This is a genomic window from Acidiferrimicrobium sp. IK, from assembly GCF_025499425.1.
Taxonomy (GTDB): Bacteria; Actinomycetota; Acidimicrobiia; order Acidimicrobiales; family Palsa-688; genus Acidiferrimicrobium.
The window spans coordinates 57,327-111,159 of sequence record NZ_JAIMCB010000012.1; the positions used below are offsets into that span (position 1 = coordinate 57,327).

Here is a 53,833-nt window from a genome sequence, read left to right on the forward strand (position 1 = left end):
TGACCGTGGTCGTCGGTGCGCGGCAGCGCCACCCGCGGGACCCTGGTCCCCGACAGGGTGGTGCGGTACATCTCGTGGGTGCCCCCGCCGGCGACGACCGTGTCGGCTTTGTAGGCCTCGACCGTCGCCGGCCACTCCTCGAGCAGCTCGGCGGTGTCCCGGTCGAGGGCCCGGGCCGCGTCGGCAGCCAGTTTCTCCACCTCTGTCCTGGCCGGGCCCTCCGCGGGGAGCTGGGCGGCCACCTCGGCCAGCTGCTGGGCCCGCCGGGCCGCGCCGGCCTGGTCGTCGGTGCGGGCGTGGTAGGAGCGCACGGTGTGGGCGATGTCGGCCAGGTAGCGGGTCCGCTCCGGGGGGACCACCGCCGCGCCGGGCGTCGAGGTGCGGGTGGCGACCGGGTCCAAGCGGCCGCCGGGCGGGAAGCCGAGCCGGGCGGCCAGGTACTGGTAGAGGGCGGTGACCCCGTCGTCGTTGAAGCGCGACGCGACGGTCCCGAACACCGGGAGCTCCTCGCGGGGGACGCCTATCCACTCGTCGTTGCGGGCCAAGAGGCGGCGCACGTCGCGCAGCGCGTCGGGGGCGCCCCTCCGCTCGAACTTGTTGATGGCGACCGCGGCGGCGAAGTCGAACATGTCGATCTTCTCCAGCTGCGACGCGGCGCCGAACTCCGGGGTCATGACGTAGAGCGGCACGTCGACGAAGGGGACCACCGCGGCGTCGCCCTGGCCGATCCCGGGCGTCTCGACGATCACCAGGTCGTAGCCGGCGGCCTTGCACGCCGCGATCACCTCGCCCAGATGGTCGGGCAGCTCGCTGGCCGCGCCGCGCGTCGCGAGGGACCGGAAGTACACCCGGTCGGGGTCGAGGGCGTTCATCCGGATCCGGTCGCCGAGCAGCGCCCCGCCGCCCTTGCGCCGGGTCGGGTCGACGGCGATGACCGCGATGCGCAGCTTGTCCTCCCGGTCGACCCGGAAGCGTTGGACCAGCTCGTCGGTGAGCGACGACTTGCCGGCGCCGCCGGTGCCGGTGATGCCGAGGACCGGCGCGGCGCTGGCCCCGGCACGGGCCCGCAGCGCGTCCAGGTCGGCGGCGGGGAGGGCACCGTTTTCCACCGCGGTGATGGTGCGGGCCAGGACCTGGGCGCCGCCGCCATCGAGCTCGCCGACCAGGCCGGCGGGCACGTCGAGGGGCCGGTCGCACGCCGCGACCATCGTGTTGACCATCGCGGCCAGGCCAAGGGTCTGGCCGTCCTCGGGGGAGAAAATCCGGGCCACCCCGTAGTCGTGCAGCTCGTCGCGTTCCGCGGCGACGATCACCCCTCCCCCGCCGCCGTAGACCTTTACGTCGCCCCGGCCTTCGGCCCGGAGCCGGTCGACCAGGTACTTGAAGTACTCGACGTGACCGCCCTGGTAGCTGCTGATCGCGACGCCTTGGACGTCTTCTTCGACCGCGGCGGCCACCACCTCGTCCACCGACCGGTTGTGCCCGAGGTGGATGACCTCGCACCCCTGGCGCTGCAGGAGCCGGCGCATGATGTTGATCGCCGCGTCGTGACCGTCGAAGAGGCTGGCGGCGGTGACGAAGCGCACCGGGTGGGCGGGAACGTGAAGCTCTCGGGGTGCGTCGAGGTCAGCGGACACCCCCCTAGGATACCCTTTAGTCGGACGTCCTAGCAATCTTGAGCCAGGTTGTCACGTACCGCCGGCCACGGCGTGCTGCGGTCTCGTCGACTCCCAGCCAGGTGACAGGCCGGTCGGGGTCGCACATCCCTGCCGCAGCGGTCTCTGCCACATAGACGCTGTTCGCGGCGCACCACCCCATGCCCACCTCGGCGGCCACCGCGGCCACCGACCGGCTCTCGGCGCCGACCTGGCGGGCCACGAACTTCCGGCAGCGGGCGGTCTGGCGGCGGCGTCGGCCCACCTGGTCATGCTGCTCCACGAACGTCTTGCGCTCGCAGTCGCCGTCGTCGCAGCGCCGCTGACGCTTCGACCACATCACCCTCACCCGCCGACCTCCATGCGGAATGTCACGCAGACGCACCCGGCGCCGTCCCCGACTCGAGGTCCTCAACCCTCCGCAATCCGGGCACGCCAACACCGGCGTCGCCGTCTCGACAGTCACCACCAGCTCCCCGCCCTCAGCGTCCTCCGCCGCGTGCACAGGCGTGAACCCGCGCAACCCGAACAGCACCGACGTAACCTCATCATCCACCCGTGGCCTCCTGACCTGTTGCCTTCGACAGCACTCAGGTTGGTGAGGCCACGGGGCCCCTGGGGGACCACCACCTCAAGTGATACGAGCCCTCAATCCTTCGGCAACTCGAGGCCGGCGCGGGCGGCGATCCCGATTACGAACTCGTCCAGGAACTCGTCGTCGGGCGCAAGTGGATAGGCCTCGTAGAAGGCTTCGACGACCTCTCTGGCGCTGGCAAAGCCGGTGTGAGGCCACATGACGATCATGTCAGCTACGTCGTTCGGGGCGGCTCGGTACAGCTTAATGATGAACACGTCCCGGATACGTGCCCCCAAGACCAGTAGCCGAGGCCGATCGAGCAGAGCCGTGCACATCCTCCGGTCGAAGGAGGCCGGGGTGAACATGGCTGCGTTCGCGTTCAGCCAATCGGGAGCCAGGTCGTGCTCCATCGCCACGCTGGCGATCACCACCCGCAGCTCGTCGCCGAAGCGCTGAATGCGGTCCACGTCCTCCGTACTGTCACGAAGGTCGTGCCATGCCAGGAGGGAGCCACCGACAATGACCACGACGTGCTGAGGCCCCGCCGGAGCGAGGCGGTCACCCACCTCGCCGACCAGTGCCCGGATCGCTGCGCCATCGAGTGGCCGGACGGCCATCAGCCCTTCCCGCGCCACAGGCTGGACGACGGGATCATGATGCGGCGAGCGGCCTTCCAAGGCTCGGTGAGCGCAGGTATCCGCCTGGTCCATGCGGGCCGAGCACAGCCGGCGTCGTCAGCGAGCTTCTCCGCTATCCCGGCAAGCAGGTTGTCGAAGAAAGTCGACCCCGACGCTGGCGGGGCGGCCCGGATCGCCGTCGCCGTCAGCTCTGGGTGGCGAGTCAAGTGGTCGAGAAACGCTCGCAGCCGCGGCCACACCGGTTGGTCCTGCCCGGAGCGGTCCCGTTCCCACGCATCCGTGAGCTCTGCAAGCCGCGGCCCCGAAGCTGATGGGCGTCGGCCAAGATCGAGTTCCTCGCCCAGGGCCCCCAGCAGCTTCTCCAAGGTCCCCGTCGCGGGGTCGAGATGTCCCCTCTCGATCCGGCAGATCGTCGTGTAGGAGACGTCGGAACGTGACTGCTCCGGACCCCGATGAGCTGAGGCCCAGCTGAGGGCCGGACAGCGTTTAGAGCCGCGAAAGTGCTAGTCAAAGGCAGATTAGGGCTGTGTCGGCGGCCATCAGATTCTCGCCTTCGGCGGTTCGTGAGCCTCGTTACAGCTGATCCCGAGGACGTCCATAGCGGTGCGGAGCAGCTCTCCTGGAGGGGTGGACGGCGCGAGATCACGCCGATGCAGCGCGGGTCGTCCACCGCGTCGGCGAACGTGACCCGGGTTCCCTCTCTCTCAAGGCATCACGGCATCATGTCCCCTGACGCTATGATGCAAGGGTGCGAACGACGGTGACCCTCGACCCTGACACCGAGGCGCTGGTCCGCCGGCGGATGGACGAGCGCGGCGTCAGCTTCAAGCAGGCCCTCAACGACGCCATCCGAGAGGGGGCCATGCGCCCCGCCTCCCGTACCCCGTTCCGGACCGCGGCGTTCGACTTGGGCGTGCCGACCGTCAACCTCGATCGGGCCCTTCAGATCGCCGGCGACTTGGAGGACGATGAGCTCATCCGGAAGATGCGCGCCGGCAAATGAAGCTGGTCGACGCCAACGTCCTCCTCTACGCCGCGAACACCGCCGACCCGCACCATGAAGAGGCCCGGCGGTGGCTGGACGGCGCGCTCAGCGAGCAGGAGACCGTCGGCTTCGCGTGGCTGGTCTTGACCGCCTTCTTGAGGCTGGCGACCAAGCCAGGGCTGTTCCCTCGGCCGCTGAAGGTGCCCGCCGCCATGGGACTGGTCCGGTCGTGGACCGAGTGCCCATGCGCGCTGCTCGTCGAGCCGACGTCGCGCCATCTAGACGTCCTCGCCGGGCTGCTCGGCGGCGTGGGCACAGGGGGCAACCTGGTGAGCGACGCCCACCTGGCAGCCCTGGCTGCCGAGCACGATGCGACGGTCATCACCTACGACAACGACTTCGATCGCTTCCCCGGCGTCCGCTGGCACCCTCCGAGCTGACTGCCGGCCGCACCCCCCGGCGCGGCGGCCGGGTGGCTCAGTAGTCGACTTCCCACAGGCACAGCCCCTGGGGCGGGGCGAGCTGCCCGGCCGCGGCCCGGTCCCGGGCCCGGATGATCCCGGCGACGTCGCCGGCCCGGCGTTTGCCGGTGCCGATCTCGACCATCAGCCCCACGACGGAGCGGACCATCTGCTGGCAGAACGACGACGCGGCGATCTCGAAGCGGAGAATCCCCTCCCCCAGGTCCTTCCAGTCGGCGTGGCGGACCACCCGCACCAGCGACCCGGTCGGCACCGGCGGCCGCCGGCAGAACGACGCGAAGTCGTGCTCGCCGTAGAACGGGTCGCACGCCAGGCGCATGGCGGCCAGGTCGAGGGGCTTGTCGACGTGCCAGGCCGTGTGGGCCAGGAACGGGTCGGGCACCGGCCGGTTGACGATGGTGTAGCGATACCGCCGTCCTTTGGCGTCGTGGCGGGCGTCGAAGCCGGGGGCGGCGATCTCCGCGGAGCGCACGACCACCGCCGGGCGCAGCGCCTTGGTGACCGCCCGGGCCAGGGCGGCGGGATCGACGTCGGCGCGGGCGTCGAAGGACACGACCTGCCCCCAGGCGTGGACGCCGGCGTCGGTCCGCCCGGCGCAGGTCAGCTCGACGGTGTGGCGCAGGTGGCGTTCGATGGCCCCGGCCAGGACCCCGGCGACGGTGACCTGCCCGGGCTGCGCGGCGAAGCCGTGGAAGCCGCCGCCGAGGTAGGCGACGACCATCCGGACCCGCACCGACTCGCGGGTGGTCACCGCCGAGGGGGCGTCGGGGCCGGCCTGGATGCTGAAGAGGGTCATGGGTGTGTGGTGATCGAGGTGGGGAAAGCGGCCCGGGCGCGACAACGCCCCGCCCGCCAGGTCAGGCCTGAGGGTGCGGGGCGCCGGCGAGGGACCGCAGCGGTCCGGTAGCTCAGACGAACTCGATGCGGGCCATGGGGGCATTGTCCCCGTGGCGGGGGCCGAGCTTGAGGATGCGGGTGTAGCCGCCCTGACGGTCGGCGTAGCGAGGCCCGATCTCCGCGAACAGCTTGCTGGCCATGTCCTTGTCGCGGATGAACGCGACGACCTGGCGCTGCTGGTGGACGGCGGTCTCGGGGTTGGCGCCGGCCCGCTTGGCCTTGGTGACGCACTTCTCGATCACCGGGCGGAGGGCTTTGGCCTTGGCTTCGGTGGTGACGATGCCTTCGGCGGCGATCAGCGACGCCACCAGGTTGCCGAACATGGCCTTCTGGTGGGCGGCGTCGCCACCGAAACGGCGGCCCTTCTTGGGCCTAGCCGGGATACCAGTCATTGGGCTCAGCCCTCCTTGCTGCGCAGGGACAGGCCCCGCTCGTCGAGCTTGACGAGGACCTCGTCGAGGGATTTCTGGCCGAAGTTGGTGATCGCGAGGAGGTCGTCCTCGGTCTTTTGCACCAGCTCGCCGACGGTGTTGACCTGCGCCCGCTTCAAGCAGTTGCGAGGCCGCTCGGAGAGGTCCAGGTCCTCGATGGGCAGGTCCAGGTCGGGGGAGCCGGTGGTCGCGGCGCCGACGTCGCCGAGCTCCAGGCCCTGGGGGGCCTCGCTCATCTCGGCGACCAGGCCGACCAGCGAGCGGAGGGTGTCGCCGGCGGAGGCCAGCGCCTCGCGGGGGCTGATCGACCCGTCGGTGGTGATGTCGAGGATCAGCCGGTCGTAGTTGGTGGACATCTCCACCCGGGTCGGCTCGACCACGAACGCCACCAGGCGGATCGGCGAGAAGATCGAGTCGATCGGGATCACGCCGATGGTGGTGGACTTCTTGTTGCGGTCAGCGGAGACGTAGCCCCGGCCCCGCTCGACGGTCAGGTCGATGGCCAGGCGGCCCTTGGCGTTGAGGGTGGCGATGACCAGCTCGGGGTTGAGGACCTCGACGTCGCTGGTAACCGCGATGTCCCCGGCGGTGACGGTGGCGGGGCCCCGCACGTCGATGCGGACGGTGACCGCCTCGTCGCTGGTGGAGCGCAGCACGACGTCTTTGATGTTGAGGATGATGTCGGTGACATCTTCCTTGACGCCGGGCAGGGTGGTGAACTCGTGGAGGGCTTCGTCGAAGCGGACCTGGGTGACCGCGGCGCCGGGGATGGACGACAGCAGCGTCCGGCGCAGCGCGACACCGATGGTGTGGCCGAAGCCGGGCTCGAGGGGGCCGATGGCGAAACGCTGCCGGTTGCCCTCCTCCTCGCCGAGCGCCTCGACGGAAGGGCGTTGGATGATCAGCATGGGGTCTCCGAATACTGGAGTAGGAAGGCGATTACTTGGAGTACAGCTCGACGATGAGCGACTCGCGCACCGGGACGTCGATGTGCTCGCGAAGCGGGAGTTCCCGCACGGTGACCTCGGCGCCTTCGGCGCCGGTCTCGAGCCACGGCGGGATCTGCCGGTCGAGGGTGTCGAGGTTGTGGCGCACGACGATCATGTCGCGGGACTTGCCCTTCAAGGCGACGACGTCGCCCTTGCGCAGCCGGTAGGACGGGATGGTCATCCGCTTGCCGTTGACCAGCACGTGCCCGTGACGGACCAGCTGGCGGGCCTGGGAGCGGCTGGCGCCCCACCCGGCGCGGAACACGACGTTGTCGGCGCGCAGCTCGAGCATCCGCAGGAGGTTCTCGCCGGTGATGCCCGCCTGGCGGTTGGCCTCGACGTAGAGGTTGTGGAACTGCTTCTCCAGGATGCCGTAGATACGGCGGGCCTTCTGCTTCTCGCGCAGCTGGGTCAGGTACTCCGAGCCCTGGCGCATCCGGTCACGGCCGTGCTCGCCGGGCGGGTACGGGCGGCGCTCGATCGGGCACTTCATCGAGTCGCACTTCGGGCCCTTCAAGAACAGCTTCATCTTCTCGCGCCGGCACAGCCGGCACACGGGACCTGTGTAACGAGCCACGACTACACCCTCCGCCGCTTCTTGGGGCGGCAACCGTTGTGGGGAATGGGGGTCACGTCCTTGATGCCCGCCACCTCGATCCCCGTGTTCATGAGCGAGCGGATCGCCGTCTCGCGGCCGGAGCCGGGACCTTTGACCATCACGTCGACCTTGCGGACGCCGTGCTCCATGGCCCGCCGGGCGCACGCCTCGGCGGCCAGCTGAGCGGCGAAGGGCGTCGACTTGCGGGAACCCTTGAAGCCGACGTTGCCGGCGGAGGCCCAGGCCAAGACGTTGCCCTCGGGATCGCTGATCGACACGATCGTGTTGTTGAACGAGCTTTTGATGTGCGCCACCCCGTAGGTGACGTTCTTGCGCTCGCGGCGGCGGGGGCGACGCCCGCCCGGCTTCGGCTTGGCCACTACTTCCTAACCTTCTTCTTACCGGCGACGGTCTTCTTCGGGCCCTTGCGGGTGCGGGCGTTGGTGTGGGTGCGCTGGCCGTGGACCGGGAGGCCGCGGCGGTGCCGGATCCCCTGGTAGGAGCCGATCTCCATCTTGCGCTTGATGTCTTGGGACACGTCCCGGCGGAGGTCGCCCTCCACCTTCAAGTTGGCGTCGATCCAGGCCCGCAACCGGCTGACCTCTTCGTCGGTCAGGTCCCGGACCCGGGTGCTCGGGTCGATGCCCGTGCCCTGGCAGACGGAAGCGGACGCGGTGCGTCCGATGCCGTAGATATAGGTGAGGGAGATCTCGAGACGCTTCTCTCTCGGGATGTCAACGCCGGCGATTCGGGCCATACGGTCTTCTCCTAGCCCTGCCGCTGCTTGTGGCGGGGATTGGTGCAGATCACCATGACGCGCCCATGGCGCCGGATGACCTTGCAGTTCTCACAGATGGGTTTGACGCTGGGACGGACTTTCACGACGGCTCCAAAGCCTCGCAGGCGGTGATCTCAGGGGATGATGGCTGGAAGGCACGGCCGTCAACGACACACGCGACGAACCGCTCCCGAGCCGACTGACCATGGTAGCGTCCCGCCGCCGCTCCGACAAGGCGAGGCGATGGCCCCTGGCAAGTCGGCGCGGACCCTCGGGCTGCTCCGGGGCGTGTCGGGTAGCTGACCCCGGCGCTCGCGCCCGAGCCGCTCACGGTACCCGAGCGGGCCCCTCCCGCGGCGATGCGGTGCGGTCACCTGCTGGCCGCTAGGTTGCGGCGGCCGTGGACCTGGAGCTGCGCGACAAACGGCTCGTGGTAGTTGGGGGCACGTCGGGGATGGGGCTGGCGACCGCCTCGGTAGTCGCCGGCGAAGGCGCGGCGGTCGTGCTGATCGGCCGGAGCGAGGCGCGCGCCGCGGAGGCCCTGGCCTCCCTGCCGGAGGGGTGCGGCGCTTCTGTCGTGCTCGGTGACGTCCAGGACGGACCGAGCCTGGATCGGGCGATGCAAGCCGCGGTCGAGACTCTCGGCGGCCTCGACGGGCTGGCGGTCTTCACCGGCACGCTGGGCCACCAGAGCCTCGACGCCGCCGACGAGACCTGGACGGCGGCGTTCGACGATGTGCTGCTCGGGACGGTCCGGGCCGTGCGCGCCGCCCTCCCCCACCTGACGGCCGCCGGCGGAACGATCGTGACCACAGCCGCCTACTCGGTGCGGGCCCCGGACGCGGCCCGCCTCCCCTACGCGTCTTTGAAGGCCGGCGTGGCCGCGTTCACCAAGGGTGTGGCCAAGGACTACGGGCGCCGCGGAGTGCGAGCCAACTGCATCTGTCCCGGCGCCATCGAGACGAGCGCCCTGCATGACATGCGGGGAGAGTTGGCCAAGGCGCGGGGCATCCCATACGAGGAGGCTCTCGAGCGGGTGATGGTCTGCGAGTGGGGCCTTGACGTCGCCCTCGGCCGGCCGGGTAGACCCGAGGAGGTCGGGGAGCTGGCGGCCTTCCTGCTGTCGCCTCGCGCCGACTACCTCACGGGCGCCCTCATCAACATCGACGGGGGCACCTGGTTCTAGGCGGGCTTCCCCGCCCCGATATCGACGCTATCGTCAAGTGGATCAGACGATCCGGAGGGGGACGGCATGGCCAAAGCGTTGGTGACCGGTTCGAGCCGGGGTATCGGGAAGGCAACGGCACTGGCCCTGGCCGCGGCGGGGTTCGATGTCGCAGTGTCGGGCCGGACGGTCAACCCCGGCGAGTCCCGGGAAAACACCCTGACCGTGCACAAGTCCGATGCCCGGCCGCTGCCGGGATCACTCACCGAGACGGCTGAGGCCGTCCGCTCCTTCGGCCAGGACGCCCTGATGCTGCCGATGGACCTGACCGACCGGGCGGACGTGGAACGAGCCGGGAGGGAGCTGCTCGAGGCGTGGGGCGGCGTCGACGTCCTCGTCCACAACGGCCGCTACATCGGTCCGGGGCTCATGGACACCTTCTTCGATATCCCCGTCGACGCCTACAGCCTCTTCTTCGAAGCCCACTTCATCGCTCCTGTGGTCCTGACCCGGATGCTGCTGCCGGGGATGCTGGAGCGCGGCGCCGGGACGATCATCACCACTAGCTCCGGGGCGGGGATCACCGACGAGGCGCCGCCCGCCCCCGCCGGCCAGGGCGGGTGGAGCCTCGCCTACGCCATGGCCAAGGCGTCGGGGCACCGCCTGGTCCACACCCTGCACGTCGAGTTCGTGTCCCGGGGGATCCTCTGCTTCAACGTCGACCCCGGCTACGTCGCCACCGAACGCAACAAGATCACCGTCGCTGACTACGGCCGGGAGATCACCGGCGCGGCACCGCCGGAGGCGATCGGCGCGGTGATGGCTTGGCTGGCCACCGACCCCGAGCGCGCCGCTCTGGCCGGGGGGACCATCGACGCGCAGTCCTTCGCCCTCGAACGGTCCCTGCACCCGGCGTGGGCTTGACCCCTTCTCGAATCGAGCAACCATGAGCATTGCCCTGCACGAAGATCACCGGTCGCTGGCAGAGGTGGCCCGCTCCTTCCTCGAGGACCGCAAGGCGCTGGCGTCGGCGCGCTCCACCCTCGAAGCACCCGACGACCGGTTACCGCCCTTCTGGTCCGAGCTGTGCTCGCTCGGCTGGACCGGCTTGCATCTCGGCGAGGAGGTCGGCGGTCAGGGCTTCGGCCTGGCGGAGCTCGCGATCGTCGTCGAGGAGCTGGGGCGCGTCGTCGCCCCGGGCCCGTTCCTGCCCACCGTCGTCGCCGGTGCGGTCATCGCACGCGCCGGTGACGCAGCGCAGCAAGCCGCCCTGCTCCCAGGGTTGGCGGCCGGGACCCGGGTCGGGGCGGTCGGACTGGCGGGGTCGCTTAGCGGCTCGGCCGGCCGCTTGGCCGGTGACGCCGGGCTGGTGCTCGGCGCCGGGGTAGCCGACCTTCTCCTGCTCCGGCTCGGCGACGACCTGGTGCTCGTGGACGCCGACGCCGACGGCGTCACGCTGCGCCAGGCGGCCACGGTCGACCCGACCCGCCGGCTGGTCGCGCTGAGCGTGGCCGGCTGCGCCTACGACGAGTCGCGGGTCTTGCGGGGCGGCGCCGCGATCGCGACGCGGATCGGCCGGGCACTGGCCGCCGCCGAGGCGGCGGGGGGTGCCCGGGCCTGCACCGAGATGGCCGTCGCGTACGCCAAGGTGCGCGAGCAGTTCGGCCGGCCTATCGGCTCGTTCCAGGCCGTCAAGCACCACTGCGCCGACATGCTCGTGGACACCGAGCTGGCGACGTCGACGGCGTGGGACGCGGCGCGCTTCGAGGCCGACGACGCGGCGGCCGCCCTCTCCGCGGCGGTCGCCGCCTCTCAGGCGCTGCCCGCCTACCGGCGCTGCGCGGAGAAGAACATCCAGCTCCACGGCGGCATCGGCTACACGTGGGAGCACGACGCCCACCTGTATCTGCGCCGGGCGGCCGCCCTAGCTGCGGTCTTCGGTGCTGACACGACCGCCCCGCTCGACGTCGAGGCGCTCAGCGCCGCCGGCACCAGAGCGGACCTGGGCATCGACCTTCCGCCGGAGGCCGAGAGATTTCGCGACCAGGCCCGCGCCTTCTCGGCCCGGTACCGGGCCCTCCCCGCCGCCGAGCGGCGTGGCGCTCTCATCGAGTCGGGGTACCTGGTCCCGCACTGGCCCAGGCCGTGGGGCCGGGGCGCGAGCGTCGTCGAGCAGCTGGTGATCGAGGAGGAGCTGCCCGACGTCGAGGCACCGAACCTCGGGATCGGCACCTGGGTCCTGCTGACCCTTATCCAGCACGGCACCCCCGAGCAGGTCGACCGCTGGGTGCGCCCCAGCCTCGACGGCGACCTGCGCTGGTGCCAGCTCTTCAGCGAGCCCAACGCCGGTTCGGACGCCGCCGCCATCCAGACCCGAGCCACCCGCACCGACGGCGGGTGGCTGGTCAACGGTCAGAAGGTGTGGACCAGCGGCGCCATGGAGTCGAACCGGGGTCTGGCGACCATCCGCACCGACCCCGCAGCGCCCAAGCACGCCGGGATCACGACGATGGCGATCGACATGCACGCTTCGGGGGTGGAGGTGCGCCCGTTGCGCGAGATCACCGGCGAGACGCTGTTCAACGAGGTGTTCTTCGACGACGTGTTCGTCGGCGACGACGACGTCGTGGGCCCTGTCAACCAAGGGTGGACCGTCGCGCGGGCCACCCTCGGCAACGAGCGGGTCTCCATAGGAGGCAACAAGGGCGGTCTGGACCTGTTCGACGTCGCTGATCTGGTGGCGCTGGTGGAGGCCGTGGCCCCCTATGACAGCGGCGCCTTGCGCCAGGTCGGCGTCGTCGTCGCCGAGGACCGGGCAATGGCAGCCCTCAACCTCCGCCAGATCACCCGGAGCATCGCCGGGGGTCCGCCCGGGGCCGAGGGCAACGTCACCAAGCTGCTGTCGGCCGAGCACGCCCAGCGCGTCGCGGCGGTGGGGATGACCATCGCCGGGCTCGGCGGCGTCGCCGGTGATCAGCCCCGGCTCGCCCACAGCTACCTGTTCAGCCGCTGCCTGACCATCGCCGGGGGCACGTCGGAGGTCAACCGCAATGTGATCGCAGAACGACTCCTCGGCCTGCCGAGAGAACGCTCGGGCGCCTGACCGCTCGCGGGGGACCAGCGACGACCCCCGCCGGCCCCGGCGCGCTCAGGCCCGGCGCGGGTCGCCGGGCGGCAGGGCGTCGACCACGACCACAACGACGCCGCCCGTCGCCGCGGGGTCGATGACGATGCTGCGCTCGTCGTGTCGGACCAGCGCCACAGCCGCCGCCTGGAGCCGGCGGAGGGCCACCCCGAGGTCCGGCACTCGGACACCGAGGCTGCTGGTCTGGGCCCGCTCGTAGACGTGGTTCCAAAGCGCCAGGCTCTCCTGGCGCGGGGGGATCGGCCACAAAGCGAGGGTCATGTCGACGAGCGACACGCCAGCCGCCGGCGCACCGGGAGCGGGATCGGGGTCGACGAAGGTGACGTCGGTGGCGAATACCTCCGCGAGGCGCGCCGCCGCCGAGCCCGGGTCGTCGACCACGGCACCGCCGAAGGCCATGTGGGTCACGTCGAGGAGCGGCTCCACCGGGTAGGGCGGGATCGGGGTACCAAAGCGCGGGTCGTTCTCGGACTCGCCGCCGTACCACTCGATCACCACGCCGGCGGTGGTCTTCGGATCGGTGAACACGATGATCTCGTCGATGCGCGACGCGACGCGCACCCCTACCGACTGGAGGTGGGCGACGGTGGCGTCGATGTCGGCGACTTGCACCGCGATCGAGCTCATGTGGGAGCCGAAGCGCTTGACGAACCGGTCGACCGCGCCGCCCTCCACCGTCGGCTCGCCAAGCTCGATCGAGTTGTCGCCGATCCACGTCATCCCGCCTCGACGGCCGATGCCGGCATCCTCGTACAGGTTCTCCTCGAGCGCCCGCGAGCCGACCAGGCGCGCCAACGCGTCGCGCGTCGCGTCGTAGTCCTCGACCATGGCTGTGGTGTGGAAACACCACCGAACCTCGTGGCGGCCGCGACCGGGTTGGTCTTGGTCCATGCCCCTCACCCTCCTAACCCGCCGAGGTCGCGACGCAGCAGCTTCCCGGCGGCGTTCCTCGGCAGCGTCGACGTGAACACCCATTCGACTGGGACCTTGAACCCCGCCAGCTGCGTCCGGCAGTGCTCAGCCAGGTCGGCCGCGGCGGGGGCCTCGGCGCCGTCGCGTACTACGACGACGGCCCTGACGACCTGCCCCCACCGGCGGTCCGCCACACCGACGACGGCCGCTTCGCGCACGCCGGGATGCAGCTCGAGGACCCTCTCCACCTCGAGGGGGTAAATGTTCTCGCCACCCCGGATGATGGTGTCTCCCCGGCGGCCCTGGAGGAACAGATAGCCGTCCACCACTCGGGCCAGGTCGCCGGTACGCAGCCAACCATCAGGCCCGGGCTGGAAGATCTGCGGGCCGCTCACCGCCAGCTCGCCGACCCCGTCGTCGCTGACGGCGTCGAGGCGCCAGTCGAGGTTCGCCAGCGGCCGGCCTACCGAGCGGAGGATGCCCGGCTCGCCGGCCAGGGCCCGCACGTGGTCGGCGTGGTCGAGGATGCTGATCGGGCCACCCTCGGTCATCCCGTACGCCTGGCAGAACTCCGTGGCGCCCAGCGCGTCGAGGGCCGCCCGCAGCGTGTCGGGGTGGACGGGGGCCGTCCCGTAGTGCAAAGCCCGCAGGTCGACGGCGCCGAGGGCTCCGGCCTCCAGCAGCGCGTCGATCATGGTCGGGACCAAAAGCGCCGCCGACGGCTCCAGCTCCCGGACTTCTCGCCAGCGCTCGACGCTGAAGCGGGGGAAGGGGACCACGCCGGCGCCACAGGCCACCGCGACGAACAGCATGCCGATGCCGCCGGTGTGGTGGAAGCCACCGGTGCTGCAGTAGAGGTCACCGGGGGCCAGCCCCATACCCGTCTGGTAGGCGCGGGAACGGTGGAAGACGGCCGCGTCGCGCACGAAGACGGGCTTGGGTTGTCCCGTGGTCCCGGACGTGTGGAGGACCATGACCACGCTGTCGGGCGTCGTAGCGACGAAGTCTGGCTCGCGGGCGGCGACCCGGTCGACGACGACCAGTCGGGCACCGGCTGCCGCGGCGACATCGGTGGCGACTCTCTCGTTGGCCTCGTCGGCGACTAGGACCGCCGTCCCAAGGCCCCGGACCAGGGGTACCAGCTCTGAGGGTGTCAGGCGGGTGCCAAGCGGCGCCAGGGGACGACCCGAGAAGGCCGCCCCCAGCGTCAAGGCGATCGAGGTGGGGCTCGACGAAAGCAGCGCGGGGACCGCCACCCCGGCGTTCGACACTGACCGCAGGACCTCGGCGGCTCCGGCGGCCCGTCGGAGCAGCTCCGGGCCGCTCCAATCGCCGGCGAAGGACCGCACGGCGGTGCGGTCCTTCGACAGTTCTTCGAGCACCGACGCCATCCACGGGCCGCGGGAGGGACCTCCCGCGGCTTGGTCGGACACCCCGGCACGCCAAACCGTCGAGGCCAACGGATCCTCCAACCCGGCTACGGGTTGATCCGGGCGGTGGCGGTGCCGGAGACGACCGGCTTGCCGTCCTGGTTGGTCGTGGACACGACGAGGTCGACGAGTGTCACGTCGCCGTCTTGGCGGACGGCCTCGACGGTCGCGGTGGCGCTCAGGGTGTCGCCGGGCCACACCTGGTTGACGAACCGGACGCCGAAGCGGGTCAGGCCGGTGGGGCCGAACCAGTCGGTGAGCAGCCGTCCGGTGGCACCCATGCTCAGCATCCCGTGAGCGAAGACGCTGGGGTAGCCGGCGACCTTGGTGGTGTAGACCTCGTCGGAGTGCAGCGGGTTGTAGTCACCGGAGGCCCCGGCGTACATCACGATCTGGGTGCGGGTGAGGTCGTCGAACAAGACCATGGTGCGACTCTCGCCGACCCGGGGGATCTCTACCTTGGCCACGATCAGTCCTTGCTCTCGGCGGCGGGCTCGGTCTTGACCCCGACCATGGTGGCGGTTACGACCAGCTCGTCGCTCCCGGCGTCGCGGAACTCGGTGATGGTCTCACTGAAGTGGAGCGTGGCCCCTGAACGGCTCTGCTTGTCCCAGGTCCGCCCGGCGCGCTCCGTCGTCGTCAAGACCATGCCGACCCGGAGCGGCTGGTGATACTCAAAGACCTGCTCGGCGTGCAAGACGCCGCCCCCCTCGCGCTGCTCACCCGAGGGCTCCCGGCCGGACCCGAACCACGGCTGCCCCGGCTTCGGGCGAAGCGGGTTGTCGGGGTCGAACTGGAACCCCGCCATGGCGAAGGTCGGAGGCGCGACCACGCCTCCGACCGCAGCGGCCTCGGGGCTCTCGGGATCAGCAAACGCCGGGTTGGGGTCACCGATCGCCCGAGCGAACATCATGGTGTGGGTCGCCTCTACAGGAAACCGTTCGATCGTCAAGGATCCTCCTTCGGTGCGGGAAACGACGGGCAGCTGCCGCGGGCGGCGGCCATCACGACCGCCCCTCGAGCGCCGCTGCTGGGCGGCCTCCTCGGGGCGCGGGTCTCTGCCGGTATCGGGGTGGCTTCTCGACCTCGCGCAAGAGCCGTACGGCGATGCGCTCCACCGCGGGCTGGTCGATGTCGCGGCCGTAGAGCTGCGAGTACGCCCACACCCGCTCGAGCATCCCGACGACGAGCAGGCCGGATTCCACCGGCGCCTCCGCAGCCGCGCCGTGGAGCCTCGCCAGCGCGACACCAAGGCGGCGGCACATCTCGAGGTGACCGCGCTGGCCGGCCCGCCGTATCGCGCTGTCTTGCTGCGCGGCCTGCGTCCATGCGAAGGCGAAGCTGCCGTGCTCCTCCAGGTGGCCGAAGTACGCCGAGACCCAACCGGCGATGGCCGCGACGTCACCGTCGGGTCCCAGGTCACCGAGGCGCCCGACGATGATCATGGCCGACGCGAGGCTCTCGGCGCCGAGGGCGAGAAGGGCAGCCCGCTTCGACGGGAAGTAGGTGTAGAACGAGGCTCGGGCCACACCTGCGGTCTTGGTGATCTCGTCGACGGTGGTCCCGGCGTACCCGCTCACCAAGAAGACCTGCCGGGTGGCCTGAAGGATGGCGGCGCTGGTCCGCGCGCCGCGAGGGCCAGGAGCGTGGCCCGCGTCACGCGGCAGCGTCGCGGGAGGCGGAGCTCCCCTGGCGGCCGTCACCGCGACCTGGTCGAGCTGACCTCACCGAGGTACGCCGACTCCAGCCGGCCCGGGTCGGCGGCCAGGTCGGCGGCCGACCCGCGCAGGACCGGGTGACCGTGCACCAAGACCATCACCTGGTCCGCGACCTCGAGCGCAAGGTGGATGTGCTGCTCGACGAGGACCACCACAGCCCCAGTGCGGTCCGCGACGCTGCGGACGACGGGCAGGAGGTTCTCGACGATGAGCGGCGCCAGGCCCATGCTCATCTCGTCGATGAGGAGCACCTTCGGCTTCTGCACGATCGCACGGGCCATGGCGAGCTGCTGCTGCTCGCCGCCCGACAGCGAGCCGGCTTTGTTGTTCCACCGGGTGGCGAGCGCCGGGAACATCTCGCGGATCTCGTCGTCGAACGCCGCACCTTTGCGGGCGGCCGCCGCCACGTTCTCGCGAACCGTCAACCCGGTGAACAGCGCCCGGTCGTCGGGGACCAATACGACGCCTGCGGCGCTGGCTGCTGCCGGCTTGCCGCTCGGCAGCGGCTCACCCGACACCGAGACCTCCCCGCCGTGGCGGGACAGGAGCCCGGCCAGGGTGAGCATGAGGGTCGTCTTCCCGGCGCCGTTGGGACCGAGCATGGCCACGACGGTGCCGGCGTCGGCCACCAGGTCGATGTCTTGTACCACGGTCAGCTTGCCGTACCCCCCGGCGACGCCCTGGCACGACAACAGCGGTGCCATCACTCGCCTCCCGCAGCGGGCGGCGAGGGGATCTCGGCGGCCACCCTTGCCGTCGAGGTCGCGTTGACCGCGGGCTCGGCGAGGTGGGCGTGGGTGCTGCCGAGGTAGGCGGATGCCACCACCGGGTCGGCGCGGATGACGTCGGGTGGCCCGGCGGCGATGACCTCACCGAAGTTGAGCACCCGGATCTCGTCGCAGAGCCCGAGCACCAGCCCCATGTCGTGGTCCACCATGACGATGGTCACGCCGCCGTCCCGGACCGCCCGGAGTCGCTCGCCGAGCCAGAGGCTCTCGGTCGAGTCCAGACCGGCCGCGGGCTCGTCTAGCAGCAACACCTTCGGCTTGCCGAGCAGCGCTCGAGCGATCGAGACCATCTGGCGTTGGCCCTGCGACAGCTCTCCCACCGCTCGGTCGGCCAGGGACCGGATGCCGAGCAGGTCCAGCGTGTCGGTGATTTCTGTCGTCGCGTCCCGCTTGCCACCCCGAGAGCTGACCCCGACGTTCTCGCCGACGGTCAGGTCGTCCCAGAGTTCCATGGCCTGGAAGGTGCGACCGAGCCCGGCACGGGCCCGCTGATCGGGGCGCATGCCGTCGAGAGGAGCACCGACGAGCGACACCGACCCCGTGCATGGCGCGAAGCCGCTCAGGGCGTCGATCAGGGTCGTCTTGCCGGCGCCGTTGGGCCCGATCAGCCCGACGATGAGCCCCTCGGCCACCTCGAAAGAGACGCTGTCCACCGCGACAACAGCCCCGTAGCGGACCCCTATCTCCTCGACGGTGAGCACCGGCTGGGCTCCGGCGGGGGCCGGCCGCCGGCCGGGCCCGGCGGAGGGCGTCCCCGCGGCAGGAGCCAGGTCGGCGGCCGCGACGTCCGCGGGCTGTCTCCTGGCCCGCAGCGCCGCGAGCTTCAGGTGGAACGGACCGACGATGCCCTCAGGGTTGAAGATGACGGTGAGGATCAGCCCGATCCCGGACAGCGCGTCGTACCACCCGCCGAGGTGGAGGCCCTTTTGCAGGAACTCGTAGATGAGGCCGCCCGAAGCCATCACCCCGGCCAGGACGCCGCCCGACACCGAGGTCACTCCCGCCAGGTAGGCGGTGGCGAAAAGCCCGAGCCCGAGGATGGCGTCGAACTGCTCGTAGGTGACGTTGGTTTGCTGGTAGGCCAGCAGCGCGCCTCCGATGCCGGCGACGAACCCGGCGATCGCGAACGCCGCCAGCTTGGTGCGCACGACGTTGACGCCGGCCGCCGCCGCCGACCGTTCGTTGGCCCGAACGGCGAGCATCGCCGCGCCGAGCCGGCTGGTCCGCAGCTTCGCGACCCCGATCCCGACCAGCGCCAAGACGATGATCACCATGAAGCAGAACGCCAGGCGCGGGTAGGCACCGCCTGCGCCGACCCGGAGGTTGAGCCCGAAGAGCGACGGCCCCTTGATGTTCTTGCCTCCGGAGGGGACGAACTTGCTGTCCTGGAACCAGAACGCCTCTACGGCCACAGCCAGCGCCAGGGTCACCACGGCCAGCGGGAGACCTCGGACGCGCGCCGCGGGCAAGCCGACCAGGAGACCGACCGCCATCGACCCGAGCGCCGCCACGATCGGCGCGATCGGGAACGGGATGCCCCACGACTCGGTGACGGGGCTCAGCAGGAACCCTGCGCAGCCGGCCAGCACCAGCTGGGCCAGCGACACCTGCCCAGCGAAACCGGTGACGACCACCTGCGACAGCGCGATGATCCCGAAGGCGAAGCTCGCCACGAGCGCAGCCCGCCACTGGCCGTGGAGGACCACCAGGGCCACCCCCCCGGCGATCAGGCCGGCGGCGGTCGGGAGGGCCAACCCGCGGGGCCTGGGGGCCCGGCCCAGCGTGCCGCGGATCAGCTCGCCTCGCAGCGGAAGGTTGGGGGCTCGCCAAACCAGGACGATGAGGATGAGGACCAGGGGGATCAGCTGCGGCAACCCGGACTCCGGCAGCCAGCTGTAATGGCTGTTGAGGTACGCGGTGTCCGACTGCAGCATCCCGATGACGAGGCCTCCGACGACGGCCACCACGATTCCCTGGAACCGCCCGAGGATCGCGGCGGCGAGAGCCGGCACGATGAACAGGCTGTACGCGGACGGCACCAACGGCACGATCGGGGCGATCAAGATGCCCGCGACGGCGGCGACCATCGCCGAGATCATCCAGTTGACCGCGGCTATCCGATCGGGGGAGATGCCGCTGACGAACGCGCCTTTCTCCGTCTCCGCGGCGGCTCGGGTGTGGAGGCCGAAGCGGGTGAAGCGGTAGCCGGCCGCGATGAGCGCGGCGAGGGCGACGACGGTCAGGGCGAAGTACACCCGGTCGGCCGACACGTGAACCTTGCCGAGCGTCCAGGTGCTCGAGGGGAAGATTGCGTTGACGTTGACCGGGTTGTCGCCGACCCGCTGCTGCATGAGCCCGGTGATGAGCACCGTCACGCCGAGCGAGGCGACCGCCCGGGCTACTGCCGGTGCATTCCGGATCGGCCGGAACACGACCAGGTACATGACCAAGCCGAGCAGCGCCGTGATCACCAAGGTGAGCAGGGCGGCGGGAGCGAAGCCGAGCTTGTTCGCCAGGTGGACTGTGACTGGCAGGCCCGGTATCGGGTCGAGCAGCTTCCCTTCGCGCAGGAACCCGTAGGTATAGGCCGCGAAGAGGGCGATCGAACCGGTGGCAAAGTTGATCACGCCCGAACTGCGGAACGTGACGACCAGGGCCAGGGCCAACGACGCGTACACCGCGCCGTTGGCCAGGCCCAGAAGCAGGAAGACCAGATGGGTAGTCATCGTTCAACCAGCGTCATGGCAGTCTCCCGGTCTTCCTTGAAGCGCGGTTGGGGCTACAGCTTGGTGATGGCCGAGGTGTCGAGGTTGGTGAAGCTCCCCACCGGGTTGCCTTGGGTGTCGAGCTTCGCCGAGAGAGCGCCGGACGAACAGACGTCTGGAGCGATGGCCAGCTGCTTGCCGTTGCACTGGAACGTGCCGCCCGCCCCGAAGGGCATCGTCGCGGGGGCCATGCCGGTGATGGCGGCCTCGATGCTCGCCGGGGTCGGTGTCCCGCTCAGGGATTTGGTGGCCCGGGCGAAGCCGAGCACCACCGCGAAGCCGCCCTGGGTCACGCCGTTGGCGAAGGGCGGGGTGCCGTTGGCGTACTTGGACATGGCCGCCTCGTAGATCTTCACGTCGGGGTCCGACGGCAAGGTGCTGGCGACGGTCGTCTCGTACACGCCGGCGTAGCCACCCGGGATCCCCTTGTAGGAGCCGGCGTCCTGGCACTGGGCGATGATCGAGATCGTCCCCGAGTAGTTGAGCGTCTTCATCGCCTTGAGGGCGCTGGTGCAGAAGCTGACGTCGCCCAGCACCTCGATGAAGTTGGTGCCCTTGCTTATCTCGGCCTGCACCTGCGGGGTCATGTCCGCCGTGCCGGGAGCGATGGGCACCACGTCGATCGGCAGGCCCGCGTTCTTGAAGAAGAGCGGGTCGAGCTGCTTGGCCGGACCGGTCACGGCCGGCACGTCGATACCGAAGATGGCAGCCTGCTTGGCCCCCAGCTGCTTGGCCAACGCGGCCGGCGCGGCGAAGCTCGACGCCACCCCGTTGCTCAGGACATACGACAGCTTGCCGGTCAGCTGCGCGGCCACCGCCGTCTGGTAGGTCATCATCGGGACGTTGCCGGCGACGAGCGCCGAGTAAATGCCGCCGTCCTGGCCGCTCGTGTTGTTGAGGACGATCGGGACCTTGGCGGTGATCATCTGGTTGGCGCAGTTGGTGGCGCCCGACGGGGTGTCCTGGTCGTTGCACACGTCGAGCTTCAAGACGTCGTGCCCGGCGCCGACGCCGCCCAGGTACCCGTTGATGTAGCTCACCGCAGCCTGAGCGGCTGGGATCTCCGACAGGTTGTTGATACTGCCGTTCTGGCCGTCGGTGATGTAGCCGACTGTCAGGGTCGGGCCGGTGGCCGCGTCGGGCGTGCCGAGCGCACTCGCAGCGGACGCTCCCGACGCGGTCGTGGCGGTGGTCCCGCTGGAGCCTGGGGTGGAGCTGCTGCTACTGCCGCAGGCACTGACCAAAAGGGCCATGCTGGCGGCTGCTCCAACGACCACCTTCCGTCCGCTCATACCCCTTGTCGGATGCCCTTGGTGGACGTTGACCATTGGTGCTGCCTCCCCGGTATAGCGGCCTTGGTCCCCCCTTGGAACAGGCCTCTGCCAGAACGGTAGCACCCGCATCTGACACTTGCGTCGAGTTGATGGAAGTTTCTGACACATCCGTCAGATGAGCGCCGTGGCTACAGCGAGCGGAAGGTCACTTCGGCGCGGTGGACGAGGCCACTGCGGCCAGACGCGCGGCGCCGCCGCCCTCGGCCTTGCGCCGGCCCATGCTCTTGACCTCGATGTCCACGTCGGCGGCCTCGGCGCGCAGCGCACCCACGGTGCAGCGCTCGCGGGGGCGCACCGAGAAGGGATCGAACCCGTAGCACCGCATGGCGTTGAGATGGCTGATCTTGTCGATGTCCTCGTCGGAGACCCCCGCCAGGCTCTTCCAGAGCATCTCCGGGCCGTGCGGCCAGGTCGAATCGGAGTGGGGGTAGTCGAGTTCCCACATCATCTTGTCGACGCCGACAAGGTCACGGAGGCGGACACCCACCGGGTCGTCGATGAAGCAGGTCCACATCTGCTCCCGGTAGATCTGGCTCGGCCGGCGGCCGCCCAGGTCAGTGTGAGTCCAGGCGTGGTGATGGTCGTAGACGTAGTCGGCCCGCTCGATGACGTAGGGCACCCAGCCGTTGCCGCCCTCGGAGATGGCGATCTGCAGATCGGGGAACCGGGTCAGGGCTTGGGAGTACACGAGGTCGGTGACCGCCAGCATGCTGTTGACCGGGGTCAGCGCGATCATCACCTCGGGCGGTGCGCTCGGCGATGTGATCTGCATCGACGACGACGACCCGATGTGCAAGCAGACAACCACCCCCGTCTCGGAGCAGGCCTTGAAGAACGGATCCCAGTATTCCGAGTGGTAATCGGGCAGACCCAGCTTGAGCGGGTTCTCCGAGAACGTGACGGCCCGACAGCCCATGGCGGCGACCCGGCGGACCTCGGCGGCTGCCAGATCGACATCCCACAGCACCGGCAACGAGATGGGGATCAGCCGATCGGGGTAGGCGCCGGCCCACTCGAGGATGTGCCAGTCGTTGTAAGCCCGAACGCAGGCCAACGCCAGGTCCTTGTCCTTGGCCCGCAGGAACAGCTGGCCGCAAAAGTGCGGGAAGGTCGGGAAGTTGATCCCCGCCAGCACCCCTCCGGCGCTCATGTCTCGGACCCGCTGGTGCACGTCGAAGCAGCCCGGCCGCATCTGGGCGTACTCGGTCGGGTCGAGCCCGTACTCGTCGGGCGGGCACCCCGCGACCGCGTTGAGCCCCACGTTCGGGGCGTACCCGTCCTCGTACTTCCAAAGGTCCCCCCCGTCGGGCTGCTTCTCGATGCGAGGCGCACGATCGCGGTACTTCTCCGGAATGTGCGCGTCGAACATGTTCGGCGGCTCGATCACGTGGTCATCCACGCTGATGAGGATCAGATCTTCGACGTTCATGGCAGGCACTCCCCCGGTAGGCTCCTGAGTTGACAGTAGTGTCACGTACAGCCTATGCCAAGCCGGCGGTGACGGATCACACCTAGGAAGGTCGCCGGTCACCGTCTAACGTGAGGACGCGCCGCCTTCGGGTGGCGCCAAAGGGAGGGACCAGTGCTCGGAGCCGGTAGCCAGCGCCCCAACGACGCATCGCCGCTTCTTGCCGCGGCCAGTCTGACAGCGGCGTCATCATGCAGCGTGGCCATCACAGGGAGGACCGAAGTGACCAAGGGGCATCCACTGCCGAAGGACCGTCGATGAGCGCGCCCGCTCCCCCGACCCCCGCTCCCGGCGCCATCTCGGAGTTCTTCTGGAGCGGGGCGCGGCGCGGCCAGCTGATGATCCAGCGCTGCCAGGCGTGCGGCACCTACATCCACCTCCCGCGACCGGTGTGCCGCGCGTGCCACTCGTTCGACCTCCTCGGGGAGCCGGTGAGCGGCCGGGGGTCCCTCTACAGCTTCACCGAGACCCACCGGCCATTCCATCCGTTCTTCGTGGACCGGGTGCCCTACCTCGTGGCGGTCGTCGAGCTGGAGGAGCAAGCGGGGCTCCGGGTGCTCACCAACCTGGTCCGCGTCGCCGAGGCCGACGTCCGGATCGGGATGGCGGTCCAGGTGGAGTTCGAACGTCTGAGCGATGACCTGACCATCCCGGTCTTCGCCCCGGCGGTAGCGGCATGACGTCGCTGCGGAAGGTCGCCATCGCCGGGGTCGGCTACTCGCAGGTCGGGCGCCACACCGGGCTCTCCGAACGCCACCACGCCGCCCAGGCCGCGGTCGCGGCCCTCGGCGACGCCGGGCTCGACGCGGCCGACATCGACGGCGCCACTACCTGGGGCGGGGACGCCACCGACTTCGCGTGGATGCTCGGCATGGGCCCCCTGCGCTGGCATCTGAACGTCGGTGTCTCGCCGGCGTTCATCACCCCCGCCATCCATGCGGCCATGGCGGTCGCCACCGGCCAGTGTGATGTGTGCATCGCGTTTCGGATCATGATGCAGCAGCCGAGCGCGGCGCAGATCGCGTCCGGCGCGGCGACCCTGGCATCGCCGAGCATGGAGGACGCCGGGATGATGTACCCCTTCGGGGACTTCAGCCCGACCCAGTGGGCCGGGCTGCTGACCAACCGGTACCTTCACGACTCCGACGCCACCGAGGAACACTTCGCCCGGTTCGCGGTGGTGCAGCGCGAGCACGCCGTGCGCAACGAGGAGGCCCTGCAGCGGACGCCGCTGACCGTCGAGGACTACCTGGCGGCGCCCTACATCAGCAAGCCGGTCCGGCTCCTCGACTGCGACCTGCCCTGCGACTCGGGCTCCGCGGTCATCTTCACCACGGAGGAGCGGGCCAGGGACCTGCGCCAAAAGCCGGTGCTGGTCGAGGCGTCAGCCCTGTCGTCGATTCGCGACATGAACTTCGAGCTGCTCGACGACATGACCCACACCTCGCCGGCCCACTGCGCCCAAGTGCTGTGGTCACGGACCTCGCTGAAGCCCGGGGACGTGGACTGCGCCCAGCTCTACGACGGCTTCAGCGTCATCACCTTCCAGTGGCTCGAGGCCCTCGGCCTGTGCGACCCGGGCGCCGCCGGCCCGTTTATCGCGGAGGGGAACACCCGCCTCGGAGGCAGCCTGCCGGTCAACACCGACGGGGGGGCGTGCAACGTCGGACGCCGCCACGGAGCCAACTTCTGCATCGAAGCCACCCGGCAGCTGCGCGGCACCTGCGGCGTGCGTCAGGTCGACGGCGCCGAGGTCGCGGTGTGGGCCAATGCCGTCGGCCCGTTCAGCGGGGCCATGCTGCTCACCGCCGGGTGACGGACCGTCCTGCCTCCTGCCTCACCTCGCCACCGGAGAAGCCAATGCCCGCTGCCCTCAATGCTGATCTCCCCCGCCTTCTCGGGGAGATGCGCCAGTTCATCGACGAGGAGGTCATCCCGGCCGAGCCGTTGCTGCAGGAGATGACCGTCGAGTCGCTCGCGGAGATGGAGCGGCTCAAGGCGGAAGCCAAGCGGCGCAGCCTCTGGGCCCTCGGGCACCCGACCGACATCGGCGGTGGAGGGTTGAGCTTCATGGACGTCACCCATCTAAACGAGATCATCGGCCGCTCGTACTTCGGCCAGAGCGCGGTGGGCACCTGGTCCATGCAGGACTCGATCATGCTCCGCAAGTACGCGACCGAGGAGCAGAAGCGGCGGTGGCTGGTGCCGCTGGTCGCCGGTGAGATCCGCTCGTCGATCGGCATGACCGAGCCGGAGGTGGCCGGCTCCGATCCGACCCACATCCAAGCCACCGCTGTGCTCGACGGCGACGAGTGGGTGGTCAACGCTCACAAGTGGTTCACGACCGGCGCCAGCATCGCGGCGTTCACCACGGTCTTCGCTCGCACCGAGGACGAGGAAGCGGGCCGGTACCGCCGGTTCTCGGCGATCCTCGTGCCGACCGACGCTCCCGGCTACGAGGTGGTCCGCACCGTCCCCACGATGGGCGGGATACTCGGCGCCCACTGCGAGATCCGCCTGACCAACGTGCGAGTGCCCAAGGAGAACCTGCTCGGCCAGCGAGGCGAGGGCTTCGTGATGGCCCAGGATCGTCTCGGTCCCGGACGCATCTTCCACTGCATGCGCTGGCTGGGCCAGATGCAGCGCGCCTTCGACCTGATGTGCGAGCGGGCCAACGAGCGGATGGTGCAAGGCTCGCCTCTGTCCCGCAACGGCCAGATCCGGCTCCTCATCGCCGAGTCGGCAGCGGACATCTTCGCCCACCGGGCGGCGACGCTGGCGGCCGCCGAGGCGGTCGACACCGGCTCGGAGGCTCGGGTGGAGATCTCGCTCATCAAGTTTCGGGGTGCCCAGCTGCTGCACAACGTCATCGACCGGGCGATCCAGGTCCACGGCGCCCTGGGCGTCACAGCCGACACCCCGCTCGAGTGGATGTACCGGGACGCCCGCTACGCCCGGATCTACGACGGCCCCGACGAGGTCCACCGTGACCGGGTGGCGCGCATCTTGGCCAAGGATCCTGGGGCAGCGCCGTGGTCGGCCCGTCATGTCGCCGGCAATCCCTGAGCCGGGGCGTCATTCGGTACCGGCATCCGACGAAGCGAGACGCGACGATGAACGCAACCGGCGACGGCCGCGACTACGGCGAGGAGGCCACCGAGGCCCGACGCGCCCTGGCAGCGGCGATCAGGGCTCTGACGTCCGCGATGCTGCTGACCACGGCCGGGCGGCAGGACGTGGCGCGCGCCGCCGAGCTGGTGGCGCAGGCGCAGGCCGCTTTGGGTCCGGCGCTGCGCACCAGCCGTTACGAAGGCATCGCCGGGCTGGCTCCCGGCGCCCCCAGCAACCAGATCGTGTGGGAAACCCATGCCGCCTTCGGCCGGTCCAACCCCATGGCACCGCCGGTCGTGGTGGAAGAATCACCGGGGCGGCTCACCGGGACCGTCAGCTTCGAGGGGGCGTGGGAGGGAGCCCCCGGCTTGGCCTACGGAGGTTTCGTGGCTGCCGCCTTCGACGGTCTGCTCGGCCGTACGGTGTTGAGCGCCGGGCATCTGGCGGTGACCCGGTCCCTCGCCGTCCGCTTCCGTCGGCCCACCCCCTTGCGGACGCCGATGCGTGTCGAAGCCGTCGCCGGCGAGCGCAGCGGCAGAGACGTACCTGTCACCGGCCGGCTGTGGGACGGCGACGTGTTGCTCTGCGAGGCGGAAGCGGTCTTCGCCTGCGTCGAGCCGAGCCACTACCGGCTGTGACCGCCAACCGGCTCATGGCGGCCTCACCACTGGTTCCAGTGCACGGTGCTCTCCGTATCGGCTCTGGCTCCGGGTCTGAACGCCGTTCCAACGGTATGGGCGACCGGGAACAGCCCGGCCTGGGTCACCTCGTCGTAAGGGATGCCGAGCAGGTCGGCCATCCGCCGTTCTTCGAAGAGGTGCACGGTCGTCCAGGCGCTCCCGACGCCCACACGACGCATCGCCAGCATGAAGTTCCACACTGCGGGCAGGACCGATCCCCAGCGAGCGGCCTGGGTCGCGACGTCGGCACCTTCGAGGCGCCCGGCGATGGTTGCGACGACGAGCACCGGCACCTCGTGCAGGTGGCGGGCCAGGTGGTCGGCGGAGTCGGCCATCCTGCTGGCTGCGCCCGACGGGCCCGCCGGGGTCCGCCCGTGGCCCTCGGCCGCGATCTGCGCGGACCTGATGGCCATGCCGCAGCGGTAGATGTCCGCCATGCCCGCCCGGACCGCCGGGTCGTCGACCACGACCCATCCGAGCTGCTGGCGGTTGGAGGCGTTCGGCGCCTGCAGGGCCACCTCGATGCCGTGCAGGACGAGGTCTCGTGACACGGGCCGCTCGAGATCCAGGCGTCGCCGCACCGCTCTGGTGGTGGTCAACACGTCGAGCGCGGAAAGCCCCAAATCCTCTGTCCCGTCACCGGCTTGGATCATGGGCGCGACGCTAACCCGGCCGCCGGAGCCCCGAGCGGCCCTAGCATCCGCGGTCATGACGGTCATAGCGTTCCTTGGCAGCGACGACGGGGGCTTCGAGCGTTGAGCGAAACCGCGTCCCAGACGCCGCTGGCGTGCGAAGAGCTGTACCGGCTGCTCGACATCGAGGAGATCGACCGCGACCTCTACCGCGGCCAGAACCCCTGGCCGACGGCCCGCCGTTTCCTCTATGGCGGGCACGTCGCAGCCCAAGCGGTGCAGGCCGCCTCGCGCACGGTGGAGCCCGGCCGCCTCCCCCACTCTCTCCACGGCTACTTTCTCCGACCCGGCCAGATCGACAAGCCGACGATCCTGCGCGTCGAGCGGGACCGCGACGGCGGCTCGTTCTCGTCGCGTCACGTCGTCGCCCTCCAAGACGGCGAGGTCATCCTCAGCCTGACCGTGTCGTTCCATCGCCCGAGCGACGGTCTGGAGTGGGAGGCAGACCCGGCCCACGCCATGAGCGACCCCGAGCGGCTCTACCCGGCCAACCCGCAGGGCGTCTTCGGCGAGTGGGCTGGCGTGTTCGACTTCCGCTTGGCGGCCCCCGACTCCGACATGCCGGTCGACTACTGGACGACCCCGGTCCCGATGCCGACGAGCATCTGGTGCCGGGCGAAGGCCAGCCCCGGCGATGACCCCATCCTGAGCGCATGCCTGCTCACCTACGTCACGGACCTGAGCAGCGGGTTCGGGGAGCTGGGCCTCCCGATCGTGCCGCCGTCGGGGGGCCCCAGCCTCGATCACACCGTGTGGATCCACCGCCCCATCGACACCGGCTCTTGGTTCCTACTGGACCTCGCCCCCGTGATCGTGACCGGCGGACGAGGCCTGTACCAGGGCGTGGTGTACGACGGCCGGGGGCGACGGTGCGCCACGATCAGCCAGGAGATGCTGGCCCGCTCGTCCCAGCCGTCCCACCCGGGACCGGTGAAGTGACCTCCAGCGGCAGCGACGCCCACGCCTTGGCTCTCGTCGACCAGGAGCGGCTTGGCGCGTACCTGTCCGACGTCGTGGTGCTCGACGGCCCGCCCGTGGTCGAGGTCCTGAGCGGCGGCCGGTCCAACATCACTTATCTGGTCCGCAGCGGCGCGCACGAGTACGTGGTGCGCCGCCGGCCGCTCGGCACCGTCGCAGCCGGGGCCCACGACATGGCCCGCGAGCACCGGGTGCTGGCGGCGCTCCAAGGTCGCGGCCTGCCAATCCCTAAGGTCCACGGGTACTGCCAAGACGAGGGGCTCGTCGGCGCCCCGTTCTACGTGATGGACCGCGTCCGGGGCCGGGTGCTGCACCGACGCAGCGACGCCGAGGATTTGGCGCCGGCGTCGGCCGCGGCGCTGTCCCGGTCGACTGTCGAGGTCCTCGACCGCCTGCATCGCATCGACGTTGAAGCCGCCGGACTGGCCGGCCTTGGCCGGCCGGAAGGGTTCGTCGCCCGCCGTATCGGGCGCTGGCTCGACCAGTGGCGGCACAGTGCGCACCGAGACCACCCGCTGGTGGAGTCGCTCGGCGCCCGGCTGGCGGTGGCCGTCCCCGAGTCAACCGACGCGACCCTCGTCCACGGCGACTACCGGCTCGGCAACCTGCTCGTTGACGCCGACCCCGGCAGCGGCGGCGTCCCGGCGGTCGCCGCCATCCTCGACTGGGAGATGTCGACGCTCGGGGACCCGCTAACCGACCTGGCCCACCTGATGGTGTATTGGGACCGCACCCGGGGGCGCCTCACCCACGAGTCGCAGACCATCGCCGAGCATCCCGGGTTCCTCCCCTCGACGACCCTGGCCGAGGCTTACGCTGCCAGCAGCGGCCGCGACATCTCCGGCCTCGACTTCTACCTGGCGTTCGAGCACTGGCGGGCCGCCATCATCAAAGAAGGTATCTACACGAGGAGCCTCGAGGTGGCCGGCGCAGGGGCCGAGACCGACAGCGACACTGCGCAGCTCGGCCGGAGCGTGGCGGTTCATCTGGAGGAGGCCCGGGACATCCTGGAAGGCTGACCCGCAGAGCCGACGGCCCCCATTTACTTGACGGTCGCGTCACCTACACTGGTTGGATTGGCTCCGGCGCTGGAGCGCCGCGGGTCCACCACCTAGGGGGTCGACGATGAGAGTCCCGTTCACCTGGCGGCCGACCGGCTGGTTCATGGTCGGATGGAGCGCGGAGTTCCCGGCGGGGACCGCCAAACCTCTTCGCTACTTCGGCCAGGAGCTGGTCGCCTACCGCTCCGACGACGGAGCGCTCCACGTCCTCGATGCCCACTGTCCCCACTTGGGCGCCCACCTCGGCCACGGCGGCCGGGTCAACGGCGAATGCATCGAGTGCCCTTACCACGGGTGGGGCTACGGGCCTGACGGCGTCAACCGGTACATCCCCTACGAGGACCGCCCCAACCCGTCCAAACGGCTGCGGGCGTGGCCGGTCGACGAGCGCCACGAGTGTGTGTTCGTTTGGCACGACCCTGCGGGCGGGGCGCCTCGCTGGGAGCTGCCCGACATCTGGAACTTCCCGGCCCACCTCCCGGGCGGCGCCGAGCAGTACTACCGGGCGTATCCGGAGCTGTCGGTGAAATATCCCGGTGAGCCGGTGCATCCCCAGGTCACCCTCGAAAACGCCCCCGACAGCGTGCATTTCAAGTACGTGCACCGGGCGTCGGTCGACCCCCGCCTCCTCGACTGGAAGGTCGACGGGACCTTCTACAAGACCATCAGCGGCTGGCCGAGGCCGACCGAGCAGGACCCAGACGCCATGGCCCTCAAGATCCACGGTGTGTCCTGCGGGGTAGGCGGTTCCTACGCGGTGTTCGAAGGAAGCTGGCACTACCGCCTGGTGTTTTTCACCACGCCGGTCGACGACGAGCGTTCCGACATGTTCTATTCGATCTGGTGGCCCCGCGACGAGGGCGACGACGCGCCGGCGGTGCCTGCCCACTACCGGGAGCGGGCCGAGAAGGAGTTCCTCCAGACACTGCGCGACGACCTCGAGATCTGGCGCTACCAGGTCTACGTGGAGAACCCTGCGCTGGCCCAGCAGGACGCCCGCCCGTACGGCGCGCTGCGCAAGTGGGCCCGGCAGTTCTACGAGGTGGAGCCGGCCTGAGGCTGGGAGCCGGTCACCGGCGTCGGGCTGTAGCGCTCGACCAGCACGGACTTGAGCACCTTCATCGTGGGGTTGCGGGGCAGCTCGGTCACGACCTCGAGGCGCTCGGGGACCTTCTGGGGCATGAGCCCGGCCGCCAGGCAGGCGGCCCGCATCTCCGCGAAGGTCAGCGCCGGGAGCGACGGGGGGGCTTCCACCACCGCGCAGACCAGCTCGCCGCGCTCGGGGTCGGGGAGGCCGATGACGGCCGCCGCGGCGACCTGAGGCAGCGTCATGAGGAGGTCCTCGATCTCCCTGGGGCTGATGTTCTCGCCCTTCCGGATGATCAACTCCTTGGTCCGCCCGGTGACGACCACGTGGCCGTCGGCGCGGAGGTGGCCTCGGTCCCCGGTGCGGAACCAGCCGTCGGGCCGGAATGACTCTGCGGTCAGCGCCGGGTCGGTGTAGCCCTTGGCCAGCATCGGGCCTCGTACTTCGAGGTCGCCGTCCACGCCGGCGGGGGCCGGGTTGCCTGTGTCGTCGAGGACCCGGATCTCGCAACCGTGAACCGGCCGGCCTTCGGTGTGGGCCAGTTGCTCGTCGGTGTCGCCGATGGCGCCCATGGCGATCATCGGGCACTCGGTCATGCCGTATCCGTGGTGGATCTCGAGGCCGAGCTCGGCCTTCACCTGCCAGTACACCTCGGGCGGTTTGGGGGCGCCTCCGCCGGTTAGGGTCCGCATCTTCCTCGGGACCACCATGTCGGGGTCGCGCCGCCGCTCCTGGAGCAGCCCCAGGTAGTGGGCGGTGCTGCCGCCGAGGGTCGTCGCCCCGGCGCGGTCCAGCACCTTCACCGCCTCGCTCGGAACGAACGACTCCATGAGAAGAGACGGGATGCCGGTCCGCAAGGTCATGCACATCTGGTCGGGACCACCGATGTGGGCGAAGGGGAACGGCAGGGCCGCCATCTCGTCGGGCCGCGGCTGCAAGGCGATGCTGATGCCGGTCCCTCCGGCCATCAGCGTGGCGTCGGTGTGACGGACCGCCTTTGGCTCGGAGGTAGTGCCCGACGTCGAGTACAACCAGCGCACCGCGTCGCCGTCGGTGGGCGCCGGCGGCAGCCGGGCCGGGTCGCCTTCGGGGAGGCCGTCGTCGATCAGGAGCACCTGGAACGGCGTCGGGCTTTCGGCCTGCATGGCCTCCGCCATCGCCAGGTAGTCGAACCCCCGCCACTGGCTGAGCACCGCGTACCACTCGGCCCGGGTGGCGTGCAGCAGGGACGCCACTTCTCGCTGGCGGTACAAGCTGATCACCGGGTTCTGCACCGCCCCGAGCCGAGCCAGCGCCATCGAGAGGATCACCGTCTCGATGCGGGTCGGCAGCTGCCAGGTGAACGCCGTCCCTGGGCCGACCCCGGCTTCGTGCAGTCCTGCGGCCACCCGCTGCGCCCACGCCTTCGCCGCTGCGAAGCTGACCGAGCGGTCGTGCTCATCGACGAGCATCGGCGCGTCTGGAGTCAGGTCGCTGCGCCGCTCTAGTAGGCCCCACATCGTCGTCGCTTCGGCCACCTCCACGTAGCGCTCCCTCACCGGCCGGCCTTCACAACGGCAGCCCCGAAGCTGTCGAGGGTGTCGCGTGCGGCGCCGGGGTCGTCGCCGCAGATGGTGCTGAGGATCCAGTCCACGCCCAGCTGCTCGTAGCGGTTCACCGCGGACAGATACCGGTCGGCGGGCCACGCGCGGCGCACGTCGAGCATGGGGAGGGCGCCGGCGACGACGACCTGCACGTCCGCAGGGTCGCGACCGGCCTTCTCGGTCTCGCCTCGCAGCTCGGCGATCCGGCGGGCGAGGACCGCGGTGTCGGGCAGCGCGGTCGTGCGGGTCGTGCCCACCATCGTCTCGCCCGTCGTCATCATCCCGATCCAACCGGCGCCGTGACGGGCGGCGCGGCGCAACCCGAACGGGCTGTTGCCGTGGATCCAAAGCGGCGGGTGCGGACGCTGCAGCACCGCGGGCAGCACCCGTACTCCCCTCGCCGAGAAAGTGTCGGTCTCCGCGGTGACGTCTTCCCCCGTCCACGCCCGTCGCATGACGTCGAGGTCCTCGTCGAAGCGGACCCGGCGCGTCGCTGGGTCGACGCCGAGCGCCCGGAACTCCGAGAAGAGGTAGCCGGTCCCGAGGCCGACGGTGACCCGCCCGGCGCTCAAGGCGTCGAGGGTGGCGAGCTGGTGGGCGGCGAGCAGAGGGTTGCGGTACCCGGCCACGAGCACGAAAGTCAGCAGCCGGACCCGGCTGGTCACCGCCGCGCAGAAGCCGAGCGACGAGAACGGATCGGCGACGCCCTCGCCGCCGCTGTCAACCCATCGGGCCGACGGCGCCGGGTGGTCGGTGAAGGCCAGCAGGTCGAAGCCCTGGTCCTCGGCTCGCCGGGCGAAGTCGGCCATGGCAGCGGGGTCGAGGACCTCCGGGACCCAGGCCGGGTCACCGATCGAGTGCTGCACACCGAACCTCATCGGCTGCTTCCTGGTGCCGGCGGCTCGCGCGGCAAGCCGAGCACCTTCTCGGCGAGGATCCCCCGCTGCACCTCCGACGTCCCGGCGTAGATCGTGTCGGCCACGCCGTTGTAGAGGGCGCCGACCCACGAGGCCGTCGAGTTGGGGGCGCCGGGGTCGTCGGCGCGGTAGCCGCGAAGAGGGGCTCGGCCCTCCACGACCATGGCTCGGGCGCCGAGCACGTCGACGGCCAGCCTGGTCACGTCACGGTGGTACTCGGACCAGTACAGCTTGGAGATGGACGCCTCGGGACCGATGACGCCAGTCGAGAGGACGCCGGTCAGGATCCGGTAACCGAGGAAGCGCATGGTCTCGACCCGCACGTAGGCGTCGATCAGGCGGTCACGCAGCACCGGGTCGCCGATGACCCCCGATTCCCTCGCCATCGCCACCAGCCGGTCCCACTCGGCCCTGAACTGCACGGGGTTGGTGGCCGCCTCGTCGCCTCGCTCCAACCCTAGGAGGCTCTGGGCTACGGCCCACCCGTCGTTTACCGCCCCCACCACATTGTCGGCGTCGGTGCACGCCGCGTTGAAGAAAACGGCGTTGAAGTCAGCCCGGCCTCCCATCATGCGGAGGGGCCTGACCTCCACGCCGGGCTGGTCCAAGGGGACCAGCAAAAGGGTCAGGCCTTTGTGCTTGGGGGCGTCGGGATCGGTGCGCACCAGCAGGAAGATCCAGTTGGCCTCCCGAGCCCTGGTCTGCCAGATCTTCTGCCCGTCGATGCGCCAGGAGTCGCCGTCGAGCACGGCCCGGGTGCGCAGCCCGGCCAGGTCGGAGCCGGCGTCGGGCTCGGAGTACCCCTGGCACCAGCGGTCCTCGCCAGAGAGGATGCGCGGCAAGAACCGCTGCTTTTGCGCCTCGGTCCCCCACCGCAGCAGGGTGTTGCCCACCATCTTGACGCTGAAGGTGTCGTTGGGGCCCATGGCCGGCACCCCGGCTCTGGCCATCTCCTCGACGAGGACGACCTGCTCCACTTTGGACAGCCCCGCGCCGCCGTACTCCTTCGGCCACGACAGCCCCAAGAAGCCGTGCTGGTGGAGCGTGGCGCGCCAGCGGTCGGTGAACGCCATGGCCTCGTCGTGGGTCAGGGCGCCTATCCCGGTCCAGTTCTCGGGCAGGTGCTCGTCGAGGAAGGACCGCACCTCGGCGCGAAACGCCTCGGCCTGTGCGCTGTAGCGGGGGTTCATCGTGATCGACCGGTCCTCATTGCGCGGCGAACGGCGGCAGTGGAGGCAGCCAGGCGTCGGCCGCCAGCGGCGAGAACTCCGGCGGCCGCTTGGCCACGAACGCCGCGACGCCTTCGGCGAAGTCCGGGTTGGTCGGGCGGTTGAGGTCGCGCATGGCAGCGAACCACCCTTCGTTGGCCTCGGTGTAGCCGCGGCTCAGATCGCCCCAAACCTGCCGGCGGATGGCCGCCATCGATCGAGGCGAGCAGGTGGCGGCGAGCGTCTCGGCGTAGGCGGTGGCCTCCCCGAGGACCGAGTCGGCGTCGCAGACCCGGCTCACCAGGCCGATCGCCTTTGCCTCTTCGGCCTCGACGGGGCGCGCCGACAACAGCAGGTCCAGGGCCATCTCCACTCCGACCAGGCGCGGCATTATCCACGACAGCCCGTGCTCGGCGGGGACGCCGAGCTTGGCGTACGCCGTGGAAAGCCGAGCGCCGCGCGCCATAAAGCGGACGTCGCAGACCAAAGCCTGCACCAGGCCGATCCCGGCGCAGGCACCGTTTATCGCGGCGATCATCGGCTTGGGCACCGTCCATGCGTAGTGCTGGGACCGGCGCCCTTCCAGACGCAGGCCGGTGTCCCCGGCGGCGTCCACGAGCCGCTCGGAGTCCAAGCCAGGACAAAACCAGCGCCCCGCCCCGGTCACGACGACCGCCCGGACATCCCGGTCCGCCGACGCCCGGTCCAGCGCCGCGAAGTACTGGCGCTCCATGTCGGGGCTCCAGGCGTTGCGCCGCTCCTGGTGGTCGAGGGTGATCGTGGCCACGCTCGCGGCGACGTCGTAACCCACGACGCTCGAGGCGTCACCGGCCAAAGGAAAACCCTCGGTTCCGGCGGCTAAGACCCCCGAGCCGTTGGAGCGCGTTGTGGAATGCTGGCTGGATGCGGGACACCAATCCCCCTTGGCTGGTCCGTCGACAGCACTCTAGTTGACGGGACCGTCAACCCCGCGGGAAGGTTCTCAGGCGGTCGGCGGCGATCCCCCCTGTTGGGACAGCCAGGTCCCGAAGCGCTCGTAGTGGTCGGCGCTTCGGCTGATCCAGACCCCGGTGCCGGCGGCCAGGATCGCACCCGAGGACCGCAGCAGGATCTCCGCGGAGATGTGCCATTTGCGCCGTTCCCGAGCCGGCACCGCTGCGAGAGCTGGCACGACCGGCACAGGTGGACGCCTCCGGGTCCCACACCGGACGGGGCTCAGTTGGCGACAGTGAGGACCTCGGGGCCGTCGTCGGTGACGACGATGGTGTGCTCAAAGTGGGCGGAGAGGCTGCCGTCCGCGGTGACCACTCCCCACCCGTCGGGGAGGGTGCGGGTCTCGGGGCCGCCGACGTTGACCATCGGCTCGACCGCGAACACCATCCCCTCTTTCAGCTTGGGGCCGGGGGTGCCCGGCCAGTAGTTGGGGACCTGCGGGTCCTCGTGCATGCGGGTGCCGATGGCGTGGCCCACGTACTCGCGCACCACCGAGTAGCCGGCGCCTTCGGCGACGGTCTGCACGGCCAGGCCGATGTCGTGGAGGCGGTGGCCGGCGACCATCTGCTCGATGCCGGCCCACAGGCTGTCCTCGGTGACCCGCAGCAGCTTCTCGGCGTCGGGGCTGATCTGGCCGACACCCATCGTGAACGCGGCGTCGCCGTGGTAGCCCTCGACGATCGCCCCGCAGTCGATGGAGATGATGTCGCCTTCCTCCAGCCGGTAGTCGCCGGGGATGCCGTGCACGATCATGTCGTTGGGCGACGCGCAGATGACCGCCGGGAACCCGTGGTAGTTGAGGAAGTTGGATCGGGCGTGGCGCCGCTCGAGGACGTCGCGGGCGACCCGGTCGAGTTCGGCGGTGGTCACCCCGGGCTTGGCCGCGGCGCGCGTGGCGTGGTGCATCTCGGCGACCACTCGGCCTGCCCGCCGCATCTTGTCGATCTCGTCTTTGTCGCGGCGCATGCTCCCAGTGTGGCCCACCGGGGCCGGCAACGGCGGGCTCAGCCCTCGACGATGAGGCGGACCCCGAACGCCAGGAGCACGGTGCCGGTGGCCCGGTCGACCCGGCGGCGGACCGCCCGGTCGGCCATCCAGCGCTCGACCCGGCCGGCGGCGGCCAGGAGCAGCAAGAAGTAGGCGGCGGTGAGGACCACGAAGATGGCGCCGAGCAGCAGCGACGTGGCCGCGACCGGCCGGTGGGCGGGGATGAAGCCGGGCAGGAACGTCACGAAGAACACGCCGACTTTCGGGTTGAGCAGGTCGGTGGTGACCCCCGCGGCGTACCCGGTCCGCCAGCGCGGCGGGCGTTTGGGGGTGTCGTCGAGCGACGCCGGGGCGCCCCGGGACCGCCACGACTGGACCCCGAGCCACACCAGGTAGCAGCCGCCCGCCACCCGCAGCGCCAGGTACCCGTCGTGGCTGGCCCGCAGCAACGCGGACAGGCCGAGCGCCGCGGCGAGCACCCACACCGCCAGGCCGGTCAGGACCCCGGCCGCGGTGAGCGCCCCGGTCCGCCGACCGCCGCGGATCAAGTTGCGGACCACGACCAACGTGTCGGGGCCGGGCAGCAACACGATGAGGACGGCGGCGACGGTGAACGCGCCCAGGCTGACCAGCACGCCGGCGAGGTTACAGCGCCGCTCCCCGGCCGCCGGCGACAATAACCACAAGGGCCGGGCCGCGGGACCGGTCGGGGTCGGGTCAGCCGGCGGCTGACGCCTTGCGGCGGTCGACCTCGCTGACCAGGCGTTCGGTGACCTCGTCGGGGGTGCCCAGCGCGTCCATGGTGACCAGCAGCCCCCGGTCGCTGTACCACGCGATGAGCGGGGCGGTCTCCTGCTCGTAGAGCTCCAGGCGGCGGCGGATCGCCGACTCGGTGTCGTCGTCGCGCTGCACCACCTCGCCGCCGCACACGTCGCAGATCCCCTTCACCCGGGGCGGGTTGTCGGTGACGCTGTAGTTGGCGCCGCAGTCGGAGCACACCCGCCGGCTGGCCAGGCGGGACAGGACGTGCTCGGTGTCGATCTCCAAGTTGAGGACCAGGTCCAGCGGCCGGGGCTCGAGGATCTTCTCCAGGGACTCGGCTTGGTGCACGGTGCGGGGGAACCCGTCGAGGATGAACCCGCGGTGCATGGTGTCGCTGTGGGTCAGGCGTTCGCTGACCACCCCGACGACGATCTCGTCGGGGACCAAGTCGCCGGCGTCGAGGTACACCTTGGCCTTCTGACCGAACTCCGACCCGGAGCGCACCGCGGCCCGGAACGTGTCACCCGTCGAGATGTGCGGCACGACGTAGTGACGCGACAGCCGGATGGCCTGGGTGCCTTTGCCCGCCCCCTGCTTCCCGAGGACGATGAGCCTCGCTCCCGGGTTCACTTACTTGAGGAAGCCCTCGTAGTTGCGCAGCATCAGCTGGCTGTCGACCTGCTTCATCGTCTCCAGGGCGACGCCGACCGCGATGAGGAGGGTGGTCCCGGCGAAGGGGTAGTTGTTGATGTGCCAGAGCGCCAGCATCACCGACGGCAGGAGGGCGATCGCGGCCAGCCAGATCGCGCCGGGCAGGGTGATCCGGTTGAGGATGGTCTGCAGGTGGCGTTCGGTCGGGGCGCCGGGGCGGATCCCGGGGATGTAGCCGCCCTGCTTGCGGATCACGTCGGCCTGCTGGTGGGGGTCGAAGGTGATCGCCGCGTAGAAGTACGCGAACGCCAGGATCAGCACGCCGTAGGCGACGATGTACACCCAGTCGTTGGGTTGGGCCAGGTGGGCGGAGATCCAGGTCTGGACCGTCTTGCCCCACCCGTGGCTCGGCAAGACGTTGGAGATGAGCAGCGGGAAGTACAGCACCGAGCTGGCGAAGATGATCGGGACGACGCCGCCGGTGTTGACCTTCATCGGGATGTAGGTGCTCTGCCCGCCGTACATCCGCCGGCCGACGACCCGCTTGGCGAAGGTCACCGGGATCCGCCGCTGCCCCTGCTCGATGAACACGATGGCCACGAGCAGCGCCACGGAGATGACCAGGATGGTCACGAACTTGGGGATGCCGGCCTCGGCCTTGACGCTGGCGCCGCCGGCGGGGAGGGTGGCGACCACGTTGGTGAAGATCAGGATCGACATGCCCTGCCCGATGCCGCGCTGGGTGATCAGCTCGCCGAGCCACATCACCACCACGGTCCCGGCGGTCATCGTGAGCACGATGAGCAGCACCCGGGGGGCGGTGAACTTGGGGATCAGGTCGATGTTGAGGCTGCTGCCGTTGCCGAGCAGGCCGCCGCCGCCGTTGTGGAACACGTACGCCAGCCCGGTCGACTGCATGACCGCCAAGGCGATGGTCAGGTAGCGGGTGGTCTGGGTCAGCTTCTTCTGGCCGGTCGCTCCCTCCTCCCGCCACTGCTCGAACTTGGGGATCACGACCATCAGCAGCTGGATGATGATCGAGCTGGTGATGTAGGGCATGATCCCCAGCCCGAACACCGCGAACTTGGTGAGCGCCCCCCCGCTGAAGAGGTTGAGGAAGCTGATCACCCCGCCCTTGCCGGCCGCGGAGGTCAGCGAGTGGACGGCGTTGAAGTCGATGCCCGGGCAGGGGATGTTGGCCCCGAACCGGTACACGATGATGATCCCCAACGTGAACAGGACCTTGTTGCGCAGGTCCGGTACCCGGAACATGTTGCCCAGGTTGCTCAGCGTGCCGCGCATCAGAAACTCCTGCCAGGACTCACTGGCGTGAACCTAGCGGGCCAGCCCGGAACGGGCCAGCCGCACCGGCTGTTGTTAACGGTTGGTGAGCGCGTTGCCCTTCGCGGGCGGGCGGCCCCGGCCGAACGGCGGGGGCAGGACCGTGGTGGTGCCCCCGGCGGCCTCGATGGCCGACACCGCGCTGGCGGAGAAGGCGTGGACCGACACCGTCAGCGCCCGGGACAGCTCGCCTCGGCCGAGGACCTTGACCAGCCCGTGCTTGTGGACCAGGCCGGCCTGGCGGAGGGTGTCGGGGGTGACGGCGTCACCGGCGAACTCCTCGAGGGTGTCGAGGTTGACGATGACGTACTCGACGCGGAAGGGGTTCTTGAAGCCCTTCAGCTTCGGGATCCGCTGCTTGAGGGGCAGCTGGCCGCCTTCGAACCCGGGCTTGATCTGCCCGCGGGCGCCTTGGCCCTTGGTGCCGCGCCCGGCGGTCTTGCCGCCCTTGCCGGCGACGCCGCGCCCGACCCGGCGGCGGGCCTTCGTCGAGCCGGGAGCCGGCTTGAGATCGTGAACCTTCATCGGGACTCTCCGCTGCTTGTTTGGGTCTGCGCTCCGGCGGCGACGGTGACTAGGTGCGGGACCCGGGCGATCATGCCCCGGATCTCCGGACGGTCAGGCAGGCTGTTGGAGCTGCCGATGCCGTGCAGGCCGAGGGCCCGCAGCGTGCCCCGGTGCTTGGGCTTGTTGCCGATCGCCGACTTGACCTGGGTGACGACCAGGCGGCCGCCGTCCACCTTGGGCGGCATGGTGGCGGGGGTTACGTCTCTACGGTTGATGGAGATCGTCATCAGGCCACCTCGTCGGGGACGTGAGGCCCGCGCTGGGACTCCTGGTAGGAGGCCCACAGGCCCTTGGGGATGATCTCCTCGGCCGACAGGCCGCGCAGGCGGGCGATGTCGTCGGGCCGCTTGAGCGCCCGGAGCCCGGCGATGGTCGCCTGGGCGACGTTGATGCTGTTGGACGACCCGAGCGACTTGGCCAGGATGTCGTGGATGCCGGCCATCTCGAGGATGGCCCGGGCCGCGCCGCCGGCGATCACGCCGGTACCGGGGGCGGCCGGCTTGAGCATGACCCGCCCGGCTCCGGCCTCGCCGATGATCGGGTGCACGATCGTGCCCCCGGCGAGCGGCACCCGGAACATGTTCTTCTTGGCTTCCTCGATGCCTTTTTGCACCGCCAGGCCGGCTTCTTTGGCCTTGCCGTAGCCGAGGCCGACGTTGCCCTGCCCGTCGCCGATGACCATCAAGGCGGCGAAGGAGAACCGTCGGCCGCCCTTGACCACCTTGGCGACCCGGTTGACCTTGATCGTGCGGTCTTCGTACTGCTGGTCTGCCATAGCCTTCAGAACTCCAGTCCGGCGTCGCGCGCCGCGTCGGCGACCGCAGCCACCCGTCCGTGGTAGAGGAAACCACCCCGGTCGAACACGACCCGGGTGACGCCGGCGGCCTTGGCCCGCTCGGCGACCAGCCGGCCGACGGTGGTGGCGGTCGTCTTGTTGCCCGTCGCGCCGCCCCGGAGGTCCTTCTCCGTGGAGGCCGCCGCGGCGAGGGTCCGCCCGGTGCGGTCGTCGATGACCTGGGCGATGATGTGCTTGTTGGAGCGGAACACCGCCAGGCGGGGGCGCTCGGCGGTGCCGCTGACCTTCTTCCTAACCCGGTGGTGTCGCCGGGCCAGTGCGGTCTGCTTGTCCTTGGTCGAGGTGCTCATTGCAACCCTTACTTCGCGGCCTTGCCGGCCTTGCGGATGACCCGCTCGCCGGCGTAGCGGACGCCCTTGCCTTTGTAGGGCTCGGGCTTGCGGATCTTGCGGATGTTGGCGGCCACCTGGCCGACGAGCTCCTTGTCGATGCCCTTGACGTTGATGCGCGTCGGTTGGGGCACCTCGAAGGTGATGCCGTCGGGGGCGTCGACGAACACCGGGTGGCTGAAGCCGAGGGCCAGCTCGAGCGAGCCGGGTCCCTTGGCGGTGGCCCGGTAGCCGACGCCGACGATCTCCAGCTCCTTGTTGAAGCCGGTGGTGACGCCGAGGACCATGTTGTTGACCAGGCTGCGGGTCAGTCCGTGCAGCGCCCGGTTCTGGCGTTCGTCGTTGGGGCGCTCGACGAGGAGGGTGGTCTCCTCCTGGCGGACGGTGATCTCTCCGGGCAGCTCGTGGCTGAGCGTGCCGCCCGGTCCCTTGACGGTGACCTGGCGCCCGGCGATGGTGACGTCCACCCCGCTCGGGACGGGGATGGGGCTGCGTCCAATTCGCGACATCTTCCCTACCTCTCCGCTACCAGACGTGGCAGAGGACTTCACCACCGACCCGGCGCTGACGCGCCTCACGGTCGGTCATGAGCCCCTGGCTCGTGGATAGGACGGCGACGCCGAGGCCACCGAGGACCCGGGGCATCTTGTCGGCCGGGATGTAGACCCGCAGGCCCGGCTTGGACACCCGCTTGATCCCGGAGATGGTCCGGGCCCGGTCTCGGGTGTATTTCATGGTGATCTCGAGGATCCGCCCCGGCCGGTCGCCGGCGGAGGTGGTGGTCCAGCCCTCGATGTACCCCTCCTTGGTCAAGACGACCGCGAGGGCCTCTTTGACCTTGGAGGACGGCATGCGCACGGTGTCGTGCATCGCCACGTTGGCGTTGCGGATACGCGTGAGCATGTCGGCGATGGGATCGGTCATCGTCATGGTCGGCCTCCCCTACCAGCTCGCCTTGGTGACACCGGGGACCTCGCCGGCGTGGACCAGCTCGCGCAGGCAGATGCGGCACAGGCCGAACTTGCGGAACACCGAGTGCGGCCGGCCGCAGCGCCGGCAGCGGGTGTAGGCCCGCACCTTGTACTTGGGCTTGCGCTGCGACTTGATGATGAGCGCCTTCTTGGCCATCTCAGTTGCCTTCCTTGCGGAACGGGAAGCCGAACGCGTCGAGCAGGGCGCGGCCCTCCGCATTGGTCCGTGCGGTGGTCACGATCGTGATGTCCATGCCGCGGGTGGTGTCGATCTTGTCGTAGTCGATCTCGGGGAACATCAGCTGCTCGCCGAGGCCGAAGGTGTAGTTGCCCCGACCGTCGAAGCCCTTCGGCGGCAGGCCGCGGAAGTCGCGGATGCGGGGGATGGCCAGGCTGATCAGCCGGTCGAAGAACTCCCACATCCGGTCGGAGCGCAGCGTGACCTTGCAGCCGATGGCGTTGCCCTCGCGCAGCTTGAAGCCGGCGATCGACTTCTTCGCGACGGTGGTCATCGGCTTCTGGCCGGTGATCAACGTCAGGTCCTTGATCGCCCCTTCGAGGAGGGACGCCTGCTGGGTGGCCCGCCCGACGCCCATGTTGATGACGATCTTCTCGAGGCGGGGCACGAGCATGATGTTGGGCAGCTCGAGCTGGTCTTTCAGCTGGGCGCGGATCTCGCTGTCGTAGCGGGCCTTGAGGCGGGGACGCGCCGGGCTGGTCGAGGTGGTTGCGGTCGACATCGGCTCAGATCTCCTTGCCGCACTTGCGGCAGATGCGGGTCTTGGTGCCGTCGTCGTTGATCCGGTACCCGACCCGGGTCGGGCCGTCCTTGGAGCAGATCAGCGCCACCGCGGACGCCGAGATCGGCATGTCCTTGTCGATGATCCCGCCCTTGATCCGGGCCTGGGTCTGGCGCTGGTGCTTCTTGGCGACGTTGACGCCCTCGACGATCACCTTGTCGTCTTTGGGCAGCACCCGCATGATGACCCCGGTCTGGCCCCGGTCCTTGCCGGAGAGCACCTGGACCTGGTCGCCTTTGCGGAGCTTGAGCTTGGTCGGGGTGGCGGCCAGCTTGCTGGTCTTGGAGCGGCTGGTCATCAGAGCACCTCCGGGGCCAGCGAGATGATGCGCATGAAGCGCTTGTCGCGAAGCTCGCGTCCGACGGGCCCGAAGATGCGGGTGCCGCGGGGCTGCTGCTGGTCGTTGATCAACACCGCGGCGTTCTCGTCGAAGCGGATGTAGCTGCCGTCGGGACGGCGCTTCTCCTTCTTGGTGCGCACCACGACGCACTTCACGACGTCGCCTTTTTTGACGTTGGCGCCGGGGATGGCGTCTTTGACGGTGGCCACGAAGATGTCCCCGATCGAGGCGTAACGGCGCTTGGAGCCGCCGAGCACCTTGATGCAGAGGACTTCTTTGGCCCCGCTGTTGTCTGCCACCCTGAGGCGGCTCTCCTGCTGGATCATCGGGTCTCCTGCCTCACTTGGCCCGCTCGAGGACCTCGACCACTCGCCAGCGCTTCAGCTTGGAGAGCGGCCGGGTCTCGGCCAGGCGGACACGGTCGCCGACACGGGTGTCGTTGGCCTCGTCGTGGGCGTACAGGCGCTTGGTGCGCTGCACGGTCTTGGCGTACCGGGGGTGGCGGACCCGTTCGACGACGGCCACCACGGCGGTCTTGTCCATCTTGATGGAGACGACGAGGCCTTCGCGCACCTTGCGGGCGTTGACGCGGGCTTCGGTCGCCGTCTCGGCGGGGGTGCCGGCCGCGGCGGGCTGGGTGCCGGTCGCGGTGGTCGGGGTGTCGGACATCAGCTGTTCACCTCTGCGGCCTCTGCGGCCTCGATCTCCCGCTCGCGCAGCAGCGTGGCGGCGCGAGCGATCTCCCTGCGGACCTCGCCCAGGCGGGCCGAGTTGTCCTGCTTGCCGGTCGCCAGCTGGAACCGCAGGTTGAACAGCTCCTCCTTGGCGTCGGCCATCTGCTGCTCGAGCTCGCCGTCGGTGAGCTCGCGGAGGGCCTTGGCGGCTTGGTTGGCCATCAGACGTGCACCTCTTCCTGCTCGGTACGGATGACGAAGCGGGCTTTGATCGGCAGCTTCTGGATGGCCCGCTCCATGGCGGCCCGGCCCAGCTCCTCGCCGACCCCGCCGAGCTCGAACATGATCCGGCCCGGCTTGACGACCGCGACCCAAAACTCCGGGTTGCCCTTGCCCGAGCCCATGCGGGTCTCGGCGGGCTTGGCGGTGACCGGCTTGTCGGGGAACACCCGGATCCACACCTTGCCGCCACGCTTGACGTGGCGGGTCATGGCGATACGGGCGGCTTCGATCTGGCGGGCGGTGATCCATCCCGGCTCGAGGGCCTGGATCCCGTAGTCACCGAAGCTGACGGTGGTCCCGCCTTTGGCTTGGCCGGTGAGACGGCCTCGCTGCTGCTTGCGGTGCTTGACCCTGCGCGGCATCAACATGGGCTCACGCGTCCTTCGGGAAGTGGGGGGTCTCGTGGTGCTCGCCGCGGGTGCGACGCTCGATGTCTTCCTCCTCGGCGAGGAGGCGCTCGAGTTCGGGGTTGACCCCGACCAGCGGGCGCTCTGCTTCTTCCTCGGCGGCGGGGGCTTCGGGGGCGACGCTCGGATCGGCGGCGGGGGCCGGGGCCGGGGCGACGGCCGGCGCGGAGCCGGGCTCGCCGAGGTCGGGGCGGCGGCGGCCGCCGCCGGCGGACACGACCCGGCGGGGCCGGCCCTGCCCGGAGGTCTCGCCGACGGCCATCGCGGCCTCCCGGCTGATCTTCTCCTCGGCTGACACCTTGTAGGGGAGGATGTCGCCTTTGTAGATCCACACCTTGACGCCGATGCGCCCGTAGGTGGTCTTGGCCTCCCTGAAGCCGTAGTCGATGTCGGCGCGCAGGGTGTGGAGGGGCACCCGGCCCTCGCGGTAGAACTCCCGGCGGGACATCTCGGAGCCGCCGAGGCGCCCGGCGCACTGCACCCGGATGCCGAGGGCGCCGGCCTTCTGCACCGTCTGGACGGTGCGCTTCATGGCCCGGCGGAAGCTGACCCGGCCGGCCAGCTGGTCGGCGATGCCCTGCGCCATCAAAGCGGCGTCGAGCTCGGGCTGCTTGATCTCCTGGATGTTCAGCTGCACCTTGGGGTTTTTGGTCATCTCGGCCAACTTGGTGCGCAGCCGGTCGGCTTCAGCACCGCGGCGGCCGATGACGATCCCCGGGCGGGCGGTGTGCACGTCGATGCGCAGCCGGTCGCGGGTGCGCTCGATCTCGATCCGGCTGACCGCGGCCCGCTCCAGCTGCGACATCAAGTAGCTGCGGATGTCGACGTCCTCGATGAGGTAGTTCTGGTAGTCGCGGTCGGTGAACCACCGCGACTTCCAGTCGGTGGTGACCCCGAGCCGGAACCCGTACGGATTGACCTTCTGGCCCATCTACTGGCCGTCCTCTTCTTTGTCGGCGTTCTCGGTCTTCTCGGTGGCGGCCGCCTCGGCGGCCTCGGCGGCTTGCTCTGCGGCGACCGCGCCGGCGGTCACGTCGACGATGCCGGCCTCTTCCTCGGCGGCCTCGATGCGGCCGGCCTCGGTGGCGGCTTCCTCGGCGGCGAGCTCGGTGTCCGCCGCGGTCTCGGTGACCTCACCGGCCTCCTCGGCGGCGAGCGCGTCGGCGGTGCCGTCGACGATCCCGGCCTCGTCGGCCTCGGCGGCCACCAGGGCGGAGTTGGTCTCCGCGGTCTCGGTGGCGGCTTCGGTGGCCTCGTCGGCGGGGGTCTCGATCGGCTCGCCCCGGCGGCGCTGGGCCCGGCTGCGGGTGTCGCCGCTGGCCTTGCGGGCGCCGGCGACGCGGCGGGCCCGCTGCGCCAGCTGCTCGGCCCGGCGGCGCTGCATCAGCCGCTCCAGCTTGTCTTCGGGGAGGCGGGCGACGATCACGGTGATGTGGCTGGTCCGCTTGCGGATCCGGGTGGCCCGGCCTCGAGCCCGGGGCCGCCACCGCTTGATCGTGGTGCCCTCGTCGGCGTACGCGGAGGCGACGTAGAGCTCCTCGGCGTTCTGCTCGTCGTTGGCCTCGGCGTTGGCGATCGCCGAGTGGAGCACCTTGCCGACGGTGAAGGCGGCGTCGCGCTCGGAGAAGCGGAGGATGTCCTCGGCTTCTTGGACCGGCTTGTTGCGGATGAGGTCGAGGACCTCGCGCACCTTGTTGGGGGCGATGCGGGCGTGGCGGAGGACCGCCCTGGTGCCTTCGCGCTCGTTGGTCTTGAGTCCGGTCATCAGCGCCGACCGGCCCTTTCTTGACCGGCGTGGAACCGGAAGGTCCGCGTCGGGGCGAACTCGCCGAGCTTGTGGCCGACCATCGACTCGGTGATGTACACCGGGACGTGCTTTCGGCCGTCGTGGACGGCGACGGTGTGGCCGACCATGTCGGGGATGATCGTGGAGCGACGCGACCAGGTCTTGATCACCCGCTTCTCGTTGCGGGAGTTCAAGTCGTCCACCTTCTTCAGGAGGTGGTCGTCGACGAACGGACCCTTTTTCAGGCTGCGGGGCATCTACTACCTCCGGGCGCCGCGGGTGCGCCGACGGCGGACGATGAGCTTCTCGGACGGCTTGGTGCGGTCGCGGGTGCGACCCTCGGGCTTGCCCCACGGCGAGACCGGGTGGCGGCCACCGGAGGTCTTGCCTTCGCCACCGCCGAGGGGGTGGTCGACGGGGTTCATGGCGACGCCGCGGGTCTGGGGGCGGACGCCCTTCCAGCGGTTACGGCCGGCCTTGCCGATGCTGATCAGCTCGGCCTCGGAGTTGCCGACCTCGCCGAGGGTGGCCCGGCAGTCGATCGGGACCCGGCGCATCTCGGTGGACGGCAGCCGCAGGGTGGCGTAGTCACCCTCCTTGGCGACGAGCTGGACGCTCATGCCGGCGCCGCGGGCGATCTTGCCGCCGCCGCCGGGCTTGAGCTCGACGTTGTGGACGACCGAACCGACCGGGATGAACCGCATCGGGAGGGCGTTGCCGGGGCGGATGTCGGCGCCCTGGCCGGAGCGCAGCACGTCGCCGACTTTCACCCGGGCCGGGGCCAGGATGTAGCGCTTCTCGCCGTCGTGGTAGTGCAGGAGGGCGATGCGGGCGTTGCGGTTCGGGTCGTACTCGATCGCCGCGACGGTGGCCGGCACACCGTCCTTGGTCCGCTTGAAGTCGATGATCCGGTACTGCTGCTTGTGGCCGCCGCCCTTGTGCCGGGCGGTTTTGCGGCCGTAGGCGTTGCGGCCGCCGGTGCTCGACTTGGGAGCCAGCAGGCTCTTTTCGGGCCGGGACCGGGTGATCTCGGAGAAGTCCGAGACGGTCTGGAAACGCCGACCGGCACTGGTCGGCTTGCGCTTGCGCAGCGGCATCAGCTGTTCCCCTCGAAGATCGGGATGCTCTGCCCTTCAGCCAGGGTCACGATCGCCCGCTTCTGGTCGGGGCGCTTGCCGAAGGTCTGCTTCTTCCGGTTGCGCTTGCGCTTACCGGGGCGGTTGAGCGTGTTGACCTTGGTGACTTGCACGTTGAAGATCTTCTCGACCGCTTGGCGGATCTCGATCTTGTTGGCGTCAGGGGCTACGACGAAGGTGTAAACGCCGTCGTCGAGCAGGGTGTAGGACTTCTCCGACACGACCGGTCGGAGGATCACGTCGCGGGGCCCGCTCATTGGGCATCCTCCTCGGTGGTCGTGGCGTCTTCGGTGGTCGACTGGACGGACGGCTCCTCGTTGGCGGCGACGGGGGCGCCGAAGGCGACCTCCGCGGACGCCGGCTCGCCGGCCCGGCCCGGAAGGGTCTGGGTGGTGAACACGATCCAGTCGTTGATCAACACGTCGTAGGCGTTGAGCTCGCCCGCGAGCAGCAGCTGCACGTCGGTCAGGTTCCGGAACGACTTGTAGGCGTCCTCGTCGTCGCGGGACACCACGACGAGGACCTTGCCGGTCACGCCCAAAGCGGCGAGGGCCGCCGCGGCGCCCTTGGTGGACGGCGGGGACCACGGCCAGGAGCTGACCACGAGGACCCGCCCCTCCGACGCCCGGTCCGACAGGGCGGAGCGCAGCGCCAGCTGGACCATCTTCTTCGGGGTCTTCTGGCGGTAGCTGCGGGGCTTGGGGCCGAGGGCGATACCGCCGCCGGTGAAGTGCGGGGCCCGCTCGGAGCCCTGACGGGCCCGGCCGGTGCCCTTCTGCTTGAACGGCTTCTTGCCGCCGCCGGATACCTCGGCGCGGGTCTTGGTGCTCTGCGTGCCGGAGCGGGCGGCGGCCAGCTGGGCGGTGACGACTTGGTGGAGGACCGGGACGTTGGGCTGGATACCGAAGATCGCCTCGTCGAGGGTCACGGTCCCGGCCTCGGCGCCTTCGGCGTCGCGAACGGTGATGTCGGTCATCACTTGCCTCCCTTGACCGCGCCGCGGATCAGGATCGTGCCGCCGCGAGGCCCGGGCACCGCGCCCTTGATGAGCAGCAGGCTGCGCTCGGCGTCGGACTGGACCACCTCGAGGTTGAGGGTGGTGACCTTCTGGTTGCCCATCTGGCCGGCCATCCGGGTGCCTTTGAACACCCGGGCCGGGGTGGCGCACGCGCCGATGCCGCCGGGGGCCCGGTGGTGCTTGTGGTTGCCGTGGCTGGCGCCTTGGCCCTTGAAGTTGTGGCGCTTCATCCCGCCGGCGAAGCCCTTGCCCTTCGACACTGCGGTCACGTCGATCTTGTCGCCGGCGGCGAGGATGTCGACGCCGAGCTCCTGGCCGACGCTGTACTCGCTGGTGTCGGCGACGCGCAGCTCGACGAGCTGCTTGCCGGGGTCGACGTCGGCCTTGGCGTACTGGCCGAGGACCGGCTTGGTCAGGGTCTTGGGGCGGCGGGACCCGTAGGTCACCTGCAGGGCGGAGTAGCCGTCACGGTCGGGGGTCTTGAGCTGCACGACCCGGGCCGGGGTGACCTTGACAACGGTGACCGCGATGGCGCGGTTCTGGTCGTCCCAGATCTGGGTCATGCCGACTTTCTCGCCGACGATCGCTTTCGATGGCACAGCTGGACTTCTTTCTCGGTCGTGGCGGAGGGGGACGGTCCCAGGGGACCGGCCGCCTCACACGCGAGGGCGCAGCTCTCCCGATCCCTCCGTGGAGGGGTTCCAGGAGTGCTGCGCTCGTATGAGTGATGCCACGGGGTCTCCGCCCTGCTCTCTCAGGAGCCACGGACACCCGCGGACACGCGGAACAACGGGTTGCAACACTAGCAGGCGTCGGGGTGGTGGCGTGCCGTCACCCCGGCCGCGGGCGTTTAGGCCCGCATGCCTTCACCGGCACCCTACCAGGGCCGGGGCCGCCCTCCGAGCCGCCCGGCCCCGGCCGGTCCGGCGGGAACGGGCAGGGGGAGCGGCCGGGTCAGCCGGGGTAGGGGCGCATGCTGGCGGCTAGGGCCAGCGCCGCGGCTGCGCCCCGGTCGGTGCGCACCGAGTAGACGTCGGCGCCTTGCTGCCACTGGATCGACGCGGTGGTCGAGGGGCCGTCCGCGGCGGAGGCCGGCGCGACGACGGAGATCACCCCGCTGGCGGCGGCGGGCAGGCGGCCCGCGGCTAGCAGCCCGGCCAGGGCGGACGCCGCGGCGCTCGGCGCGGCGGGGGCGCCGAGGTCCTCGACTTGCACCGTCCACGCCCCGAAGGTCCAGTCGACGACCCCGCCGACCACGGTGCCGCAGGTGGTGGCCCCGGGGACGCCGATCGGGGCGGGGGTGGCCGGCGCGGCGCACGCGGCCAGGTTGTGGGCTGCGCTGGCGGCGACGTAGGCGCCGGCCGCGGCCGGCGACGCGGTGGCGGTGGTGGAGAAGGTGCCCAAGTCGGTGGTGCCCGCGGCGCCGGCCGCCAGGCTGGGGTCGTTGACCGCGAGCGGGGTGGGGGTGGCGACGAGGGTCACCGCGGCGGTCCCGCCCAGGCCGCTGGCCTGGGCGGACACCGCGGACGCGGCGCTCGGGGTGGGGGGAAGGGTGATCGGCGCCTCGATGCCGGCCGGGCGGCTGGTGAAGGTGGCGATGGCCGCGGTGATTACCGCCGGGAACGCGCTGGGCGGGGTGCGGGGCGCGACGGTGGTGGCCGGCGCCGGCGGGCGGGTCACCGTGACCGCCGGCGCGGCGGGCGCCGCGGTGGTCGTGGGGGCGACGGTGGTGGTCGGCACGGCGACGACCGGCGCGGTGGTGGCCGGGGTGGTGGCGGCCGGCGCGGGGCGGACCGCGGCGTTGTGGTGGGGGGCGGCGCCGCACGCGCCGAGCCCGCCCAGCGCGACGAGCGCAGCCGCGGCCGCGCCGCCCGGGCGGAGCAGCGTGCGGCGGGCGCTCAGCACGAGTAGTCGCCGTCGAAGCTGCCGGCTGCGACCTGCACCAGCTTGACCGGCGAGCCGGCGAAGCTGCTCGCCGAGCACCACGCGCCGGGGTGGGAGGTGGCGATCCCGGTCGGGTACCAGACGGGGATCCCGGGCCGGTAGCTGCCGGCGATCACCCCCCACTGGTAGGCGGTGGCGTACACCGCGGGGGCCCGGCCGAGGGCCCGGAGGGCGGCGATGGCGCCGGCGACGACCTGGGCGTTGGCCGCGGTGTCGGAGGTCCAGTAGTTGGAGGTCTCGACGTCGAGCCAGTAGGTGCCGGTCGCGGCCCCCGACGCGTCGGCGGTGCGCACCGACGCGGCCGCGGTGTTGTAGCCGTAGTTGTAGCTCTCGCACGACAGGTCCCCGAGCTGGCAGGCCCCGGCCGGCCCCGACGACCACTGGCCGCCGTTGGAGCCTTGCGGCGAGTTGAGGTTGATGTAGACCGACAGGGCCGGGCCGCCCCAGGACGCCTCGCTGTGCAGGCACGGGTTGGCGGAGAAGGCGTAGCCGTTGTTGACCCCGACGATCGCGACCCGCGACGGCGGCGGGTAGCTGCCCCCGCACTGCGGCCAGGAGATGTCGTAGCCGGTGGTGCCGCTGGCGTAGGTGGTGGTCGCCGGGGCGGTGACAAACCCGGTCCCGAGCGGGCCGGTGCCCGAACCGGGGGTCGGTGACAGGCCGACCACCCACTGGCCGGTGGGGACGGTGCCCGCCGCGGAGCCCCGGAACGGGGCGTCGCCGAAGGAGAAGATCCCGCCGTCGGCGCCGACCAGCCAGTAGCCGCCGCCGTCGCCGGTGGCGGCCATGCCGGTCACCGGCGCGGCGAGGGCGACGCTGCCGGTGGAGCCGAAGAACCGGCTGTCGCCGAACTCGAAGATCCCGCCGTCGGACGCCACCAGCCAGTACCCCCTGCCGTCGCCGGTGGCGGCCATCCCGACCACCGGCTTGTTCAGCCTGACGTTACCGGTGGAGCCGTAAAACGCCGCGTCGCCGAAGTCGAACACCCCACCGTCGGAGGCGACCAGCCAGTAACCCCTGCCGTCGGGGGTGCTGGCCATCCCGACGATCGGCTTGTTGAGGTGGATGTTGCCGAGGGAGCCGTAGAAGTGGGCGTCGCCGAACTCGAAGACCCCGCCGTCGGAGGCGGCCATCCAGTAGCCCTTGCCGTCGCCGGTGGCGGGCATGGCGACGACCGGCTTGTTGAGTCGGATGCCGGCCAGTGACCCGTAGTAGGGGGCGGTGCCGTAGGCGGCGACGTCGCCGTTGGCGCCGGCCAGCCAGAACCCGCCGCCGGCGGGCTGGGAGGCGAGCGACGCCACCGGGCCGTTGACCGGGGCGGTGGTGGCCTGGGCTTGGGTGGTGGTCCCAAACGCTGCGCTCAACCCGCCGGTGGTGGCCATGTAGTACCCGTTGGACGCCGACGTGCCGGTCGCCGCGACGGCGGCGGCGGACACGGCTGGGGTGGCCGGGTCTGCGGCCGGCGCCGTCGAGGTCGGCACCGTCGAGGCCGGCACCGTCGACGTCGGCACCGTCGGGGTCGGCACCGTCGACGCCGGCACAGTCGGCGGGGGGACAGTCGAGGTCGTGACAGTCGTCGCCGGCACGGTCGAGCTAGGCGCGGTCGATGTCGGGACGGTGGACGTCGGGGGGGTCACCGGCGCAGCGAACGCCGAGGGGGCGAGCAGCGGCAGCGACGCCGCGGCGCCGATAACGGCCGCGGAGCGGCGCAGGCGGCGGGCGGTAGCAGGACGTAACGGCAGGCGGGCGCGACAAGGCAACGGGGGGGTCTCCTCGAGATTTGCGGTACCGGCCCCCCTGGCGTTCCGCCGCAGCAGGGGACAGGCTGCGATTTCCCCCGTACCGTCGACACCCGCCCGGCGGGACTTAAGTGCTCCCCGGGCCGCCGGGCAGACTGTGGCCCATGCCCGACCCGTTCGCTCCCCCGCCGGTCCCGCTCAGCGGGGGCCGGCTGGCGATCGCCCCCGACGTTGTCGAAGTTCGGGGAAAGGTCACCTTCGAGCCTTCCGCGCGCGCCGCGGCGGCCTTTGCCGAGGTCCGCTTCCGGGTCGAGGACCCAGGCGGCTGCCCGGCGCTGGATCTGCGCCAGGACCTCGACGGCCTCCGCCTCGACGGCGCCGCGCTCGACGTGGCTGCGTTCGCTCCCGTCGACTTGGGCGGCGGGGCGGGGGCGCAGATGCGGGTCCTCGACGTCGAGGTCCCCGCCGGCGACCACACCGTCGCGCTCGACTACCAGCTGGCGCAGCCCGCCGCGGAGGGCGCCCTGCCGGTGGAGTGGCGCGGCGGTGACGGGGTCCGCTGGGACCTTTGGATGTCGGATCTGCACCCCGGCCGGTACCTGGAGATGTGGGTTCCCGCCCCGCTGTGCCACGACCGCTTCGCGTTGACCCTCGAGGTGGAGCTGGCCGGGACCCGCCGGCCCCACACGGTCGTCACCAACGGCGAGGTGACCGTCACCGCCCGGGGGTGGGAGGTGCGCTTCCCGGCCCACTTCACGTCGCTGTCGCCCATGCTCGTGGTCGCCCCCACCGACGAGGTCGAGCAGCGGGAGACCACCGTGGCCCTCCCCGGCCGGCGCTCACCCCTCGCGGTGCGCACCGTCCGCCACCTCGACGTGGACGCCGATCTCGCTGCGTGCGAGGCCGACGTCGCCGCGTGGTTGGCGTACCTGGCGCAGCGTTACGGGCCGTGGGCGCACGGTGACGCGATGACCACGTTCTTGTGGGGGCCGGGACGGGGCATGGAGTACGACGGGGCCACCACCGCGTCGGTGGCCGCCCTCGAGCACGAGGTGTTCCACTCCTGGTTCGGGCGGGGCGTCAAACCGGCCCGGGCCGGGGACGGCTGGATCGACGAGGCGTGGACCAGCTGGGCGACCTCGACGCGCCGTTCGGAGGGGCCCCGCTTCGCGGCGGACCCCCTGGACTTGGACGGCGACCCCGTCGAGCTGCGCCCGGCGCACCCGTGGGCCCGCTTCACCCCGGTCGGGTCCTACACCGCCGGGGCCCGGCTGTTCTCCGGGCTGGCCCACCTGCTCGGCGGGCCCGGCCCGATGCGCTCCGCGATGGCCGCCTGGTACCGGGACAACGCCGGTGGGCTGGTCACCACCGACGGCCTCGAGGCCCACCTGCGGTCCTGGTCCGGCGTCGACATCGGGCCGTGGTGGCGGCGCTACGTGCATGGCGGGCGCTGACCCCGACGGGTGGAGGACCGGGCGGCGCCCGGCGCTCAACCGTTGGCCAGCTCGCGAAGCGCCGCTTTGAACTTCCGGTGGCAGCGCCCGAGGGTGATCACGTCGCCTTCGGCGTTGGCGCTGACCGCACAGGTGTGGGCCAGGAGGTTGACCGCCCGGGCCAGCGCGGCGCCGGCCTCGGTCAGCACCCCCGCGGCCAGGACCGGCGCCGAGCGCAAAACGGCGCCGACCACCAGCACCGCCACCCCAGCGCCGGCGATGGCGTAAGGCACCGCCCGCCACCTCCGGTACCGGTCGGCGACGTCCGCGCTGACCGGCAGGGTGACCTTGATCGCCTTCACCCCGGCCAGGATCCCGACCAGCGTCGCCAGCCAGCTGAACGGCAGCAGCAGCCACGGCCACAAGGGACGGAAGTAGGCGTCGACCTCGACTCGGTCGCCGGTCGGCCGGCCGGTCTTGGCGCACACCGACGGGAGGTCGCCCTGGTCGGCGGTGTAAAACCGGACGACGGCCACCCGGTCACGTTAGACCCCCACGTCACCGACCGGCGGTGGGTCAGCGGCGCTCGGCGGGGACGATCATCACCGGTCGGTGGGCGTGGCGGACGACCCGGTCGGCGACGCTGCCGACCAGCCGCTGGGACAGCCCGGCGGAGGGGGCGCCGATGACGATCAGGTCGGCGTCGTGGTGGTCAGCGACGCGCACCAAGGCGTCGGCGGCGGTG

66 protein-coding genes (2 of these 66 only partly in view) are annotated in these 53,833 nt (G+C 70.7%); 13 read left to right on the top strand and 53 right to left on the bottom strand.

The window, feature by feature from the left end:
• The 3 genes from icmF to K6U06_RS18325 form a co-directional block, all read right to left on the bottom strand.
• Positions 1-1,637, bottom strand: partial view of a fused isobutyryl-CoA mutase/GTPase IcmF gene (gene icmF, locus K6U06_RS18315; protein WP_262323410.1) — the 5' portion only. Its footprint begins 1,588 nt before the window's first position; only the first 1,637 of its 3,225 coding nucleotides appear in the window; it begins with the start codon at positions 1,635-1,637; its stop codon lies beyond the left edge, outside the window.
• Positions 1,638-1,653: 16 nt separating this feature from the next.
• Positions 1,654-2,211: a transposase family protein gene (locus K6U06_RS18320; RefSeq protein ID WP_262323411.1), complete on the bottom strand. Its 558-nt coding sequence runs from the start codon at positions 2,209-2,211 to the stop codon at positions 1,654-1,656.
• A gap of 92 nt (positions 2,212-2,303) precedes the next feature.
• Positions 2,304-2,942 carry a DUF6036 family nucleotidyltransferase gene (locus K6U06_RS18325; RefSeq protein WP_262323412.1) on the bottom strand — a complete coding sequence of 213 codons (639 nt, stop codon included), beginning with the start codon at positions 2,940-2,942 and terminating at the stop codon, positions 2,304-2,306.
• A 676-nt stretch (positions 2,943-3,618) separates the two neighbouring features.
• Here K6U06_RS18325 and K6U06_RS18330 point away from each other — a divergent pair.
• Complete coding sequence (locus K6U06_RS18330; RefSeq protein WP_262323413.1) at positions 3,619-3,873, top strand: hypothetical protein; 255 nt, start codon at positions 3,619-3,621, stop codon at positions 3,871-3,873.
• Positions 3,870-4,295, top strand: coding sequence for a TA system VapC family ribonuclease toxin (locus tag K6U06_RS18335; protein WP_262323414.1), 426 nt, complete (start codon positions 3,870-3,872; stop codon positions 4,293-4,295). Before K6U06_RS18330 ends, K6U06_RS18335 begins: the two co-directional genes overlap by 4 nt.
• A 37-nt stretch (positions 4,296-4,332) precedes the next feature.
• Here the strand turns inward: K6U06_RS18335 and truA are convergent, their stop codons facing one another.
• The 7 genes from truA to rpmJ all read right to left on the bottom strand — a co-directional run bounded on the left by truA (position 4,333) and on the right by rpmJ (position 8,134).
• Positions 4,333-5,133 carry a tRNA pseudouridine(38-40) synthase TruA gene (truA, locus tag K6U06_RS18340; RefSeq protein ID WP_262323415.1) on the bottom strand — a complete coding sequence of 267 codons (801 nt, stop codon included), beginning with the start codon at positions 5,131-5,133 and terminating at the stop codon, positions 4,333-4,335.
• Positions 5,134-5,245: 112 nt separating this feature from the next.
• Positions 5,246-5,626 carry a 50S ribosomal protein L17 gene (rplQ, locus tag K6U06_RS18345; RefSeq protein WP_262323416.1) on the bottom strand — a complete coding sequence of 127 codons (381 nt, stop codon included), beginning with the start codon at positions 5,624-5,626 and terminating at the stop codon, positions 5,246-5,248.
• 5 nt (positions 5,627-5,631) lie between these two features.
• Positions 5,632-6,573, bottom strand: coding sequence for a DNA-directed RNA polymerase subunit alpha (locus K6U06_RS18350; RefSeq protein WP_262323417.1), 942 nt, complete (start codon positions 6,571-6,573; stop codon positions 5,632-5,634).
• Between the two features lie 31 nt (positions 6,574-6,604).
• The gene (gene rpsD, locus K6U06_RS18355) at positions 6,605-7,231 is read right to left on the bottom strand and encodes a 30S ribosomal protein S4 (RefSeq protein WP_262323418.1); all 627 of its coding nucleotides are present in this window, start codon (positions 7,229-7,231) and stop codon (positions 6,605-6,607) included.
• A gap of 2 nt (positions 7,232-7,233) precedes the next feature.
• Positions 7,234-7,632, bottom strand: a complete 399-nt coding sequence (rpsK, locus tag K6U06_RS18360) for a 30S ribosomal protein S11 (RefSeq protein WP_262323419.1) — start codon at positions 7,630-7,632, stop codon at positions 7,234-7,236.
• Positions 7,632-8,009, bottom strand: a complete 378-nt coding sequence (gene rpsM, locus K6U06_RS18365; RefSeq protein ID WP_262323420.1) for a 30S ribosomal protein S13 — start codon at positions 8,007-8,009, stop codon at positions 7,632-7,634. The genes rpsK and rpsM overlap by 1 nt, the downstream gene beginning before the upstream one ends.
• An 11-nt stretch (positions 8,010-8,020) precedes the next feature.
• A complete protein-coding gene (gene rpmJ, locus K6U06_RS18370; protein ID WP_262323421.1) occupies positions 8,021-8,134 on the bottom strand; it encodes a 50S ribosomal protein L36 in 114 nt (37 codons plus the stop codon).
• Positions 8,135-8,430: 296 nt separating this feature from the next.
• Here rpmJ and K6U06_RS18375 point away from each other — a divergent pair, with 296 nt between their 5' ends.
• The 3 genes from K6U06_RS18375 (at position 8,431) to K6U06_RS18385 (ending at position 12,298) form a co-directional block, all read left to right on the top strand.
• On the top strand, positions 8,431-9,216 hold the full coding sequence (locus K6U06_RS18375) for an SDR family NAD(P)-dependent oxidoreductase (protein ID WP_262323422.1): 786 nt from the start codon (positions 8,431-8,433) through the stop codon (positions 9,214-9,216).
• A 66-nt stretch (positions 9,217-9,282) separates the two neighbouring features.
• The gene (locus K6U06_RS18380; protein ID WP_262323423.1) at positions 9,283-10,119 is read left to right on the top strand and encodes an SDR family NAD(P)-dependent oxidoreductase; all 837 of its coding nucleotides are present in this window, start codon (positions 9,283-9,285) and stop codon (positions 10,117-10,119) included.
• Between the two features lie 22 nt (positions 10,120-10,141).
• Positions 10,142-12,298: an acyl-CoA dehydrogenase gene (locus K6U06_RS18385; RefSeq protein WP_262323424.1), complete on the top strand. Its 2,157-nt coding sequence runs from the start codon at positions 10,142-10,144 to the stop codon at positions 12,296-12,298.
• A gap of 45 nt (positions 12,299-12,343) precedes the next feature.
• Here the strand turns inward: K6U06_RS18385 and K6U06_RS18390 are convergent, their stop codons facing one another.
• From K6U06_RS18390 to K6U06_RS18430, 9 genes are all read right to left on the bottom strand, one after another.
• Entirely contained in the window at positions 12,344-13,231 is an 888-nt protein-coding gene (locus K6U06_RS18390) for a VOC family protein (protein ID WP_262323425.1), read from the bottom strand.
• Positions 13,232-13,236: 5 nt separating this feature from the next.
• Positions 13,237-14,685: a class I adenylate-forming enzyme family protein gene (locus tag K6U06_RS18395; RefSeq protein WP_262323426.1), complete on the bottom strand. Its 1,449-nt coding sequence runs from the start codon at positions 14,683-14,685 to the stop codon at positions 13,237-13,239.
• Positions 14,686-14,729: 44 nt separating this feature from the next.
• Positions 14,730-15,149 carry a MaoC/PaaZ C-terminal domain-containing protein gene (locus K6U06_RS18400; RefSeq protein ID WP_262323427.1) on the bottom strand — a complete coding sequence of 140 codons (420 nt, stop codon included), beginning with the start codon at positions 15,147-15,149 and terminating at the stop codon, positions 14,730-14,732.
• A gap of 2 nt (positions 15,150-15,151) precedes the next feature.
• On the bottom strand, positions 15,152-15,634 hold the full coding sequence (locus K6U06_RS18405) for a MaoC family dehydratase N-terminal domain-containing protein (protein WP_262323428.1): 483 nt from the start codon (positions 15,632-15,634) through the stop codon (positions 15,152-15,154).
• A gap of 52 nt (positions 15,635-15,686) precedes the next feature.
• Positions 15,687-16,385, bottom strand: coding sequence for a TetR/AcrR family transcriptional regulator (locus tag K6U06_RS18410; protein ID WP_262323429.1), 699 nt, complete (start codon positions 16,383-16,385; stop codon positions 15,687-15,689).
• Entirely contained in the window at positions 16,382-17,104 is a 723-nt protein-coding gene (locus tag K6U06_RS18415; RefSeq protein ID WP_262323430.1) for an ABC transporter ATP-binding protein, read from the bottom strand. Before K6U06_RS18415 ends, K6U06_RS18410 begins: the two co-directional genes overlap by 4 nt.
• Entirely contained in the window at positions 17,104-19,914 is a 2,811-nt protein-coding gene (locus K6U06_RS18420; protein ID WP_262323431.1) for a branched-chain amino acid ABC transporter permease/ATP-binding protein, read from the bottom strand. Before K6U06_RS18420 ends, K6U06_RS18415 begins: the two co-directional genes overlap by 1 nt.
• A 53-nt stretch (positions 19,915-19,967) precedes the next feature.
• Positions 19,968-21,245 carry an ABC transporter substrate-binding protein gene (locus tag K6U06_RS18425; protein WP_262323432.1) on the bottom strand — a complete coding sequence of 426 codons (1,278 nt, stop codon included), beginning with the start codon at positions 21,243-21,245 and terminating at the stop codon, positions 19,968-19,970.
• A gap of 187 nt (positions 21,246-21,432) precedes the next feature.
• Positions 21,433-22,716 carry an amidohydrolase family protein gene (locus tag K6U06_RS18430; protein ID WP_262323433.1) on the bottom strand — a complete coding sequence of 428 codons (1,284 nt, stop codon included), beginning with the start codon at positions 22,714-22,716 and terminating at the stop codon, positions 21,433-21,435.
• A 296-nt stretch (positions 22,717-23,012) separates the two neighbouring features.
• On the opposite strand from K6U06_RS18430, the gene K6U06_RS18435 reads away from it, so the two are divergent.
• From K6U06_RS18435 to K6U06_RS18450, 4 genes are read left to right on the top strand one after another with little or no spacing between them, the layout of a single operon-like run.
• Complete coding sequence (locus K6U06_RS18435; protein WP_262323434.1) at positions 23,013-23,435, top strand: Zn-ribbon domain-containing OB-fold protein; 423 nt, start codon at positions 23,013-23,015, stop codon at positions 23,433-23,435.
• On the top strand, positions 23,432-24,571 hold the full coding sequence (locus K6U06_RS18440; protein ID WP_262323435.1) for a thiolase C-terminal domain-containing protein: 1,140 nt from the start codon (positions 23,432-23,434) through the stop codon (positions 24,569-24,571). The genes K6U06_RS18435 and K6U06_RS18440 overlap by 4 nt, the downstream gene beginning before the upstream one ends.
• Positions 24,572-24,615: 44 nt before the next feature.
• A complete protein-coding gene (locus K6U06_RS18445) occupies positions 24,616-25,821 on the top strand; it encodes an acyl-CoA dehydrogenase family protein (protein WP_262323436.1) in 1,206 nt (401 codons plus the stop codon).
• 47 nt (positions 25,822-25,868) lie between these two features.
• Positions 25,869-26,504: a PaaI family thioesterase gene (locus K6U06_RS18450; protein WP_262323437.1), complete on the top strand. Its 636-nt coding sequence runs from the start codon at positions 25,869-25,871 to the stop codon at positions 26,502-26,504.
• A 23-nt stretch (positions 26,505-26,527) separates the two neighbouring features.
• On the opposite strand, the gene K6U06_RS18455 is transcribed toward K6U06_RS18450, so the two are convergent.
• Entirely contained in the window at positions 26,528-27,199 is a 672-nt protein-coding gene (locus K6U06_RS18455; protein WP_262323438.1) for a nitroreductase family protein, read from the bottom strand.
• 102 nt (positions 27,200-27,301) lie between these two features.
• On the opposite strand from K6U06_RS18455, the gene K6U06_RS18460 reads away from it, so the two are divergent.
• The 3 genes from K6U06_RS18460 (at position 27,302) to K6U06_RS18470 (ending at position 30,334) form a co-directional block, all read left to right on the top strand.
• Positions 27,302-28,177: an acyl-CoA thioesterase gene (locus K6U06_RS18460; protein ID WP_262323439.1), complete on the top strand. Its 876-nt coding sequence runs from the start codon at positions 27,302-27,304 to the stop codon at positions 28,175-28,177.
• The gene (locus K6U06_RS18465) at positions 28,174-29,235 is read left to right on the top strand and encodes a phosphotransferase family protein (protein WP_262323440.1); all 1,062 of its coding nucleotides are present in this window, start codon (positions 28,174-28,176) and stop codon (positions 29,233-29,235) included. The genes K6U06_RS18460 and K6U06_RS18465 overlap by 4 nt, the downstream gene beginning before the upstream one ends.
• 106 nt (positions 29,236-29,341) lie before the next feature.
• The gene (locus K6U06_RS18470; protein WP_262323441.1) at positions 29,342-30,334 is read left to right on the top strand and encodes an aromatic ring-hydroxylating oxygenase subunit alpha; all 993 of its coding nucleotides are present in this window, start codon (positions 29,342-29,344) and stop codon (positions 30,332-30,334) included.
• Here the strand turns inward: K6U06_RS18470 and K6U06_RS18475 are convergent.
• The 31 genes from K6U06_RS18475 to K6U06_RS18625 form a co-directional block, all read right to left on the bottom strand.
• Entirely contained in the window at positions 30,313-31,902 is a 1,590-nt protein-coding gene (locus tag K6U06_RS18475) for a class I adenylate-forming enzyme family protein (protein WP_262323442.1), read from the bottom strand. The genes K6U06_RS18470 and K6U06_RS18475 overlap by 22 nt on opposite strands.
• Positions 31,899-32,825, bottom strand: a complete 927-nt coding sequence (locus tag K6U06_RS18480) for an LLM class F420-dependent oxidoreductase (RefSeq protein WP_262323443.1) — start codon at positions 32,823-32,825, stop codon at positions 31,899-31,901. Before K6U06_RS18480 ends, K6U06_RS18475 begins: the two co-directional genes overlap by 4 nt.
• On the bottom strand, positions 32,822-34,054 hold the full coding sequence (locus tag K6U06_RS18485) for an acyl-CoA dehydrogenase family protein (RefSeq protein WP_262323444.1): 1,233 nt from the start codon (positions 34,052-34,054) through the stop codon (positions 32,822-32,824). Before K6U06_RS18485 ends, K6U06_RS18480 begins: the two co-directional genes overlap by 4 nt.
• 16 nt (positions 34,055-34,070) lie before the next feature.
• On the bottom strand, positions 34,071-34,907 hold the full coding sequence (locus K6U06_RS18490; RefSeq protein ID WP_262323445.1) for an enoyl-CoA hydratase-related protein: 837 nt from the start codon (positions 34,905-34,907) through the stop codon (positions 34,071-34,073).
• A 147-nt stretch (positions 34,908-35,054) separates the two neighbouring features.
• Positions 35,055-35,252: a hypothetical protein gene (locus K6U06_RS18495; protein ID WP_262323446.1), complete on the bottom strand. Its 198-nt coding sequence runs from the start codon at positions 35,250-35,252 to the stop codon at positions 35,055-35,057.
• Between the two features lie 35 nt (positions 35,253-35,287).
• On the bottom strand, positions 35,288-36,031 hold the full coding sequence (gene map, locus K6U06_RS18500) for a type I methionyl aminopeptidase (RefSeq protein WP_262323447.1): 744 nt from the start codon (positions 36,029-36,031) through the stop codon (positions 35,288-35,290).
• 38 nt (positions 36,032-36,069) lie between these two features.
• The gene (locus K6U06_RS18505; RefSeq protein ID WP_262323448.1) at positions 36,070-36,687 is read right to left on the bottom strand and encodes a LysE family translocator; all 618 of its coding nucleotides are present in this window, start codon (positions 36,685-36,687) and stop codon (positions 36,070-36,072) included.
• An 82-nt stretch (positions 36,688-36,769) separates the two neighbouring features.
• A complete protein-coding gene (locus tag K6U06_RS18510; protein WP_262323449.1) occupies positions 36,770-37,444 on the bottom strand; it encodes an adenylate kinase in 675 nt (224 codons plus the stop codon).
• Positions 37,445-38,767, bottom strand: coding sequence for a preprotein translocase subunit SecY (secY, locus tag K6U06_RS18515; RefSeq protein WP_262323450.1), 1,323 nt, complete (start codon positions 38,765-38,767; stop codon positions 37,445-37,447). It abuts the gene before it with no gap.
• Positions 38,768-38,842: 75 nt separating this feature from the next.
• A complete protein-coding gene (gene rplO / locus K6U06_RS18520) occupies positions 38,843-39,331 on the bottom strand; it encodes a 50S ribosomal protein L15 (RefSeq protein ID WP_262323451.1) in 489 nt (162 codons plus the stop codon).
• On the bottom strand, positions 39,328-39,558 hold the full coding sequence (gene rpmD, locus K6U06_RS18525) for a 50S ribosomal protein L30 (RefSeq protein WP_262323507.1): 231 nt from the start codon (positions 39,556-39,558) through the stop codon (positions 39,328-39,330). The genes rplO and rpmD overlap by 4 nt, the downstream gene beginning before the upstream one ends.
• Positions 39,559-39,599: 41 nt before the next feature.
• Positions 39,600-40,148 carry a 30S ribosomal protein S5 gene (gene rpsE, locus K6U06_RS18530; RefSeq protein ID WP_262323452.1) on the bottom strand — a complete coding sequence of 183 codons (549 nt, stop codon included), beginning with the start codon at positions 40,146-40,148 and terminating at the stop codon, positions 39,600-39,602.
• Between the two features lie 5 nt (positions 40,149-40,153).
• Positions 40,154-40,519 (bottom strand): 50S ribosomal protein L18, encoded by a 366-nt coding sequence (gene rplR / locus K6U06_RS18535; protein ID WP_262323453.1) that lies wholly within the window; start codon positions 40,517-40,519, stop codon positions 40,154-40,156.
• 8 nt (positions 40,520-40,527) lie between these two features.
• A complete protein-coding gene (rplF, locus tag K6U06_RS18540) occupies positions 40,528-41,067 on the bottom strand; it encodes a 50S ribosomal protein L6 (protein ID WP_262323454.1) in 540 nt (179 codons plus the stop codon).
• A 16-nt stretch (positions 41,068-41,083) separates the two neighbouring features.
• Positions 41,084-41,488: a 30S ribosomal protein S8 gene (rpsH, locus tag K6U06_RS18545; RefSeq protein ID WP_262323455.1), complete on the bottom strand. Its 405-nt coding sequence runs from the start codon at positions 41,486-41,488 to the stop codon at positions 41,084-41,086.
• 12 nt (positions 41,489-41,500) lie between these two features.
• Positions 41,501-41,686: a type Z 30S ribosomal protein S14 gene (locus K6U06_RS18550; protein ID WP_262323456.1), complete on the bottom strand. Its 186-nt coding sequence runs from the start codon at positions 41,684-41,686 to the stop codon at positions 41,501-41,503.
• Between the two features lies 1 nt (position 41,687).
• Positions 41,688-42,269, bottom strand: coding sequence for a 50S ribosomal protein L5 (rplE, locus tag K6U06_RS18555; protein WP_262323457.1), 582 nt, complete (start codon positions 42,267-42,269; stop codon positions 41,688-41,690).
• Positions 42,270-42,273: 4 nt separating this feature from the next.
• On the bottom strand, positions 42,274-42,627 hold the full coding sequence (gene rplX / locus K6U06_RS18560; RefSeq protein WP_262323458.1) for a 50S ribosomal protein L24: 354 nt from the start codon (positions 42,625-42,627) through the stop codon (positions 42,274-42,276).
• Positions 42,627-42,995, bottom strand: a complete 369-nt coding sequence (gene rplN, locus K6U06_RS18565) for a 50S ribosomal protein L14 (protein WP_262323459.1) — start codon at positions 42,993-42,995, stop codon at positions 42,627-42,629. The genes rplX and rplN overlap by 1 nt, the downstream gene beginning before the upstream one ends.
• A gap of 13 nt (positions 42,996-43,008) precedes the next feature.
• The gene (gene rpsQ / locus K6U06_RS18570) at positions 43,009-43,338 is read right to left on the bottom strand and encodes a 30S ribosomal protein S17 (protein ID WP_262323460.1); all 330 of its coding nucleotides are present in this window, start codon (positions 43,336-43,338) and stop codon (positions 43,009-43,011) included.
• Positions 43,338-43,565 carry a 50S ribosomal protein L29 gene (gene rpmC / locus K6U06_RS18575; protein ID WP_262323461.1) on the bottom strand — a complete coding sequence of 76 codons (228 nt, stop codon included), beginning with the start codon at positions 43,563-43,565 and terminating at the stop codon, positions 43,338-43,340. The genes rpsQ and rpmC overlap by 1 nt, the downstream gene beginning before the upstream one ends.
• Positions 43,565-43,993: a 50S ribosomal protein L16 gene (gene rplP / locus K6U06_RS18580; protein ID WP_262323462.1), complete on the bottom strand. Its 429-nt coding sequence runs from the start codon at positions 43,991-43,993 to the stop codon at positions 43,565-43,567. The genes rpmC and rplP overlap by 1 nt, the downstream gene beginning before the upstream one ends.
• 4 nt (positions 43,994-43,997) lie before the next feature.
• Positions 43,998-44,963, bottom strand: a complete 966-nt coding sequence (gene rpsC / locus K6U06_RS18585) for a 30S ribosomal protein S3 (RefSeq protein ID WP_410051090.1) — start codon at positions 44,961-44,963, stop codon at positions 43,998-44,000.
• Entirely contained in the window at positions 44,964-45,797 is an 834-nt protein-coding gene (rplV, locus tag K6U06_RS24825; protein ID WP_410051091.1) for a 50S ribosomal protein L22, read from the bottom strand. It abuts the gene before it with no gap.
• On the bottom strand, positions 45,797-46,075 hold the full coding sequence (gene rpsS, locus K6U06_RS18595; RefSeq protein WP_262323463.1) for a 30S ribosomal protein S19: 279 nt from the start codon (positions 46,073-46,075) through the stop codon (positions 45,797-45,799). The genes rplV and rpsS overlap by 1 nt, the downstream gene beginning before the upstream one ends.
• Positions 46,076-46,078: 3 nt before the next feature.
• Positions 46,079-46,915, bottom strand: a complete 837-nt coding sequence (gene rplB, locus K6U06_RS18600; RefSeq protein ID WP_262323464.1) for a 50S ribosomal protein L2 — start codon at positions 46,913-46,915, stop codon at positions 46,079-46,081.
• Complete coding sequence (rplW, locus tag K6U06_RS18605) at positions 46,915-47,211, bottom strand: 50S ribosomal protein L23 (RefSeq protein WP_262323465.1); 297 nt, start codon at positions 47,209-47,211, stop codon at positions 46,915-46,917. The genes rplB and rplW overlap by 1 nt, the downstream gene beginning before the upstream one ends.
• Positions 47,208-47,930 carry a 50S ribosomal protein L4 gene (rplD, locus tag K6U06_RS18610; protein ID WP_262323466.1) on the bottom strand — a complete coding sequence of 241 codons (723 nt, stop codon included), beginning with the start codon at positions 47,928-47,930 and terminating at the stop codon, positions 47,208-47,210. Before rplD ends, rplW begins: the two co-directional genes overlap by 4 nt.
• A complete protein-coding gene (rplC, locus tag K6U06_RS18615; protein ID WP_410051094.1) occupies positions 47,930-48,535 on the bottom strand; it encodes a 50S ribosomal protein L3 in 606 nt (201 codons plus the stop codon). The genes rplD and rplC overlap by 1 nt, the downstream gene beginning before the upstream one ends.
• 391 nt (positions 48,536-48,926) lie before the next feature.
• Positions 48,927-49,877: a hypothetical protein gene (locus K6U06_RS18620; RefSeq protein WP_262323467.1), complete on the bottom strand. Its 951-nt coding sequence runs from the start codon at positions 49,875-49,877 to the stop codon at positions 48,927-48,929.
• A complete protein-coding gene (locus tag K6U06_RS18625) occupies positions 49,871-51,676 on the bottom strand; it encodes a hypothetical protein (RefSeq protein WP_262323468.1) in 1,806 nt (601 codons plus the stop codon). The genes K6U06_RS18620 and K6U06_RS18625 overlap by 7 nt, the downstream gene beginning before the upstream one ends.
• A gap of 143 nt (positions 51,677-51,819) precedes the next feature.
• Between K6U06_RS18625 and K6U06_RS18630 the strand changes: the two genes are divergently transcribed.
• The gene (locus tag K6U06_RS18630) at positions 51,820-53,109 is read left to right on the top strand and encodes a hypothetical protein (protein WP_262323469.1); all 1,290 of its coding nucleotides are present in this window, start codon (positions 51,820-51,822) and stop codon (positions 53,107-53,109) included.
• 35 nt (positions 53,110-53,144) lie between these two features.
• Here the strand turns inward: K6U06_RS18630 and K6U06_RS18635 are convergent, their stop codons facing one another.
• Together K6U06_RS18635 and K6U06_RS18640 are read right to left on the bottom strand one after the other, a co-directional pair.
• The gene (locus K6U06_RS18635; protein WP_262323470.1) at positions 53,145-53,624 is read right to left on the bottom strand and encodes a hypothetical protein; all 480 of its coding nucleotides are present in this window, start codon (positions 53,622-53,624) and stop codon (positions 53,145-53,147) included.
• Between the two features lie 40 nt (positions 53,625-53,664).
• Positions 53,665-53,833, bottom strand: the end of a protein-coding gene (locus K6U06_RS18640) for a universal stress protein (protein WP_262323471.1). 383 nt of this gene lie beyond the right edge of the window; 169 of the gene's 552 nt are visible here — the last part of the coding sequence; its start codon lies off the right edge, out of view — the gene reads right to left on this strand; the stop codon is at positions 53,665-53,667.

Excerpts from the sequence above, each read along its gene's own strand:
- K6U06_RS18350 (WP_262323417.1), bottom strand. The coding sequence starts at position 6,573 with ATGCTGATCATCCAACGCCCTTCCGTCGAGGCGCTCGGCGAGGAGGAG.
- rpsS (WP_262323463.1), bottom strand. The coding sequence starts at position 46,075 with ATGCCCCGCAGCCTGAAAAAGGGTCCGTTCGTCGACGACCACCTCCTG.
- secY (WP_262323450.1), bottom strand. The coding sequence starts at position 38,767 with ATGCGCGGCACGCTGAGCAACCTGGGCAACATGTTCCGGGTACCGGAC.
- rpsM (WP_262323420.1), bottom strand. The coding sequence starts at position 8,009 with ATGGCCCGAATCGCCGGCGTTGACATCCCGAGAGAGAAGCGTCTCGAG.
- rplN (WP_262323459.1), bottom strand. The coding sequence starts at position 42,995 with ATGATCCAGCAGGAGAGCCGCCTCAGGGTGGCAGACAACAGCGGGGCC.
- K6U06_RS18335 (WP_262323414.1), top strand. The coding sequence starts at position 3,870 with ATGAAGCTGGTCGACGCCAACGTCCTCCTCTACGCCGCGAACACCGCC.
- rpsQ (WP_262323460.1), bottom strand. The coding sequence starts at position 43,338 with ATGTCCGACACCCCGACCACCGCGACCGGCACCCAGCCCGCCGCGGCC.
- K6U06_RS18390 (WP_262323425.1), bottom strand. The coding sequence starts at position 13,231 with ATGGACCAAGACCAACCCGGTCGCGGCCGCCACGAGGTTCGGTGGTGT.
- K6U06_RS18630 (WP_262323469.1), top strand. The coding sequence starts at position 51,820 with ATGCCCGACCCGTTCGCTCCCCCGCCGGTCCCGCTCAGCGGGGGCCGG.
- rplR (WP_262323453.1), bottom strand. The coding sequence starts at position 40,519 with ATGAGCACCTCGACCAAGGACAAGCAGACCGCACTGGCCCGGCGACAC.
- rplP (WP_262323462.1), bottom strand. The coding sequence starts at position 43,993 with ATGTTGATGCCGCGCAGGGTCAAGCACCGCAAGCAGCAGCGAGGCCGT.
- rpsH (WP_262323455.1), bottom strand. The coding sequence starts at position 41,488 with ATGACGATGACCGATCCCATCGCCGACATGCTCACGCGTATCCGCAAC.
- K6U06_RS18385 (WP_262323424.1), top strand. The coding sequence starts at position 10,142 with ATGAGCATTGCCCTGCACGAAGATCACCGGTCGCTGGCAGAGGTGGCC.
- K6U06_RS18435 (WP_262323434.1), top strand. The coding sequence starts at position 23,013 with ATGAGCGCGCCCGCTCCCCCGACCCCCGCTCCCGGCGCCATCTCGGAG.
- rplO (WP_262323451.1), bottom strand. The coding sequence starts at position 39,331 with ATGAAGGTTCACGATCTCAAGCCGGCTCCCGGCTCGACGAAGGCCCGC.
- K6U06_RS18420 (WP_262323431.1), bottom strand. The coding sequence starts at position 19,914 with ATGACTACCCATCTGGTCTTCCTGCTTCTGGGCCTGGCCAACGGCGCG.
- truA (WP_262323415.1), bottom strand. The coding sequence starts at position 5,133 with ATGACCCTCTTCAGCATCCAGGCCGGCCCCGACGCCCCCTCGGCGGTG.
- map (WP_262323447.1), bottom strand. The coding sequence starts at position 36,031 with ATGCGCCGCGACAAAGACGAGATCGACAAGATGCGGCGGGCAGGCCGA.
- rpmC (WP_262323461.1), bottom strand. The coding sequence starts at position 43,565 with ATGGCCAACCAAGCCGCCAAGGCCCTCCGCGAGCTCACCGACGGCGAG.
- K6U06_RS18485 (WP_262323444.1), bottom strand. The coding sequence starts at position 34,054 with ATGAACCCCCGCTACAGCGCACAGGCCGAGGCGTTTCGCGCCGAGGTG.
- K6U06_RS18480 (WP_262323443.1), bottom strand. The coding sequence starts at position 32,825 with ATGAGGTTCGGTGTGCAGCACTCGATCGGTGACCCGGCCTGGGTCCCG.
- K6U06_RS18415 (WP_262323430.1), bottom strand. The coding sequence starts at position 17,104 with ATGGCACCGCTGTTGTCGTGCCAGGGCGTCGCCGGGGGGTACGGCAAG.
- K6U06_RS18440 (WP_262323435.1), top strand. The coding sequence starts at position 23,432 with ATGACGTCGCTGCGGAAGGTCGCCATCGCCGGGGTCGGCTACTCGCAG.
- rplV (WP_410051091.1), bottom strand. The coding sequence starts at position 45,797 with ATGACCGGACTCAAGACCAACGAGCGCGAAGGCACCAGGGCGGTCCTC.
- K6U06_RS18380 (WP_262323423.1), top strand. The coding sequence starts at position 9,283 with ATGGCCAAAGCGTTGGTGACCGGTTCGAGCCGGGGTATCGGGAAGGCA.
- rplD (WP_262323466.1), bottom strand. The coding sequence starts at position 47,930 with ATGACCGACATCACCGTTCGCGACGCCGAAGGCGCCGAGGCCGGGACC.
- rplW (WP_262323465.1), bottom strand. The coding sequence starts at position 47,211 with ATGAGCGGGCCCCGCGACGTGATCCTCCGACCGGTCGTGTCGGAGAAG.
- rplQ (WP_262323416.1), bottom strand. The coding sequence starts at position 5,626 with ATGACTGGTATCCCGGCTAGGCCCAAGAAGGGCCGCCGTTTCGGTGGC.
- rplE (WP_262323457.1), bottom strand. The coding sequence starts at position 42,269 with ATGTCGACCGCAACCACCTCGACCAGCCCGGCGCGTCCCCGCCTCAAG.
- K6U06_RS18445 (WP_262323436.1), top strand. The coding sequence starts at position 24,616 with ATGCCCGCTGCCCTCAATGCTGATCTCCCCCGCCTTCTCGGGGAGATG.
- K6U06_RS18470 (WP_262323441.1), top strand. The coding sequence starts at position 29,342 with ATGAGAGTCCCGTTCACCTGGCGGCCGACCGGCTGGTTCATGGTCGGA.
- rpmD (WP_262323507.1), bottom strand. The coding sequence starts at position 39,558 with ATGCCGCCCAAGGTGGACGGCGGCCGCCTGGTCGTCACCCAGGTCAAG.
- K6U06_RS18550 (WP_262323456.1), bottom strand. The coding sequence starts at position 41,686 with ATGGCCAAGAAGGCGCTCATCATCAAGTCGCAGCGCAAGCCCAAGTAC.
- rpsE (WP_262323452.1), bottom strand. The coding sequence starts at position 40,148 with ATGGCAGACCAGCAGTACGAAGACCGCACGATCAAGGTCAACCGGGTC.
- K6U06_RS18430 (WP_262323433.1), bottom strand. The coding sequence starts at position 22,716 with ATGAACGTCGAAGATCTGATCCTCATCAGCGTGGATGACCACGTGATC.
- rplB (WP_262323464.1), bottom strand. The coding sequence starts at position 46,915 with ATGCCGCTGCGCAAGCGCAAGCCGACCAGTGCCGGTCGGCGTTTCCAG.
- K6U06_RS18450 (WP_262323437.1), top strand. The coding sequence starts at position 25,869 with ATGAACGCAACCGGCGACGGCCGCGACTACGGCGAGGAGGCCACCGAG.
- rplC (WP_410051094.1), bottom strand. The coding sequence starts at position 48,535 with ATGACCCAGATCTGGGACGACCAGAACCGCGCCATCGCGGTCACCGTT.
- rplF (WP_262323454.1), bottom strand. The coding sequence starts at position 41,067 with ATGTCGCGAATTGGACGCAGCCCCATCCCCGTCCCGAGCGGGGTGGAC.
- K6U06_RS18425 (WP_262323432.1), bottom strand. The coding sequence starts at position 21,245 with ATGAGCGGACGGAAGGTGGTCGTTGGAGCAGCCGCCAGCATGGCCCTT.
- rpsC (WP_410051090.1), bottom strand. The coding sequence starts at position 44,963 with ATGGGCCAGAAGGTCAATCCGTACGGGTTCCGGCTCGGGGTCACCACC.
- K6U06_RS18455 (WP_262323438.1), bottom strand. The coding sequence starts at position 27,199 with ATGATCCAAGCCGGTGACGGGACAGAGGATTTGGGGCTTTCCGCGCTC.
- rplX (WP_262323458.1), bottom strand. The coding sequence starts at position 42,627 with ATGACCAGCCGCTCCAAGACCAGCAAGCTGGCCGCCACCCCGACCAAG.
- K6U06_RS18325 (WP_262323412.1), bottom strand. The coding sequence starts at position 2,942 with ATGGACCAGGCGGATACCTGCGCTCACCGAGCCTTGGAAGGCCGCTCG.